This is a genomic window from Acinetobacter indicus (genome assembly GCF_009914475.1).
Lineage (GTDB): Bacteria > Pseudomonadota > Gammaproteobacteria > Pseudomonadales > Moraxellaceae > Acinetobacter > Acinetobacter indicus.
In genome coordinates, this window is sequence record NZ_CP045198.1 from 1,152,333 (window position 1) to 1,210,003 (window position 57,671).

General features: G+C 46.0%; 47 protein-coding genes and 1 pseudogene (2 of these 48 cut by a window edge). 19 read left to right on the forward strand and 29 right to left on the reverse strand.

All coding sequences use genetic code 11. From position 1 onward, the window contains the following. On the reverse strand, positions 1-696 hold the 5' portion of the coding sequence (gene hpaI / locus GA693_RS06005; protein WP_075166833.1) for a 4-hydroxy-2-oxoheptanedioate aldolase. Its footprint begins 99 nt before the window's first position; only the first 696 of its 795 coding nucleotides appear in the window; the start codon lies at positions 694-696; its stop codon lies off the left edge, out of view. A gap of 248 nt (positions 697-944) precedes the next feature. Between hpaI and nfsB the strand changes: the two genes are divergently transcribed. Both nfsB and GA693_RS06015 read left to right on the forward strand, forming a co-directional pair. Further along, positions 945-1,598, forward strand: coding sequence for an oxygen-insensitive NAD(P)H nitroreductase (gene nfsB / locus GA693_RS06010; protein ID WP_005178567.1), 654 nt, complete (start codon positions 945-947; stop codon positions 1,596-1,598). A 97-nt stretch (positions 1,599-1,695) separates the two neighbouring features. Next, positions 1,696-1,929, forward strand: coding sequence for a hypothetical protein (locus GA693_RS06015; RefSeq protein ID WP_005178570.1), 234 nt, complete (start codon positions 1,696-1,698; stop codon positions 1,927-1,929). Here GA693_RS06015 and GA693_RS06020 read toward each other — a convergent pair. The 4 genes from GA693_RS06020 to GA693_RS06035 all read right to left on the reverse strand — a co-directional run bounded on the left by GA693_RS06020 (position 1,892) and on the right by GA693_RS06035 (position 5,629). After that, entirely contained in the window at positions 1,892-2,746 is an 855-nt protein-coding gene (locus GA693_RS06020) for a DMT family transporter (protein WP_104494872.1), read from the reverse strand. The genes GA693_RS06015 and GA693_RS06020 overlap by 38 nt on opposite strands. A gap of 112 nt (positions 2,747-2,858) precedes the next feature. Further along, complete coding sequence (fba, locus tag GA693_RS06025) at positions 2,859-3,896, reverse strand: class II fructose-bisphosphate aldolase (RefSeq protein ID WP_005178575.1); 1,038 nt, start codon at positions 3,894-3,896, stop codon at positions 2,859-2,861. 137 nt (positions 3,897-4,033) lie between these two features. Next, positions 4,034-4,309: a hypothetical protein gene (locus tag GA693_RS06030; RefSeq protein WP_005178577.1), complete on the reverse strand. Its 276-nt coding sequence runs from the start codon at positions 4,307-4,309 to the stop codon at positions 4,034-4,036. Between the two features lie 132 nt (positions 4,310-4,441). Beyond that, entirely contained in the window at positions 4,442-5,629 is a 1,188-nt protein-coding gene (locus tag GA693_RS06035) for a phosphoglycerate kinase (protein ID WP_005178578.1), read from the reverse strand. A gap of 143 nt (positions 5,630-5,772) precedes the next feature. On the opposite strand from GA693_RS06035, the gene GA693_RS06040 reads away from it, so the two are divergent. The 3 genes from GA693_RS06040 (at position 5,773) to GA693_RS06050 (ending at position 8,097) form a co-directional block, all read left to right on the forward strand. Beyond that, the gene (locus GA693_RS06040) at positions 5,773-6,156 is read left to right on the forward strand and encodes a DUF2237 family protein (RefSeq protein WP_034597805.1); all 384 of its coding nucleotides are present in this window, start codon (positions 5,773-5,775) and stop codon (positions 6,154-6,156) included. After that, entirely contained in the window at positions 6,156-6,746 is a 591-nt protein-coding gene (locus GA693_RS06045; RefSeq protein WP_045795448.1) for a Maf family protein, read from the forward strand. Before GA693_RS06040 ends, GA693_RS06045 begins: the two co-directional genes overlap by 1 nt. 169 nt (positions 6,747-6,915) lie before the next feature. After that, a complete protein-coding gene (locus GA693_RS06050; protein ID WP_160241238.1) occupies positions 6,916-8,097 on the forward strand; it encodes a ribosomal protein uL16 3-hydroxylase in 1,182 nt (393 codons plus the stop codon). Positions 8,098-8,101: 4 nt separating this feature from the next. Here GA693_RS06050 and GA693_RS06055 read toward each other — a convergent pair whose 3' ends face one another. Continuing rightward, positions 8,102-9,991, reverse strand: a complete 1,890-nt coding sequence (locus tag GA693_RS06055; protein WP_407646722.1) for a sensor histidine kinase — start codon at positions 9,989-9,991, stop codon at positions 8,102-8,104. Beyond that, on the reverse strand, positions 9,988-10,674 hold the full coding sequence (locus GA693_RS06060; protein WP_016659055.1) for a response regulator: 687 nt from the start codon (positions 10,672-10,674) through the stop codon (positions 9,988-9,990). The genes GA693_RS06055 and GA693_RS06060 overlap by 4 nt, the downstream gene beginning before the upstream one ends. Positions 10,675-10,936: 262 nt before the next feature. On the opposite strand from GA693_RS06060, the gene GA693_RS06065 reads away from it, so the two are divergent. Further along, positions 10,937-12,607 carry an FMN-binding glutamate synthase family protein gene (locus GA693_RS06065; protein WP_005178590.1) on the forward strand — a complete coding sequence of 557 codons (1,671 nt, stop codon included), beginning with the start codon at positions 10,937-10,939 and terminating at the stop codon, positions 12,605-12,607. A gap of 41 nt (positions 12,608-12,648) precedes the next feature. Here the strand turns inward: GA693_RS06065 and GA693_RS06070 are convergent, their stop codons facing one another. The 4 genes from GA693_RS06070 to GA693_RS06085 are packed head-to-tail and all read right to left on the reverse strand — an operon-like array spanning position 12,649 to position 16,394. Further along, positions 12,649-13,692 (reverse strand): alpha/beta hydrolase, encoded by a 1,044-nt coding sequence (locus tag GA693_RS06070; protein WP_005178596.1) that lies wholly within the window; start codon positions 13,690-13,692, stop codon positions 12,649-12,651. Next, on the reverse strand, positions 13,692-14,819 hold the full coding sequence (locus GA693_RS06075; protein WP_016659056.1) for a YdcF family protein: 1,128 nt from the start codon (positions 14,817-14,819) through the stop codon (positions 13,692-13,694). Before GA693_RS06075 ends, GA693_RS06070 begins: the two co-directional genes overlap by 1 nt. A 15-nt stretch (positions 14,820-14,834) precedes the next feature. Further along, a complete protein-coding gene (murB, locus tag GA693_RS06080) occupies positions 14,835-15,872 on the reverse strand; it encodes a UDP-N-acetylmuramate dehydrogenase (protein WP_160241236.1) in 1,038 nt (345 codons plus the stop codon). A gap of 15 nt (positions 15,873-15,887) precedes the next feature. Next, positions 15,888-16,394 (reverse strand): low molecular weight protein-tyrosine-phosphatase, encoded by a 507-nt coding sequence (locus GA693_RS06085; RefSeq protein ID WP_005178601.1) that lies wholly within the window; start codon positions 16,392-16,394, stop codon positions 15,888-15,890. 118 nt (positions 16,395-16,512) lie between these two features. Here GA693_RS06085 and GA693_RS06090 point away from each other — a divergent pair, with 118 nt between their 5' ends. Both GA693_RS06090 and GA693_RS06095 read left to right on the forward strand, forming a co-directional pair. After that, on the forward strand, positions 16,513-17,673 hold the full coding sequence (locus GA693_RS06090; protein WP_160241235.1) for an iron-containing alcohol dehydrogenase: 1,161 nt from the start codon (positions 16,513-16,515) through the stop codon (positions 17,671-17,673). A gap of 72 nt (positions 17,674-17,745) precedes the next feature. Then, on the forward strand, positions 17,746-18,183 hold the full coding sequence (locus tag GA693_RS06095; RefSeq protein ID WP_016659060.1) for an acyl-CoA thioesterase: 438 nt from the start codon (positions 17,746-17,748) through the stop codon (positions 18,181-18,183). A gap of 24 nt (positions 18,184-18,207) precedes the next feature. Here the strand turns inward: GA693_RS06095 and dnaX are convergent, their stop codons facing one another. From dnaX to GA693_RS06120, 5 genes are all read right to left on the reverse strand, one after another. Continuing rightward, on the reverse strand, positions 18,208-20,319 hold the full coding sequence (dnaX, locus tag GA693_RS06100; RefSeq protein WP_160241234.1) for a DNA polymerase III subunit gamma/tau: 2,112 nt from the start codon (positions 20,317-20,319) through the stop codon (positions 18,208-18,210). 146 nt (positions 20,320-20,465) lie between these two features. Continuing rightward, the gene (locus GA693_RS06105; RefSeq protein ID WP_160241233.1) at positions 20,466-20,909 is read right to left on the reverse strand and encodes a copper resistance protein NlpE N-terminal domain-containing protein; all 444 of its coding nucleotides are present in this window, start codon (positions 20,907-20,909) and stop codon (positions 20,466-20,468) included. 71 nt (positions 20,910-20,980) lie between these two features. Further along, positions 20,981-22,246: a serine hydrolase domain-containing protein gene (locus GA693_RS06110; RefSeq protein WP_160241232.1), complete on the reverse strand. Its 1,266-nt coding sequence runs from the start codon at positions 22,244-22,246 to the stop codon at positions 20,981-20,983. Between the two features lie 68 nt (positions 22,247-22,314). Next, the gene (locus GA693_RS06115) at positions 22,315-23,169 is read right to left on the reverse strand and encodes a MaoC family dehydratase (protein ID WP_104489202.1); all 855 of its coding nucleotides are present in this window, start codon (positions 23,167-23,169) and stop codon (positions 22,315-22,317) included. A 165-nt stretch (positions 23,170-23,334) separates the two neighbouring features. Continuing rightward, a complete protein-coding gene (locus tag GA693_RS06120) occupies positions 23,335-24,726 on the reverse strand; it encodes a 3-oxoacyl-ACP reductase (RefSeq protein ID WP_160241231.1) in 1,392 nt (463 codons plus the stop codon). 242 nt (positions 24,727-24,968) lie between these two features. Here GA693_RS06120 and GA693_RS06125 point away from each other — a divergent pair, with 242 nt between their 5' ends. Beyond that, a complete protein-coding gene (locus GA693_RS06125) occupies positions 24,969-26,480 on the forward strand; it encodes an acetyl-CoA C-acetyltransferase (protein WP_045795462.1) in 1,512 nt (503 codons plus the stop codon). 104 nt (positions 26,481-26,584) lie between these two features. On the opposite strand, the gene aceI is transcribed toward GA693_RS06125, so the two are convergent. Further along, positions 26,585-27,019, reverse strand: coding sequence for a chlorhexidine efflux PACE transporter AceI (gene aceI / locus GA693_RS06130; protein ID WP_160241230.1), 435 nt, complete (start codon positions 27,017-27,019; stop codon positions 26,585-26,587). A 98-nt stretch (positions 27,020-27,117) separates the two neighbouring features. Here aceI and aceR point away from each other — a divergent pair, with 98 nt between their 5' ends. The 4 genes from aceR to GA693_RS06150 all read left to right on the forward strand — a co-directional run bounded on the left by aceR (position 27,118) and on the right by GA693_RS06150 (position 31,119). Beyond that, complete coding sequence (aceR, locus tag GA693_RS06135; protein WP_005178622.1) at positions 27,118-28,008, forward strand: HTH-type transcriptional regulator AceR; 891 nt, start codon at positions 27,118-27,120, stop codon at positions 28,006-28,008. A gap of 95 nt (positions 28,009-28,103) precedes the next feature. Then, complete coding sequence (tal, locus tag GA693_RS06140) at positions 28,104-29,087, forward strand: transaldolase (RefSeq protein ID WP_160241229.1); 984 nt, start codon at positions 28,104-28,106, stop codon at positions 29,085-29,087. A gap of 91 nt (positions 29,088-29,178) precedes the next feature. Continuing rightward, entirely contained in the window at positions 29,179-29,832 is a 654-nt protein-coding gene (gene leuE, locus GA693_RS06145) for a leucine efflux protein LeuE (protein ID WP_104489198.1), read from the forward strand. A gap of 108 nt (positions 29,833-29,940) precedes the next feature. Continuing rightward, positions 29,941-31,119: a benzoate/H(+) symporter BenE family transporter gene (locus GA693_RS06150; protein ID WP_127798830.1), complete on the forward strand. Its 1,179-nt coding sequence runs from the start codon at positions 29,941-29,943 to the stop codon at positions 31,117-31,119. Positions 31,120-31,144: 25 nt separating this feature from the next. Here GA693_RS06150 and GA693_RS06155 read toward each other — a convergent pair whose 3' ends face one another. Then, on the reverse strand, positions 31,145-32,164 hold the full coding sequence (locus GA693_RS06155) for an alpha/beta hydrolase (protein WP_160241228.1): 1,020 nt from the start codon (positions 32,162-32,164) through the stop codon (positions 31,145-31,147). Between the two features lie 284 nt (positions 32,165-32,448). Between GA693_RS06155 and GA693_RS06160 the strand changes: the two genes are divergently transcribed. Next, positions 32,449-32,892: a universal stress protein gene (locus GA693_RS06160; protein WP_005178628.1), complete on the forward strand. Its 444-nt coding sequence runs from the start codon at positions 32,449-32,451 to the stop codon at positions 32,890-32,892. A gap of 106 nt (positions 32,893-32,998) precedes the next feature. After that, positions 32,999-33,445: a universal stress protein gene (locus tag GA693_RS06165; protein WP_005178630.1), complete on the forward strand. Its 447-nt coding sequence runs from the start codon at positions 32,999-33,001 to the stop codon at positions 33,443-33,445. A gap of 70 nt (positions 33,446-33,515) precedes the next feature. Here the strand turns inward: GA693_RS06165 and GA693_RS06170 are convergent, their stop codons facing one another. Together GA693_RS06170 and pepN are read right to left on the reverse strand one after the other, a co-directional pair. Continuing rightward, a complete protein-coding gene (locus GA693_RS06170) occupies positions 33,516-33,731 on the reverse strand; it encodes a hypothetical protein (RefSeq protein ID WP_005178631.1) in 216 nt (71 codons plus the stop codon). Between the two features lie 240 nt (positions 33,732-33,971). Then, positions 33,972-36,578, reverse strand: coding sequence for an aminopeptidase N (gene pepN, locus GA693_RS06175; protein ID WP_104489196.1), 2,607 nt, complete (start codon positions 36,576-36,578; stop codon positions 33,972-33,974). Positions 36,579-37,243: 665 nt separating this feature from the next. Here pepN and GA693_RS06180 point away from each other — a divergent pair. The 3 genes from GA693_RS06180 (at position 37,244) to thiM (ending at position 39,739) form a co-directional block, all read left to right on the forward strand. After that, positions 37,244-37,501 carry a hypothetical protein gene (locus tag GA693_RS06180; RefSeq protein ID WP_005178638.1) on the forward strand — a complete coding sequence of 86 codons (258 nt, stop codon included), beginning with the start codon at positions 37,244-37,246 and terminating at the stop codon, positions 37,499-37,501. Positions 37,502-37,697: 196 nt separating this feature from the next. Beyond that, a complete protein-coding gene (locus tag GA693_RS06185) occupies positions 37,698-38,864 on the forward strand; it encodes a hypothetical protein (protein ID WP_005178640.1) in 1,167 nt (388 codons plus the stop codon). An 11-nt stretch (positions 38,865-38,875) separates the two neighbouring features. Then, complete coding sequence (gene thiM, locus GA693_RS06190; RefSeq protein ID WP_016659073.1) at positions 38,876-39,739, forward strand: hydroxyethylthiazole kinase; 864 nt, start codon at positions 38,876-38,878, stop codon at positions 39,737-39,739. Here the strand turns inward: thiM and GA693_RS06195 are convergent. From GA693_RS06195 to GA693_RS06235, 9 genes and pseudogenes are all read right to left on the reverse strand, one after another. Next, positions 39,736-40,473: a hypothetical protein gene (locus GA693_RS06195; RefSeq protein ID WP_005178643.1), complete on the reverse strand. Its 738-nt coding sequence runs from the start codon at positions 40,471-40,473 to the stop codon at positions 39,736-39,738. The genes thiM and GA693_RS06195 overlap by 4 nt on opposite strands. Positions 40,474-40,867: 394 nt before the next feature. After that, the gene (locus GA693_RS06200) at positions 40,868-43,090 is read right to left on the reverse strand and encodes a DUF6351 family protein (RefSeq protein ID WP_160241227.1); all 2,223 of its coding nucleotides are present in this window, start codon (positions 43,088-43,090) and stop codon (positions 40,868-40,870) included. 606 nt (positions 43,091-43,696) lie between these two features. Beyond that, a pseudogene (locus tag GA693_RS06205) lies at positions 43,697-43,900 on the reverse strand (hypothetical protein); the annotation flags it as partial. Next, entirely contained in the window at positions 43,893-46,010 is a 2,118-nt protein-coding gene (locus tag GA693_RS06210) for a hypothetical protein (protein ID WP_160241225.1), read from the reverse strand. The pseudogene GA693_RS06205 and the gene GA693_RS06210, both read right to left, overlap by 8 nt. Positions 46,011-46,074: 64 nt before the next feature. Next, a complete protein-coding gene (locus GA693_RS06215) occupies positions 46,075-48,714 on the reverse strand; it encodes a bifunctional aconitate hydratase 2/2-methylisocitrate dehydratase (RefSeq protein WP_160241798.1) in 2,640 nt (879 codons plus the stop codon). Between the two features lie 295 nt (positions 48,715-49,009). After that, the gene (locus GA693_RS06220; RefSeq protein WP_104470438.1) at positions 49,010-49,279 is read right to left on the reverse strand and encodes a hypothetical protein; all 270 of its coding nucleotides are present in this window, start codon (positions 49,277-49,279) and stop codon (positions 49,010-49,012) included. A 272-nt stretch (positions 49,280-49,551) separates the two neighbouring features. Continuing rightward, complete coding sequence (locus GA693_RS06225) at positions 49,552-49,911, reverse strand: hypothetical protein (protein WP_016659081.1); 360 nt, start codon at positions 49,909-49,911, stop codon at positions 49,552-49,554. Between the two features lie 107 nt (positions 49,912-50,018). Beyond that, entirely contained in the window at positions 50,019-54,530 is a 4,512-nt protein-coding gene (locus GA693_RS06230; RefSeq protein ID WP_160241224.1) for a translocation/assembly module TamB domain-containing protein, read from the reverse strand. A gap of 21 nt (positions 54,531-54,551) precedes the next feature. After that, the gene (locus tag GA693_RS06235; protein WP_160241223.1) at positions 54,552-57,302 is read right to left on the reverse strand and encodes an autotransporter assembly complex protein TamA; all 2,751 of its coding nucleotides are present in this window, start codon (positions 57,300-57,302) and stop codon (positions 54,552-54,554) included. A 177-nt stretch (positions 57,303-57,479) separates the two neighbouring features. On the opposite strand from GA693_RS06235, the gene GA693_RS06240 reads away from it, so the two are divergent. Next, a protein-coding gene (locus GA693_RS06240; protein WP_160241222.1) for an MFS transporter crosses the window boundary here: on the forward strand, positions 57,480-57,671 show its start. The gene runs 1,128 nt beyond the window's last position; 192 of the gene's 1,320 nt are visible here — the first part of the coding sequence; its start codon is at positions 57,480-57,482; the stop codon falls past the right edge of the window.

Genomic DNA, 57,671 nt, shown 5'->3' on the forward strand with positions numbered 1-57,671 from the left:
AGCGACAAATTCGGTACCCAGTTCAATATATTTTTGCGTCACGTCATGTTGAGTCGATAAAATCCCGGCCGCTTTACCCGATGCGCGAATTCGTTGAATTGCATCAACCACTGCGTTTTGCACGTCAGGATGGTTCGGATTGCCTTCATAACCCATAGTGGCAGATAAATCTACTGCGCCAATAAATACCCCATCAATGCCCTCGACTTTTAAGATGTTATCCAGATTTTCCAGCCCTGTAACTGACTCAATCTGAATCAGCAAACAGATATTTTCATGTGCAGTGGCATAATAATCCGGAATACTGTTCCAGCGTGTGGCACGTGCCAAAGCCGCACCTACACCGCGAATCCCTTCCGGTGGATAACGCACTGCTTTAACCATCAGTTCGGCCTGCTCCACGGTTTCCACCATCGGAATCAATAAGGTTTGTGCGCCAATATCCAGCAACTGTTTAATAAGCTGCACACTGCCAATTGGCGGACGGACCACCGCCTGTGACGGATAGGCCGCAATACTTTGCAGCTGGGCCAGTGTGGTTCTTAAATCACTGGGCGCATGTTCCCCATCAATCAGCAACCAGTCATAACCGGCATTGGCCGCAATTTCAGTGCCATAGGCATCGGCCAGACCGACCCATAAACCAATCTGCTGCTGGGTTTTTAATTTATGTTTAAAGTGATTACGATAGTCCATCGACAGGCTCGCTATAGTCCACACCTACTTCCATTAAATGCCGATTTTTAAAAATTGCCAATATTCAAAACCGCTGTTGTGATTTGATTTAACACTTAATCGGGCAATAACTGAAAATACGGTGAGCACATTTTAAGGTTAATTTTGACAATAAAATTGCAGCGAATATGCCATCAAAGCCATCAAAATGGCGTATGATGCTGAAGGTTCAGCCTTTCTCAATTTATCCTTATTGCTGGAGTATCTTTATGGATTTGCTCGACGTCGTACGCAGCCGCTATACCACCAAAGCCTATGATCCTGCAAAAAAAATTCCTCAAGAGCAGTTTGAACGCTTTCTCGAAATTCTCCGTTTTACCCCCTCTTCTATTAATATCCAGCCCTGGCATTTTTTTATTGCCGAGCATGATGCAGCCAAGCAGCGCATTGCCAAAGCCCTGGTCGGGAAATATGCCTACAATGCGCCTAAAGTCTTAGATTCTTCTCACACCATTTTGTTCTGTACCAAAGCCGATATTAGCGATGAACATCTGGACAATTTGTTGCAGCAAGATGATGTCAGCGGCCGTTTTAAAGATGCCAGCGCCAAGCAGGGCCAGAAAGACAGCCGTAGCGGATATGTGGATTATTACCGCAATGAAAAAGGTGATATTCAGCGCTGGGCCGAAAACCAGACCTTTATTGCCTTGGGTCAGATGTTGCTGGCTGCCGGTATTGAAGGTGTAGATGCCACCCCGATTGGCGGCTTTAATGAACAGATTCTGACGGAAGAACTAGAATTACAGGACAAGGGTTTAATTCCATCGGTGCTGCTGACCTTGGGCTATCGCAGTGAGCAGGACTTTAATGCTAAACTTCCCAAGTCACGCCTGAATAAAGATGAAATTTTCACCAAATTGTAAGAACTACATTACATAATACAGGGACGAAAGTCCCTGATTTCGGCTTGATTTTTGCTTTCCCTTTCACAACACAATAATAATAGACCGGAGAAGAAAGATGTCTATCCTTGCCCAGCTCCCAATGAAGTTTGAATGTCGTCAATGCAATAAACTGTATTTGCATCAATATCAGCAGGAAAAACGCCATTATCCTCATTGTCCGAGCTGCCAGAAAGCCGGTCTGCTACTGGGCATTGCCGAACTTCAGGACCTGATCAAACATCCGCTGATTTTTGCTGCCAGCTTCATCAAATTCAAGCCGTCATCGCATAAGCTAAACACATCACACTGATGATACCCAGACCCAGCCCGATGGCGGTGCTGGGTTTTAATTTTTCTTTAAAGAACAGCAAACCGCTGATTACCCCTAAAATCACCACCAGAATATTCATGCCGGCAAATACAACCGCCGGTGAATCTTTTAAAGCCATATGTGCTTTGACATAAAACGCGATATTGGCAAAATTCAGCATCCCCAAAATTAAGCCTGCCACTATATTTTTGCCACTGCCCCAGCTTTTGTGCTGAATCAGAATATACCCCAACGATAAAATAAAAGCGCAGATGAACATTAGGTTCAATACCAGCGCAAACTGCAGGCCTAAACCGGTGGTGTATTTCAGCAACACATCAATCAGCGCATAACCGACCCAGACCAAAGCCAAATACAGCATACCCGCCTGGGCGGACGATGCACCGCCACGATGCGAATATAAAATACACAGTACCGCTGCAATCCCCAACGCAATCCCGACAATTTTCAGGCTATTAAACTGTTCCTGGAAAATAAAATAGGCCGCAGTTAAAGACAGCACCACCGACAGCCGCTGGGCAATTTCGGTTTTTAAAATTCCGGCAGTTTGTAATGCTTTGGCTAAAAACAGGAATACGCTTGGCAATAATACCCCTAAAGCCAGAATCAGCAGCCACGGCGTGTCGGTGAGGGACAGCTGTTGTACATTAGGCTGAAACCACCAAAAACACAGCACACTGGCCGAGGCATAATTCCAGCTGATCATCTGCAAAGGTGAATAGCCGCGGTTCTTTGCGACTTTCAAGAGAATCGACACCACCACACTACAAATGGCCGCTGCTAAAATCAGTTCCATGATCTACTCTTATTTATATGCATTATTTGATCTGCTCTGCTGCACTATAGCGGTTCAGATACAGAAAAGCCCACGCAATGTGGGCTTTTTTTTATAAATACTTCACCAGGAATTATTTATAACGATCTACCATTTTCTCTAAAGAAATTGGACGGATCTTGTCGGCATTGCCCGCAGTACCAAACGCTTCATAACGTGCAACACAAATATCTTTCATTGCATCGACAGTTTTAGCGAAGAATTTACGTGGGTCAAACTCGCTTGGTTTTTCAGCCATGAAGCGACGCATTGCACCGGTAGAGGCCAGACGCAAGTCGGTGTCGATGTTAATTTTACGCACACCGTGCTTGATCGCTTCAACCAGCTGCTCAACAGGTACACCATAAGTTTCCTTGATGTCACCGCCGTACTGGTTGATCACTGCCAGCCATTCTTGTGGCACAGAACTTGAACCGTGCATCACCAGATGCGTATTTGGCAGTGCCGCATGAATTTCTTTAATACGGTCAATCGCCAGAATATCGCCTGTAGGTGGACGGGTGAATTTGTACGCACCGTGTGAAGTACCCACTGCAATTGCCAGTGCGTCTACATTGGTGTCTGCTACGAAAGAACGTGCTTCTTCAACTGAAGTCAGCAATTGAGAGTGATCCAGTACACCTTCTGCACCGACACCATCTTCTTCGCCGGCCATACCTGTTTCAAGGCTGCCTAGACAACCGATTTCACCTTCAACAGAAACGCCACATGCGTGCGCCATTTGTACCACACGACGGGTCACATCTACGTTGTATTCATATGAGGTCGGAGTTTTACCATCTTCACCCAGTGAACCATCCATCATGACTGATGAGAAGCCAAGCTGGATAGAACGTTGACATACGTCAGGACTGGTACCGTGATCCTGGTGCATCACCACCGGAATGTGTGGCCATTCTTCAATTGCAGCTAAAATAAGATGACGTAAGAATGGTGCGCCTGCGTACTTACGGGCACCTGCAGATGCCTGTACAATTACAGGTGAATTCGTCGCATCTGCGGCCAACATGATTGCGCGCATTTGTTCTAAGTTGTTTACGTTAAACGCTGGTACGCCGTATCCGTGTTCACCGGCGTGATCCAATAGCTGGCGCATTGAAATAAGAGCCATAATATCCTCCCAGGTAATGCTGCATATTCTACATGGGGATTTGTTTCAATTCAGCAACAAAACGTCGTATTTAAAAAAAATCCCTGCCAATGCAGGGACTTTTATACAAATTACTACAATTTGTGGAGCTTTTAGGATTATTGCGCTTCAGATGCTGGCGCTGCTGCGCTGTCTGGGGTTGCAGCATCTGCTGGTGCATTGGCCACTTCTTCAGGCACATCGGTATTGTTTTCATCAAGTACTGGCTGATCAATTGCATCAATCGCCGCTTGCTGTTCTGCAGAAATTTGCTCTGACGCTACAGCTGCTGATGCATCTGCAGTGGTCGCTGTTGCATTGTCGTCTTTTTTAGCACATGCAGTGAAAGCTAAAGATGCAGCAAGTAACGCGGCAAGAGTTAATTTTTGGTTCATCAGAATATCCTACAACCCGGTGATTTTTGATCATAATATTTCAGAAACATGACAGTTTTATGACTAAAAAATGAAGTGCATAAAAAAGGCTGACCGAGGTCAACCTTTTGTCATCTTGCAAGCGTGTGCGAATTAAGCACGTTCTAGCAATACGGCAACTGCTGGTAAGGTCTTGCCTTCTACAAACTCAAGGAAAGCACCGCCACCTGTAGAGATATAACCAATTTTGTCTGCAACTTCATATTTGTCGATGGCAGCCAAGGTGTCACCACCACCTGCAATTGAGAAGCCTTCTGATTCAGCAATCGCTAAAGACAGGGCTTTAGTCCCTTCACCGAACTGATCCACTTCGAATACGCCAACTGGGCCATTCCAGAGAATCGTTTTAGAAGTTTTCAAGATCTCAGCAAATGCTTTTGCCGTTTCTGGACCAACATCCAGAATCATGTCGTTGTCAGCCACATCTTCTACTTTTTTCACGGTTGCTTTGGCAGCCGCCAGTGAACCCAAGAAGTCATCAAAGTTGATTTCAGATGCATCTGCAACTACCACATCCGTTGGAAGTGGTACAGATACTTTGGCAGCAATAGCTTTGGCTGTGTCGATCAAATCATTTTCACAGAGTGATTTACCCACGTTGTAACCCGCAGCGGCCAGGAAAGTATTGGCAATACCACCACCCACGATCAACTGGTCGCAAATGTCAGACAGTGACGTCAGTACATCCAGCTTGGTGGATACTTTAGAACCGGCTACAATGGCCACCATTGGTTTTTCTGGGGTTTGCAGTGCACGGCCCAAGGCATCCAGTTCAGCAGCCAGTAAAGGACCTGCTGCGGCAACTTTAGCAAGACGCGCAACACCTTCAGTTGACGCTTCTGCACGGTGCGCAGTACCAAATGCATCCATTACGAATACATCACACAGCGCTGCATATTTTGCTGCCAGCTCAGGATTGTTTTTCTTTTCACCCACGTTAAAGCGGCAGTTTTCAAGTAACACCACTTGACCTGCTTCTACCTCTACACCATCCAGGTAGTCAGTCAATAATTTGACTTCCTGGCCCAGTGCTTCGGTCAGGTAAGCTGCGACAGGCGCAAGTGATTGTTCAGCTTTAGGTTCACCTTCAACAGGACGACCCAGGTGAGAATACACCATTACGGCTGCGCCTTTTTCCAAAGCCGCTTTAATTGTCGGTAAGGCAGCACGTAAACGCGCATCGCTGGTAATCACACCATTTTTCACCGGCACGTTTAAGTCTTCGCGGATCAGAACACGCTTTTGTGCCAGGTCGAGGTCAGTCATACGCTGAAAATTCATGTATAGCTCACTTTTTAGATATTAAAATCGCCAAGATTCTAAATGATTATGCAGAAAAAGGTTAGCTTCTTTTGCAGAAAAGCTAACGATTGCCAAAGTTTTGTTATGATAGGAAAAAAACAGACCTGATAATTTTTATGCCTATGTCTATACATCCAGATCCAACCCTGAACCGTTTAAATGTTTTAGGCGAGCCTTTGGCCAGCTGCTGTTTTGACCCGATTACCGGCTATTTTCGTAATGGCTTTTGCCATACGGCGCCCACGGATCTGGGCCAGCACACTGTTTGTGCACAAATGACCTCGGAATTTCTGAACTTTTCCCAGAAAATTGGCAATGACCTGATCACACCGTTGCCTGAAGTCGAATTTCCGGGCTTAAAACCGGGTGATTTCTGGTGTATTTGTGTGACCCGCTGGGTTGAAGCCTATCAGGCCGGTAAAGCACCACCCGTAAAAATTCAGGCCTGCCATCAGGCGGTACTGTCTTACGTTCCCTTAGATATTTTGATGGAATATGCTGTCTAATGAAGCGTCCGATTATTCTGGCGTCCAGCAGCCAGACCCGTAAAGAACTGATGGACCGTTTAAAGCTCGACTATCAGTGTATGACACCCGACATTGATGAATCACCGCAAGGTGAAAGCCATGCCGATGATCTGGCCAAACGGCTGGCTTTTGAAAAAGCCCAGAGTATTGCCGAGCAATATCCTGAAGCCATTGTGATAGGTTCCGATCAGGTGGCGTGGCGTGAAGGTGCGCCCGATATTTTTATTGGCAAGCCCTTAAGCCCGGAAAAAGCCATTCGCCAGCTGCAGGCCAACTCGGACAAAATTGTCTACTTTAGTACCGCATTAAGCGTACAGCAAAAATCCAGCGGCTTTGAACAGACCCTGGTTGAACACTATAAGGTCAAATTTCGTAAACTGAGCCTGGATGAAATCGAGCGCTATGTGGCACTGGAACAGCCGCTGCATTGTGCCGGCAGTTTTAAATGCGAAAGTCTGGGGATTAGCCTGTTTGAACAGATGATTGGCCAGGACCAGACCACCTTGATGGGTATGCCAATGATTCAGCTGTGCCAGATTCTCCGCCAGCTTAATCTGCAGATTCCCTAAACACGGTAATGCAATACCCAAAATGATCAGGTGCCTGTCCTGATCATTTTTTTCGCCATCTTTTCCCTTCTGCCACTTTTCTAAATTTCCTCAAGATGAAGTTCATCACTTGCACCACCGCACAACTCAAGGGACAATAACAGCTAAATTTATGTTGTAGTTATTTGACATGTCTCAACCTTTAGACGTTTTAGGCGGAATCACCGCTGAACAATTCCTTGCCGAATATTGGCAAAAAAAACCGCTGCTGGTGCGTAATGCTCTGCCTGAAATTGCCAATATTCTTGAGCCAAGTGATGTCATGGAGCTGGCACTGGACGAAAATATCAGCGCCCGCTTAATTAAACAGAAAGATCGTGATCCGAACCAGTGGTCCGTGAAATCTTCACCGCTGTTAAAGGCCGATTTCCAGAAAATGCCAAAGCTGTGGACGCTGCTGGTCCAAGCGGTAGATCACTACTCTTTTGATCTGGCGGAACTGTGGAAAAAATTCCCGTTTATTCCGCAGTGGCGCCGTGATGACATTATGGTGTCGTACGCACCAAAAGGCGGTTCGGTCGGCAAACACTTCGACTTCTATGATGTATTTCTGGTGCAAGGCTATGGTCATCGCCGCTGGCAACTGGGCCAGATGTGTGATGCTGAAACCGAATTTGTTCCAGGTCAACCGCTGAAATTACTACCAGAGATGGACGTCAATTTTGATGAAGTGCTGGCACCAGGTGACCTGCTTTACGTACCACCAGGTTTATCGCACTATGGCGTGGCCGAAGATGACTGCCTGACCTTCTCTTTCGGTTTCCGTATGCCAAACATCAACGACATGATGGATCGCGTCAGTGACAAGTTTTCTGACAACCAGTTGCTAAAAAATCCGTTGCAAGATCTGATCCGCGACCAGATCAGCCCGATTGGACAAATTACCCAGCCGGAACTGGAATATTTAAAAGCCGAATTGCTGGCACAACTGCACAACTCGACCGTGTTGGAAGATGCCATCATGAGCCTGATGTCAGAGCCAAAATATCCGGACAATATTCCAGAAGCAGAAGAAATTGGTACTGGCGATCTGGAAGATGCGCTGGATCAGGGCTATCAACTGATTTTAGAACCGGCTTCACGCCTGCTCTATACCGAAGAAGATGGCGAGTTACTGTTCTGGGCCAACGGTGAAGGTCTGTATATTTCGGATGAGTTTGCGCCTTTACTGAAGCAGATTGCTGATGGTGAATTGGTCGAGCTGAATGAAGACCTGTACCATGAAGACATTCTGGAAGATGTGGCTCAGTTACTCAATGATTCTGTACTGATGCTGCTGCCTGCCGAAGATGCAGAAGATGAAGCCGAATAAAGACTTAATCCTGAGGTGATACCACTAAAATCGCCTTGATTAAGGTATAACCGGGTGTAGAGTTCACCTTTAACTCTGCACCTATCCGCGCCAGACGCAGCTTCATACTGCGTACACCAATACTCATCCCATGATCGAGCACCCCATGGGTATCAAAGCCAATTCCATCATCCTGAATACTTAAACATAAAGTCTGTTCATCGGGAAAATCCAGTGTCACTTGCACATGCTTGGCCTGACTGTGCTTCACCACATTGGTCAGACTTTCTTCCAGCACGCGCATCAGGTTCAGACATTGCAGCGGTGTCGGTTGCACTACCCATTCACTGGCAATGTTCCAGGTGGCCCGCATCTCAACTTCATCCATGAGCTGGCTAAAACGATGACGCACCGGCGCAATCCATAACACCGGCGTTTCCGGCACTTTGGCGCCAATTGAGGAGCCACTGTCAATAATTTGCCGCAAATCATCACGCAGTAATTTCAAAATCGACAGAAACTGGCGGTTACTCATGGGCTGCTCGCTCTGATCAACCATAATCATTGAACGCACCAGCGAAGCACCCAGGCCATCATGCAAATCATGAGAGAGATGAATCCGCTCCTGCAAGCGCACATTTTCCAGTTCCAGATAATGCTTTTCCGACATGCTCTGTTTTAAGTCTTCACGAACCTCAAACACGCGATATTCAAGTTGCTGGTTAAACTGCTCAATTTTCTGCATGCTTTTGGTGGTGCGAATCCCGAGAATTAAGGCAATAAACAGCGTCACCACCGGTGAGGTATACGGCGATAAGGGCTGTAAATCGGTATCAAACGGTGCAGCCAAAAGTGCAATATCTAAAGCGGCAAAAATAATAATCAGGCTTAAACAGATCACCAGCAGGATATTTTCTACACGTGGTACGCGGAAGGTTAAACGCAGCAGGTACAGGAAAACCCCGAAAAATAACAGGCTATAGCCTAAAAATACCAGCCCGAAAACGGTTTGTGCATAATCGAGTGGCGTTACGAAAATGCCCATAATCACCGCCACCGAACAGATAAAAGCGGTTTCTTCCAGTATCGGAAATTTTTTATCAACAAAACGTAGCAAATAGACAATGAACGACAGAATATACAGTACAAAAAAGGCAATATTGGCCTGTGCCGCCATCACGGTATTCGGGAAGGGATAAGTTTCTGTACTAATAATATTGGAGACGAATAACAGCCACAGCAAACAGCTTAAGGCAAACCAGCCATAACTAACTTCTTTACGCCGAAACAGCCAGATTACCAGACACAACACACCCAAGGTCGCCGATAAAATTGCATTAATCACAAATAAGGTACGACGATCCCAGATCTGTTGCTGATATTCCGTATAACTGTTATAGACATTATGGAAGGAAACATCACCAAGACCGGCAGATTGAAAGGCATAGCCCCGCACATAAACTAAAATTTCATTCTGGTCGGGACGCAGGCCGCTAATCGGTAAAATCCAGTAGCGTGGCATATTCCAGCTTTTGGAGAGTGGTTCTTCCAGATGCCGGTTTGACCAGATTAAATCGCGGTTTAAAAACACCGCACCCGCACTGTTTAAATAATTAATAGAAAATACAATCGACTGATCCAGCACGGCCGGTTCCTGACAGGACCAGTTCCAGACAATTTTGTACCACACCCCACCGTTATAATCCGGCCAGCGTTCACTCCAGCGATCAGGCAACGTCACAGGTTGCCATCCTGTATGTGGATGGCTATGAATATCCGGTGTCTGTACGGTGCTGACCGACTGAATATTAACCTGACAATACGGGTCTATGGCATAGCTTTGCTCTGCATACGCACTCGATAGACAAAGATAAAGACAACAGCCGCACCAAAACTGGAGCAATCTGTAGATCATAAAATGCCTAATGAGCGCGCTGTACTGACTGCCTTGGTACGTTTACTCACCGAGAGCTTGCGATAAATATGCTTGATATGACTTTCCACGGTATACCGCGACACAAACAGCTGCTCGGCAATTTCCCGATTACTCAGGCCCTGCGCGACCAGATTTAGAATTTCATGTTCACGGTTGGTCAGCTGTTCAATATCTTCATCGGGCTGTTTAAACGGCTTGGCAATTTCCTGCGGCTTCTGTACTGAAATCTGTGACAGTATTTCCCGGGCAATAAAGGGATCAATCGGTGCGCCGCCTCTTAAAATACTGCGGATGGCCATGATCACTTCAGTATCATCGCGTTCTTTTAATACATAACCGGTGGCGCCCGCCTGAATAGCCGAAAACAGACTGTTTTGTGTACTCCAGGCCGAAATCACCAGAATCAGTACACTGCTGTCTTTGGCCCGAAGCTGTTCAATCAGTTCAATCCCATTGCCATCTGGCAACCCCAAATCGACCAGCGCCAAAGACACCGGTTGTTCTTCAATTTTCTGTAATGCTGCTTTTAAATGGCTAACAAAAATCAGCATGTCATTGCTGTAGCCCATTTCAAGGAGGATATGTCTGAGGCGTGACTGAATCATGGGTTCATCTTCCACAATCAGCACAGGGGCCGGTAATATTGATTCTGTAATGTCCACTGTCTTCCCCGATCTTTTAACTTTCAATATAGCGATATTATTAAACGGTTCTCTATCCCTAGAATTAAGGAATTTCAGAGTGTTAGCACTGTTATTTTTATGATTTCAGCATAGCAGCTATTTTTTAATTTTTATAGATTTTATTGCTCATTTTTAAGCTGTGCTAAAGCCCTTGCCAAATTTCACAAATCATTACTTGTATGCCCTATTCAGAATCTGCACAGTAATACAAGATTGAATTCGCAATGGAAAAATCATAACAATGCCAAGTCCAGCCCAAGCCATTCGCCATAAACTTTTAAATACGTTCTTCTCCCGTCACTCGGTCTGGTTTGCCTGTATTTTAATTGCGCTGGGCATTACATGGCTTAGGCTATTTTATGAGCCACATTATATTTATTATTTTCTGTCCGATGGCGTAATTAATTCACTCTGGCTAATCACCACGCTGCTGAGTCTGGTCGGTCTGTATGATGTCATTCAGACCAAGCATTCCATTCTGAAAAACTACCCGATTATGGGGCATTTCCGGTTTATTTTTGAAGATTTCCGCCCCGAAATTCGCCAGTATTTTATTGAAGCCGATCAGGATGCCCAGCCTTTTTCCCGCATGCAGCGCAGTTTGGTCTATCAACGTGCCAAAAATGAAAATGCCGATAAACCTTTTGGTTCGATTTTGGATGTGTACGAAGCCGACTACCGTTTTATTGTGCATTCCTTGCGCCCCTGCCCACCGGCTGATCCGAAAACCTTTCGGATTCATATTGGCAATGAACAATGCAGCCAGCCTTATAGCGCGTCAATTTTAAATATTTCTGCCATGAGTTTTGGCAGCCTGAGCGCCAATGCCATCCGTGCCTTAAATAAAGGGGCCAAACTTGGTGGCTTTTATCATGACACTGGTGAAGGCAGCCTTAGCCCGTATCATCTGGAATATGGCGGCGATATTGTCTGGCAAATTGCCAGTGGCTACTTTGGTTGCCGCACCGCAGAAGGTTTATTTGATCCGGAAAAATTTGCCCGTCAGGCCGGTAATCCGAATATCAAGATGATTGAACTCAAGCTTTCCCAAGGTGCCAAGCCGGGCCATGGCGGTATTTTACCGAAACATAAAATTTCAGAAGAAATCTCGCAGATTCGTGGCGTGCCGCGTGACCGCGATTGTGTGTCACCTTCACGCCATCCAAGCTTTAGCACCCCAATTGAAATGCTGCAGTTTTTACAGCAGTTACGCGATTTATCGGGCGGTAAACCGGTGGGTTTTAAACTATGTATTGGTCAGCCCTGGCAATTTATGAGTATCGTCAAAGCCATGCTGGTGACCAAAATTGTGCCTGACTTTATTGTGGTGGATGGCTCGGAAGGCGGTACCGGTGCCTCCCCGATTGAGTTTAGTGACTATATTGGTACGCCGCTGCGTGAAGGCTTACTATTTGTGCATAACACTTTGGTTGGCGCCGGCCTGCGCAGTAAAATCAAGCTCGGGGCCAGCGGTAAAATTATCAGTGCCTTTGATATTGCAAGTACCTTTGCCTTAGGCGCAGACTGGGTCAATTCCGCTCGTGGTTTTATGTTTGCCGTTGGCTGTATTCAGGCGCAAAGCTGTCATACCAACCAATGTCCGGTCGGTGTCGCCACACAAGATAAAGACCGTCAAAAAGCGCTACATGTACCCTCCAAAGCAGAACGGGTCTATAACTTCCATAAAAATACCATGCATGCCCTGTCGGAAATGATTGCGGCAGCCGGTTTAAAACACCCGGCCGACATTCGTGCCCATCATCTGGCGCAGCGGATTAACGACCGGGAAATTAAAAACTATGCCCAGCTGCATTTCTGGTTGAAAGAAGGCGAATTACTGAGCTGTGAAAATAAAGATGAAGAAAACTTTTATTTCCGTATGTGGAATTTGGCCAAAGCGGAAGAATTTTAAAAAAGAGGCACCCGCCTCTTTTTTATGAAATGGAGGAAAGCTTAATAATAAGTCTTGGAATTCGAAGCATGCAAAAAGGCTGGAATCAAACCGGTTAAGGCCGCACGAATATCCGGGCGCTCATTAATCAGTTGATGTGACCCTTCTTCCAGCATCAGCAAGGTTTGCAGGCGGAATTTACGCCGGATAAACTCGATGTTATAGCGCCAGTCCACAGTCTGATCCTGCGCGCCCTGGGCCAGCCACACCGGAATCCGGCACGCTGGTCGCTGCTCCATTTCCAGCATCCATTTGGACATGGCCAGAATCCAGTCCATGCCCATCATGCGTGGTTGTAACGGATCTTTTAAGCGCACAAAACGTAAAAATTCCGGGTTATGGTTATTGCGTCTAAAATGGCGCGGCACTTCGCGTTTAATCCGGCGGATAATTCCGAGGCCCACCGAATTATGCCACCAGGCACTTTTGGCCGGACGGATGAGAGGTGATAATAACAACACCCGCTCAACAAACGGATTCTCCCGGCGCTCGGCAAATTCCAGTAAATGATGCATCCAGATCGCACCACCGGTACTTTGCCCTACCCCTAGCCAAGGCTTAGGCAATTGATCGGCATTGCGCACATATTGGTAAATGGCATGTAATACCTGCTGGTAATGATCAAAATTCTGGATACTGGCGGGCGAGCCATTACTTAAACCATGGCCGGGCAAATCATAAGTCAAGACACTAAAGCCCTGCTCCAGAATTTCTTTGACAATCGGCTGATAAATGCCGCTGTGCTCCAGATAGCCATGCAGTAAAAACACCGTACCTTTGCTTTTTTCCAGCTTGCCCGCTTCAAGTTTAGGCTGAAACACCTGCACATGCAGTTTAAACAGCGGCATTTGCACATAACCCTGCCAATGCTCGCACTCTAAGCTGTCAAAACCGTAAAGCTGGCGATAGGCCTGAATATCCACCGTGGGCGCATAAGGCCGGTTCAGGTTTAAAGGCTCTAGCACCTGCGGCGTGGTATCGCGGCTAGGAACCGGTAAATCCAGCTGTTTCAGCACACTCGGATTTAAAAACGGGATATTCGGCATTATGGCACCTCCCGGCAGTCGCTCGAACCAAACAGCATATCGCGGATGGTGGCCAGCATTTCATAATTGGCACGGCGGCTATGATCATAGTTCTGCTCACTAGGCTGCCATTGGGTCAACTCGGTTGGAATTGGCGCGACCACCGGCACGGTTTCAATGCCGTTTAAGGCAAACAAACGGCGTGTGCGCGGCATGTGATATTGATCGGTGATTAAAATCACCGTTGGTGCGCCGCCTTTTTTCTGTAGCAGCAAGGAACTAAAACGCGAGTTTTCACAGGTGTTCATACTGCGATCTTCCAGCAAGTTGGCTTCAACCCCGCGTTCTGCCAGCCATTTCTGCATATAAGGTGCTTCAACACCGCTCAGCACAATGGGTAATTTATACTGTTTTTCAATTTCTAAGGTTTTTTCTAAACGTAGTCGTGTGTAGTTATTCACAATAATATCTTTTTGATTTTCATGTAAGGTCAGACCGCCGCCCAGAACCACAATTGCATACGGCTGGGAAGTTATTTGCGGCTTCTGGCTATTTTGTTGTTGAATCAGTGCGATATCCTGAAAAATTTCTTCATCAACCGGTACGGTTTCAACCGCTGCCACTTCATGGGTTCTTAAAAATTTCAGATACTGTTCCATTAGGGCCTGATTTTCAGAGCTGTCTAACTCCAATAAATCCTGTAACTGCTGTGAAGGCTGTGCAAGTTGCGCCTCAGATGCGGAAACATCGGCCAGCAATGGAATTTGCGGTGTGCTGTCCTGCTCTTGTTCCTGCTGACTGCGCTGCTCATCCTGAATTAAAGCCTGCAAGGCTTTATAGCGTGCCTGAATGATGGTGAGATTCTGTGAATTTTTGGCCTGAATCTCTTCTTCCATCACTTTTAAATAAGCTTGCCGGGCAATCCACAAATTCGAGCCAGGTTCCAGATTTTCCTGATCGGTCAGTGCCCCCATCTGCTGGCTTTGTGCAGCCACTTCATTGACCTCCACCGGCACAATGGTATTCAGCACTTTTATCACAAACTTGGAATAAAACGGCGAATAGATAAAAACCACCAGACAGCCCATCAGCACAAATAGCACAGCCGCCATTTGTACGATACGCACCATCCAGTGAGTTCTATTCATAAATGCCTAACCTGATTAAAAGGTATTGTGGGGAATAATCAGCCCGGCGTCATTAAACAGCACCGGTTCTGGTTCTAAGTGTATCCCAAATTTTTGGTACACGTCCTGCTGTACTGCCTGATATGTTGCCTGAACATCGGCCAGGGTCGCATTGGCATAATTGACAAGCACCAGTGCCTGCTTGTGAAACATACCAACCATGCCCAGCTGCTTCCCTTTCCAGCCAGCCTGATCAATAAGCCAGCCAGCTGCAATTTTGACCTGGCCTTCGGGCTGCGGATAATGCGGCATGTTCGGGAACTGAATCGCCAGCTTTTCATAGACCGCGGCAGTCACCACCGGATTTTTAAAGAAACTGCCAACATTTGGAAATTGCTGCGGATCTGGCAGTTTACTTTGACGGATCTGGATCACCTGGCGTTGCAGGTTTTCCGCGGTTTGCTCATCACCCACCGCGGTTTTTAAATCGCCATAATTCAGTTTCAAGTCCGGCTGTTTCCGCAGCTTGAACGTGACATGGGTGATGATATAGCGGTTCGGATTTTCTTTGAAAATACTGTGACGGTAGGCAAAATGGCAGTCACTGGCCAGAATCGAATTAAACTGACCGTTATAGCGGTCATAAACCTGTACCGATTCAATAAATTCACCGACCTCAACCCCATAGGCACCAATATTCTGTACCGGCGATGCACCGACCAGACCGGGAATTAAGGCCAGATTTTGCAGGCCAAATAACTGCTGCGTGGTGGTCCAGAGCACAAAATCATGCCAGACCTGACCCGCACCGACGCGAATGGTGCTGAAATTGTCATCTTCATTCAGGAATTCAATGCCCTGAATATCCATATGTAACACCAGCGCCTGAATCTGCTCTGGCAGCAGCATATTACTGCCGCCCGATAAAATCAGCACATTCAGCTGCTGCAACTTGGCATAATTTAAGGCCGCAATTAAATCATCGGTGGAATGTACCTTAATATAATGAGACGCATTTGCAGCCAGATTTAAGGTATTAAAAGGCTTAAGCTGGACCTGATGTTGAATGTTCATATTCTTAAACCTGATTTAAGCCAATTCTGTTTTTAAAATATTGATCCAGGCCTGTGCACTGGATTCACACTGATCCAGCACGCGTTCAAAGCCATCGGCTTCGCCATAATAAGGATCAGGCACTTCATGACGTGGATATTGTGGATCATGTTCGCTCATTAGCGCCACTTTGGCACGTAGCAGTTCTGCGCCATATTCTTCGGCTGCATGACGTTTTAGATGCTGAATATTTTGCAGGTTTTCCTGATCCATCGCCAGAATCAGATCAAAATCTAGAAAATCGCGCGTGGTTAACTGACGGGCACGCAAGGCAGATAAATCATAGCCACGCTGCAAAGCATGTTGCTGGCTGCGCGCATCGGGTGCTTTGCCCGGATGATAATTACTGGTGCCGGCAGAATCGACCCAGATATTCAGTTGCTGTGCATCACAATAATGTCTGAACACCACTTCCGCGGTAGGTGAACGGCAGATATTGCCCAAACAGACACATAACACCTTGTATGGCGTTCTGGATGACATAACAACCTCAAAACTGCTTTCTTTTAAAGTGTCTTATGTTAAGTTATTTGCAGGATGAATCCTATATTGTCACTATAGATAAATGTTGATTTAAGTATAAAAATTAAGGATAAAGCGTATGAGCCCATTTCAATTCCAGACTGTGCCCAACATTATTGCCGGACTGGGCAGCATCCAACAGCTCAAAGCCCTCCTGACTGAACAGAACAATCAACGTGTGCTGCTGGTGACCGATCCGGGGATGGTGCAATTACAATTGCATGCGCCTGTTTTGGAAATTCTCGTAGCTGCAGGATGTAATTACTGCATTTATTCTAGCGTACAGGCCGATCCACCGGAACATATTGTGCTGGAAGCCGCCGAATTCGCCCGGCAAAACCAGATAGATACAGTCATTGGTTTTGGGGGCGGCAGCTCGCTGGATGTGGCTAAAATTATTGCCCTGCTGGCCCATCCTGAACAGAAACAGCAATTGCATGAGATGTATGGCATCAATCAGGCGCAAAAACCGCGTTTGCCTCTTATTCTAATTCCAACCACGGCCGGCACTGGCTCGGAAGTCACGCCCATTTCCATTGTCACCACCGGCGAAACCACCAAAACCGGCATTGTATCTGCTGCCCTATATGCCGATGTCACCATTTTAGATGCCAACTTTACCCAAAACCTGCCGGCACACATTACCGCCGCCACCGGTATTGATGCGATGGTACATGCCATTGAAGCCTATACCTCCAAACACAAAAAGAACTTTTATGCCGATATGCTGGCGATTCAGGCACTTAAACTGCTGAACCAGAATCTGCATCTGGTGCTAAAAGATGGTAACAACATGGAAGCCCGTCAGAATATGCTGGTCGGCTCGATGCTGGCCGGACAGGCCTTTGCCAATGCACCGGTGGCAGCAGTCCATGCACTGGCCTATCCGCTGGGTGGACATTTTCATTTGTCGCATGGGCACAGCAATGCGCTGGTCTTAACCGAAGTGCTGAAATTTAATGCACCAGCCGCCAAGCAGCAGTATGCCGAATTGATGACCTTGCTCGACCCATCCAGCAAAGGCTGTGTAGATGGCTTGTGTGATCTGTTTATTGACCACATGCAAAACTATCTGGACCGCAGTGGTCTGACCTTAAAACTGAATGCCCTGAATGTACCTGAAAACATGCTGGAACAGCTGGCCGAGGATGCCATGTTACAAACCCGCCTGCTGCAAAATAATCCACGCGACATGGAAAAACAGGATGCGCTGGCCATCTATCAGGCGATTTATCAATAAGGCTGAAGCTATTTAAAGTTGTGGTAAATCAAAAATATAAATTTTCGATCTATTCAGGGATGACGTCTTTTTATGAAACCGGTAGCCAAAACCCGCGATCAATATACCTTCTTTTTACCGATTCAAACCCGCTGGTCAGACAACGACATGTATGGTCATGTCAATAATGTCATGTATTACAGCTACTTCGATACCGCTGCCAATGCGCTGCTGATTGAGAAAGCCGGACTGAATATTCATCAGGCCGAGATTATGGGGCTGGTGGTAGACTCTGGCTGCAGCTTTTTAGCCGAGCTGAGTTATCCAGAAGTGATTGAGGTCGGTGTGGCGATTGCAGCGCTGGGCAACAGTTCACTAAAATATGATCTGGCGATTTTCAAGCAGCATCAGCAGCAGGCTTCAGCTCAAGGACATATGGTGCATGTTTTTGTCGATGCGCAGCAACGTAAAAGCACCCCGATTCCAAGCGAAATGCGGGATGCCCTGTTACCTTATCTGCGTTCTCAGTAAACGGTTGAAATGGTCTGATGGTGGTTATTTCAACTGGATATTCTGCAGTTCGCCATCAAAACTTTCGAGCAGCGATTTAACCACCGGCTCCTGATGCAGCAGCTCACTGGCGCGTTGATAGGCACGTACTTTACGTTCCTGCTGCAAGCTATACGGCGTCACCTCTGTGACCTGTCCATATTGTACTTTCAGGAAGCTGTTCGGCCACTGCTGTTTCAGCGCTGCTTCTAAATGCTGTAACTGCGAATTTAATAATTGCTGATACTGCTCCGGAATATGAAAAACCGACTCAGCTTCAATCTGACCGGTCATCAGGCCATGTTGGGCCAGTTCCTGAACCGCAGGTGATAAATCACTGTTACGGAACCAGTATTCCCATTTTTCTACACTCCAGTCGCCCTCTAGGGACTGTACCGGCAGCTGCAGAATATCTTGCGGCATCAGGCGTTGATCAGCACGTGAAATGGCGGTATTGTCTACAGCAGCAACGACAGGTTGGTTGGCGGATGGCGTCGGCGCTGGCTGCGCAAATAAACTGTCTTGCGGACTGGAGTCCAACGTATGTGTCAGCTCAGGCTGTGCGACAGACGAAACCGGTGCTGTAGGTTCAGCAGGCTGTTGAATCGGCTGCGCAACGGCCGTTTCTGGTAAAGGGGCAATTTCATCAAACAGGAAATCATCACTGCTGGCCTCATCCTGCGTTTCCGGCTGATCAGCACGATCATCTTCATCTAAATCAAACAGCACTTCATCTGCCGCCGGATCAAAAATCATCTGCGCAGATGCCGCTTCTGCCGGTGTAGTCACCGGATGGTCTGGTTCGGATGGAGATGCAACTTCAGCAACCTCTAACGCTTCATCCTGCAGAAAATCATCTGATGATGGTTCAGCAACGGGTGGGTTTATAGCAGCAGTTTCAGCTTCTAATTCATCCTCAGCTGAAACAACGGGATGCACCGGTTCAGGCTGCGCGGTAGCTGACTCAGCGGCCGGTGCTACAGCAACTGCGTTGCTTTGTGCGCTGACCTGCGTCAAGGGCACTTCATTTGGCTGTAAGGGACGGAAAGCCAGCAGACGCAGCACGCACATCTCAAAGCCCTGCTCCTGGGTAACCGCCAGCTGTAAATCTGCGCGACCTTTGCTGGCAATCTGGTAATACAGCTGTAAATCCTGAGCCGAAATGCGCTGCGACAGCTGGGTAATTTTCTGGTTAATTTCGGCGCTATATTTCAGGCTTAAATCCGGCAGATATTGCAATAAGGCCAGCTCATGCAAAGTCGAAATCAGCTGATCCAGCACCAGTGATACATCCAGTGCCTGCTGACGGAACTGCATTAACAGTGCGCTCACGCGCGCAGTCTGGTTCTGATGAATCGCCAGAATCAGGTCATAAATAATGGTGCGGTCAATCAGCCCCAGCATGTCTTTGACATCCTGATGATGAATTTCACCCTGACCATAGGCAATGGCCTGATCGGTTAAGGACAAGGCATCCCGTAATGAACCTTGTGCCGATTCAGCAATTTGCCAGATTGCATCCTGCTCGGCCTGAATCTGCTCTTTGCTGAGAATTGAAGATAGGTGCTCGGTAATTTCATCTACTGCCAAAGGACGCAAGGTAAATTGCAGGCAGCGTGAAATGACCGTAATCGGAAGCTTCTGCGGATCGGTGGTGGCAAACAGGAATTTAACATGCTCTGGCGGTTCTTCCAGCGTTTTTAGCAAGGCATTGAAAGAGTGCGTCGAGAGCATATGCACTTCGTCAATCAGGTAGACTTTAAAGCGGCCTTGTGTCGGTGCATACGGTACGTTATCGAGCAGTTCGCGGGTATCTTCCACTTTGGTACGTGATGCCGCATCAATCTCGATTAAATCAATAAAACGGCCTTCATTGACCGCTTTACAGGTCGGACAAACTTCACACGGTGTGGAGGTCACTCCTGTTTCACAGTTCAGGCATTTGGCCAAAATACGCGCAATGGTGGTTTTCCCGACCCCACGAGTCCCGGTAAACAGATAGGCATGGTGTAAACGGCCACGCTCTAAGGCACTGGTCAGTGCACGAGAAACATGATTTTGCCCCACCAGCTCATTAAAATTACGTGGACGATATTTACGCGCAAGTACCTGATACATGTATGCTCCTTTTTACAGGTCTAAGCATACTGTTTTTTTAGTAAATAGTGAAATAAATGACGGGCGCTTCCAAAGAAAAATCCCTTGTTCGCGCCAGCAAAAAAGGGATTAAAAATCAGTATATTTAGCAAATGATTAGCCAGTATTTAAACAGACTTGGCCAGAATAAAATCACTTTGCATTTGATAGCGTTTGCCTGTTTGATCTACACGAATCTCGAGCAATTGTTTCTCAAGATCGACATATAACAAATTTCGGGTGTTGACTTGCAGCAGTTCAAGCTGCTGACGCGACGCATCTGCAAAGCGAATCCGCCCTTGAATCACTTCCGGCGCATTGTGCCCGCTCATACTTTCACGCACCAAGGTATAGGTTTCATCCTGATGAAGTTCTAAAGATACTGCCATTCCCGGACAATCATCACAGCGCGATAAACAGTCCATACAAGGCGTGGTGCCTTTGAACTCACCAACCCACGCAGGAATTGCGGTCTTAGATTCCACCACGGTTTGGGATTGAGTTGAGTTTTGATCCTGACATCCGAGTAAAACTGAACTGGCCACCAGCGGAATCAAAATGACTTTTTTCATCTTTGCACAACATCAAATTGACTAGTGCCAGAACATAGCACAAGGCTGGACCAAAAATCATCTCAAACTGTTTAAAACCAGCCCTTACGGCCTTTTAACACACCATCGGCACAGCGTAAGGTTTCCTGGGTTAATCCCCACAAGCGATAATCGCCGGTGATGGAACCGGTCGGAAAATTATGGGTATAAGCAAAACTTAAATTCCGCTCTGGATCACACCAGGCACCCGAACCATTAAAACCAATATGACCAAAGCCCGAAGATGCCGACTTGCCCAGGCTCAGAATGCGGTGATAGCCCAAACGCCAATGCATCGGCAGCGGCATCACCCGGTCACGGGCGGTATATTGCACCTGACTTAAGGCCTGAAACACCTGTGGTGAAATCAGTCGTTGCCCCTGCCATTGGCCACCCTGCGCTAGCATGGCATAGATTTTGGCCAGACTTTGCGCGGTAAATACCCCGGAGGCTGCCGGCACAATCGCCTGTAAACCGGCATCACTAAAGAATGAAAATTTCTTCATGCCTTTGGGAATCATGGCATCCTGAAAATCTTGCGGATGTTGCCCACTGAAGGCCAGCAGCTTTTCTAAAGGCGATGCGGTACGTGCAGGTTTAGCAGCAGCCTGTTTTTTGGGAAGCTGGGCAGATTGGGCGGGCTGAGATGTGGCAAACGGTCGCGCCACCCGCGCTAATTCCTCTACCGGCACGCCAAAATAAGCTCCGTTTAATTCCAATGGCTCGCTTAAATGACGCTGCATCAATACAGCCAAGCTTTCATTACAGGCTTTTTCCAAGACACCACCGACCTGCCAGCCAAAGGTCAGGGGCTGATAGGCTGCATCACTGTTCGGCAGAAAACGCGGTTTGGCCGCGGCAATGACCTCCAGCATATGCGACCAGTCGGCCATTTCCGAGGCATCGGCAATCAGGTTACGGATATCGTATAAACCACTGCGATGGCACAGCATCTCTCTTAAAGTCAGCTGCTGTTTGCCCTGCGCTGCAAATTCTGGCCAATATTCAGCCACCGGCACATCATAATCCAGCCGCCCCTGACTCACCAGAATATGTGCCAGCGTGGCCAGCACGCCTTTTCCGGTAGAATAGCAGACCGACAGACTATCCGGCTGCCAGGCCTCATTGGCAGATTTTTGACCGGTATAAATATCAACGACTTTATGACCCTGAAAAGAAACCACCAGCGCAGCGCCGCCTTGCGTTGAGCGGGCATCCTGAAAACGGCTAAATAGATGGGCCAAATCTTTAAATGGTTCTTCCACTGAACCACGATAATTCTGAATATCTGCACGCAGATAATCTTTTACGCTGTTCATGCATCCTTTCCAGCAATATGGTGAACAATGAAAAAGCCCAAATCCGGTTTGGACTTAGGCGCTATGACTTAAAGTGGGCGAATGCTACCGCTGACATGCGGCTTCTGATTCTTTTTGCTGCGAATCAGGAAGTCAGTATTTTGCGCCTGCTGCGCCGTCAAGAATTCCACCTGAGATGGCAGATACATTGGCAACTTAAACCAGACATCAGCTTCATACGCATCTGGCAACTGGATATTGGCCAGCGCTTTGGCTTTACTCCACATGCCGTGTGCAATGGCCTGTTTAAAACCAAAGGCTTTGGCGGTTAACGCATGAATATGGATCAGGTTAAAATCTCCCGATGTCAGCGCATAACGACGACCGGTATTTTCCGACACATCCCATTGTCCTGCCGGTACATAATCCGGTACGGCACTTTCTGCTGCTTTGGCCGCGGGCTTGTTGCCACTTTTCTGACGCGACAAATAGGTGGTTAAACCTTCCATCACCACTTCATTACCAACTTTAGCAGTGGTGATAAAATCAAACTGTACGCCTTTGTCATGTGGCTGCAATTCACCAAACTTGCAGGATAAAGTCAGCTGCTCATTCACGCCAACTTTACGGTATTGCTTGAGCTGATTGCGGATATGCACCAGACCTAAAATCGGAAATGGGAAAGCTTCCGCAGTCATCATGTGCATTTGCAGGCTTTGCGATAACACCGCCAGATAAATGGCCGGAATATAGCCGTTATTTTTAAAACCACAGACTTCGTTATAGGCTTTCAGATGCTTCTGGTCGACCTTGAATGAATCCACTACATATTCAACTTGCGGCAGAACTTTTTCACCCTTCGGCTTTTTAAAAATTAAGCCCTGAATCACTTTTGGATAGGCTAAATACGGCTTGGGAAGTTGACTAAAATGGCGAGTATTCATACTGAACCTTTGGAATATTTATCTTTTAAATCACCCTTTCTTTAATAAGAATTGGGTTTTCTATTTTAATTCCCTCAAATCCCTCCCGACCTCCCTTCAAAAAGGGAGGAGAAGTCCCCCTTTATTAAAGAGGGATTTTAGGGGGGATTCCGAGTGAGGGATATATTAAGCCCCTAACAGACTCTGACCACAAACACGCACCACGTTACCATTTAAACCGGTAGATGCAGTTGAGGCAAAGAAGGCAATGGTTTCTGCGACATCAACCGGTAAACCGCCCTGACTCATCGAGTTCATACGGCGGCCCGCTTCACGAATGGCAAACGGAATGGCCGCAGTCATTTGGGTTTCAATAAAGCCCGGAGCCACAGCGTTAATAGTCACACCATTTTTCAGCACCGGTGCCGTATATTTCACCACTCCAATCACGCCTGCTTTTGATGCTGCATAGTTGGTTTGGCCCAGGTTACCGGCAATCCCTGAAATAGACGATACGCAGATGATACGGCCATTGGCATTCAGACCGTCATTTTCCAGCAGATAGTCGTTCACGCGTTCAATCGCAGCCAGGTTAATGTTAATCACCAGATCCCACAGTTCAGGCTTCATATTGGCCAGTGTCTTGTCACGGGTAATACCGGCATTGTGCACGATAATATCCAGACCGCCCTGTGCAGCAGCTGCCGCTTTAATCTCCTCGCCCGCATCAGCGGCGGTAATATCAATTGCCAAGGTTGAACCCCCAATTTCAGAGGCAACACGGTCCAAGTCAGCTTGTTGCTGTGGTACGTCCAGACAAATCACATGCGCGCCATCACGTGCCAATACATGCGCAATCGCTTCACCAATACCACGGCTGGCACCAGTCACAACCGCGGTTTTACCTGCTAGTGGTTTAGCCCAATCCACATCGACCGTGTCTGCTTTAGAAACACGAATCACCTGACCCGATACATAAGCCGAACGCGGTGACAAGGCAAAACGTAAGCTCGATTCCAGGTTCGCTTCAGCGCCGTCATCAACATAAATCAGATTGGCGGCAATGCCTTTTTTAAACTCCTTCCCGACCGATTTAACAAAGCCTTCCAGCGCACGCTGTGCAATTGCATGTTTTACCGTTTTGGCGGTTTCTGGCGTGGTGCCGATCACCACTACACGGCCAGAGGCCTGAATCTGGCGCGCCACCGGATTAAAGAAGTTATAGAGCGCATTTAACTGTTCAGAGTTCTGAATGCCTGAGGCATCAAAGACCACCGCTTTAAATTTAGATTCTTTATCGCCCGCGTTAAAAGCACACAGGTTTAAACCGGCTTGTGCAGCAGCCTGCTGTAATTCTGCATTATTGCCGGCATAGCTGTTGGCATGGATATTGGCCAGGACCTGGGCAATTGCACCCGATAATGTGCTTTCCGGCGCTGCGCCCAACAAAACTGCACCCTTGACCACAGGCGTGGCGCTGTCAAAACGCTCAAGGAAAGTTGGGGATGGCAGGCCTAAATTTTTAATGACAAATTTACCAATTGGAGATTTTGCAAAAGCTTGGTATTGGTCAGTCATGATTATTATCTCTCAGACAAAATGAATTTGTGATTGATCTAAAGTTATCCTTTAGCTTCAATATGATGTCAGATACTTTGTATTTCAATAGATCGATCAGTTTGTTATGAATAATACTTGAGATCATATACAGATGACTTGACCTGAAAGCATTCTGCAATGTCATTGTAGTCAATTCAGGCTATTCTAGATTATGCTAATGTAACCCCTAAGAAGATCATCAACATGCTTGGAAAAGCCTTATGAGCAAAACAACTCAAGAAAATCCGGCGGTCGAAAATTCTGCTACAGAAACTGTGTCAAATACATCAAAAAGTACAACGCGTACAACCAAAAGTTCTGGCACGGCAAATTCGTCAGCAAACCCTGCGGCTAAACCTGCACGCACCCGTGCGGCATCTACCCGTAAAAAAAGTACAACCCCTCCTCCTTCTGAAACTACAACTGAAACATCTGGTCAACAGGATAATACCATGAGCCAAAACACTGTCCGTCGCGTTGCGATTATCGGTGGTAACCGCATTCCATTTGCACGTTCAAATGGCGCTTACTTCACTGCCTCAAACATCGATATGTTCACCGCCGCTTTAAATGGTCTGGTAGAACGTTATCGTTTAGAAGGCCAACGCCTCGGTGAAGTCGTTGCCGGTGCCGTACTCAAACACAGCCGTGATTTTAACATGACTCGTGAGTGTGTACTGAACACTGAATTGGCTCCTGAAACACCTGCTTACGATATTCAGCAAGCGTGTGGAACCGGTTTGCAGGCAGCTTTTTTAGTGGCCAATAAAATTGCTCTGGGCCAAATTGAAGTCGGTATTGCTGGTGGTGTCGATACCACTTCCGATGCCCCGATTGCTTTTGGTGACGGTTTACGTAAAGCCCTGCTGGAGCTGAATATTGCCAAAACCGGTAAAGACCGCTTAAAAGCGCTGACCAAAATCAATATCAAAGACCTGATGGATGCACCGAAAAATGGTGAACCACGTACCGGTCTGTCAATGGGTGACCATCAGGCGATTACTGCGCTGGAATGGGGCATCTCGCGTGAAGCGCAGGATGAACTTGCTGCATCTTCACACCAGAAAATGGCAGCCGCCTATGAAGCAGGTTTCTTTGATGACCTGATCACACCATTCTTAGGTTTAGAGCGTGACAACAACTTGCGCCCGGATTCTTCAGTAGAGAAACTGGCTAAACTGAAACCAGCCTTTGGTAAAGGTGATGCGCGTACCATGACCGCAGGCAACTCAACCCCACTGACCGATGGTGCATCTTGTGTTCTGCTTGCTTCTGAAGAATGGGCCAAAGCCAATGGTCATGACGTACTGGCTTACTTAACCTTCCAGGAAACGGCTGCAGTTGATTTTGTCGAGAAGAAAGAAGGCCTGCTTATGGCGCCAGCCTATGCCGTACCACGGATGCTGGAACGTGCCGGTCTGACTCTACAAGACTTTGACTACTATGAAATTCACGAAGCTTTTGCTTCACAAGTGCTGTCGACCTTAAAAGCCTGGGAAGATCCAAAATTCTGTAAAGATCGCTTAGGTCTAGAAGCACCATTGGGTTCAATTGATCGTAACAAGCTGAACGTAAAAGGTTCTTCTCTGGCTGCTGGTCACCCATTTGCTGCAACCGGCGGACGTATTCTGGCGACTGCTGCCAAACTGCTGAATGAAAAAGGTTCAGGTCGTGTGCTGATTTCAATCTGTGCTGCAGGCGGTCAAGGTGTAACAGCGATTGTCGAGAAGTAATTTCCCCTGCCTTCACTGAAAAAGCCACTGCCTGGTGCAGTGGCTTTTTTTATGGACGTTTTATTACCTTTTTATTGTCTGCTCTTAAATTCATCAGACGTATTTTAAACAGACTCACGATAGGCCGGTGCATAGCCCAAACATACCTCAATCGCGTCATAACCCCACTGGAAGATAAAGGTATAGACCAGAATACATAAGGTCAGGCTTAAATCCAGCAAAAAGGCCTCGGGCAGACTCATCTGCATGGCATAGGCCACCATTGGAATGGTGGCTAACATTAAGCCTCCTTCGAAACCAATGGCATGTAAAATCCGTACTTTCACCGTACGCTTGAGCTGTCTGCGTGCTTCAAATTTTTCAAAAAAATGATTAAACAGCATATTCCACAAGACCGAGGTTACTGCCATAGCCACACCCAGGCTACCGGTCACTTCCAGCGGCATCTTGAAAATCAGGCTTAAAGCTAGGGCAATAATCACCAGTAAAATCAGTTCATAACTCAAGGCATGAATTAATCTTCTTTTCGACAGCAGCATGTTAAACCTTATCCATTTCATCAATTGTCGCCATCTTATTTTTAAATTATCGACAAATCGAGTTAGAATCTTTCAATATTATTGACAGGTTACTGCCCATGAATGTGAATCAGGAACAGCTGATCATTTTTAAAACCGTGATTGAATGCGGTTCTTTTTCCGCAGCGGCGCGGCAACTGGGAAAAGTGCCATCTGCAGTAAGTATGTCAATTGCCAATCTGGAAATTGACCTGAACTTGAATCTATTTCAACGCATCGGGCGTGAACCGGTGCCGACCGCACAGGCATTAACCCTGTATGAAAAGACCGAGCAACTGCTGGTTGAAATGAACCAGTGGAAACAGCATGCCGCAGCGTTAAGTGAAGGGCTGGAATCAGAACTGAATATTGTGGTGGTTTCCGAGCTGATTCATAGCGACTGGACCCAATACATTGCCCTGCTGCAGCAGGAATTTCCAACGCTACAGATCAATATATTTTCAGCGCCACAGGAAGATGCCATGCACATGCTGGTCGAACAGTCGGCGCAACTGGCAGTGATGTTTGAACGTGAACAGCTCGACAGTGGCGAGCAGTTTGTAGAACTGAAACGCGAAGCCTTGGTGCCGGTGGCGGCCCGAGATTTTGCCTTGGCTCAACAGGCACCGGTCAGCTTTGAAGCTATTTTGCACAGCCGGCAAATTGTGGTGGCCAGCCGTGACCGTCGTATTCAGCCGGAACTGTTATTTTCCAAACAGTACTGGCGCACTGATAATCATCATACTGCCTGCTCGTTAATTTTACAGGGTCTGGGCTGGGGTGTGTTGCCGCTGCAAATGCTGAATGAAAACCCGAACTTAAAGCAGCAACTACAGGTTTTGGACTTTCTGGATTTCTCGCCCAAGTTTGAATATTTTGTCGATCTGGTCTGGAGCCGTGAAAGCAAACTGGGGCTGGCTGCTCGTTTTTTGATTAATCACTTGCGCAATCAACGAAAAAGCACAAATTAGACACTGATCTGTAACGCTTTTCACTTGGGTTAAATCCAGTTTGTGTTATAAATAATTGCATAAGCAATAACCGAACAACTAGAGAAGCGGATTCAATGACACAGAACGCCTTAAACCAATTAAAACGCTTAACAACTATTGTGGCCGACAGCAGTGACTTAACTGCCATTGAAAAGTTTCGTCCTTTAGATGCAACAACCAACCCGTCTTTAATTACCGCGGCGGCTGAACAGGCCGACAGTAAACCGCTTTTAACCGAAGCCTTTGATCAGGCCAAAGCAGAAGGTTATCAGCAAGACGAACTGATTGAACGCACCATTGATATTTTAACCGTCAAGTTCGGGGTAGAAATTCTTAAACTGATTGATGGCCGTGTATCGACTGAGGTAGATGCCTCGCTGTCTTATGATACAGATGCCACTATTGCCAAAGCCAAAGAACTGCTGGCGCTATATAAAGAATATGGTATTGATCAGAAACGCATCCTGATTAAAATTGCTTCAACTTGGGAAGGCATTCAGGCCGCAAAACAGCTGGAAGCAGAAGGCATTCATACCAATTTAACCTTGCTATTCGGTCTGCATCAGGCACATGCCTGCGCTGATGCCAACGTCACGCTGATTTCCCCTTTTGTCGGGCGTATTCTGGACTGGTACAAAAAAGCCGAAAATGTCATGTACTACCCAATTGAAAAAGATCCGGGTGTGCTGTCCGTGAAAAAGATTTACCAGTTCTACAAACAGCATGCGGTGAAGACTGAAATCATGGGTGCCAGCTTCCGCAGTATTGATCAGGTCTTGGCGCTGGCCGGTTGTGACCTGTTAACCGTTTCACCCAACCTGCTGGCCGAACTGGAACAGGATGAGCGTGAAGTCACAGCACAACTCTCAAGTAACACGATTGAAGCTCAAGGCGAGCTGGAGCCGATCACAAAAGAGAAATTTAAACAGCAGCTGGAACATGACTTAATGGCCTTCCAGTTACTGCAAAGCGGTATTGATGGCTTTATTAAAGCGCGTGAACAGTTAAGCCAGTTATTGCGCCAAGGCTTTGGTATTGATGCCGAAATTAAAGCTTAATTTTTCTGTTTAGCCGCGCCGCTGTGCGCGTATTCCAGGCCGATGTTGCTATATAATGCTGCATCGGCCTTTTTAGTTCTCTGGATTTCCTGTGTTTGGTATCACTGACGTAATGACGTTCATTATTGGAACCATTTTAATTGTGATCCTGCCCGGCCCCAACTCTTTATATGTGATGTCAATTGCCTCACGCTTTGGCATTAAAGCCGGCTATCTGGGCGCTTTAGGCGTTTATACCGGTGACCTGATTTTAATCCTGTGTACCGCCTTTGGCGCAGCCTCCGTGCTACACAGTTTTCCATGGCTGTTTATAGCGCTGAAAATGATTGGCGCGCTGTATTTAAGTTATTTGGGCATACGTCTGATGATTGCCGCCTATCGCACCTGGCAGCCCGAGAAAAGCCGCTCGACTCAAACCAAGAATAGCAGCAGTACGCCAGAACAGGTTCATCCTTTTCGCACCGCATTAACCATTAGTATTTTAAATCCGAAAGCGATTCTGTTTTATCTGTCTTTTTTTGTGCAATTTGTTGATCCGGCCTATCCTTATCCGGCGCTGACCTTTACCCTGCTGGCCATTATTCTGCAAATCATCAGCATGAGTTATCTGTCAATTCTGATTTTTTCCGGAATGAAACTGGCAACCTATTTCAACCGGAATTACCGCCTTACCGCGACCGGTGTGGCCGCAGTTGGCCTGCTGTTTTGTGGTTTTGGCTTAAAACTGGCCAGCTCGACCCTATAAAAATCAAGCAAAATTTTTAACTTCTGATAAAGATTTGAGCGTTTAGATGGCCATTGAAAGGCGTATGATTTATCGGCTTTCTCTCCCATTTTTATTGTGCAACAGATTATGCAAAAGCTTATACATGATTTTTCTATTCCGGCTGTTTTTGCTGGATTTATCACTTTTTTAATTGGTATTAGTGTTTCTGCCGTACTGGTGATTCAGGCGGCGCAAACTTTAGGGGCCACAGCCGAACAGATTACCTCCTGGTTCTGGGCTTTGGGTCTGGGCATTGGCCTGTCGGGCTTGCTGCTCTCATGGAAATTCAAATATCCGGTGTCGACGTCCTGGTCAACCGCCGGGCTGGCCCTGATTATTGCCACGGGCAGTGGTTATAGTCTGAATCAGGCTATTGGGGCTTTTCTGGTGTGTGGCGTGCTGACTGCACTGTTGGGCTTTTTCGGTATTTTTGAACGTCTGTTTCGTTATATTCCACAAAGCCTGACCAGCGCCATGCTGGCCGGCGTGCTGCTGAAATTTGGTATTGCCTTGTTCGCCAGTATTCAACATGAATGGGCATTTATTCTGTCTTTACTGGCAGCCTATGTACTGTCAAAACGCTTCTGGCCACGCTATAGCATTGTACTGACCGTAATCGCGGCGATGCTGCTGTGCCCACTGGTACTGGATTTCCATTTTCCTGTGGTGAGCTGGTCATTGGCACAACCAGTGTGGATCAGTCCGGAATTTAGCCTGCCCGCGATTTTGGGTCTGGCTTTACCGTTGCTGGTGATTAATCTGGCCTCTCAATATTTGCCCGGCATCGCCATTATTAAAAGCTACGGCTATCAGCCGCATGTTAATCAGTTGCTCGGCTGGACCGGTACCGCGCAGGCCGTGTTATCGCCTTTTGGCTGTTATAGCGTGAATATTGCAGCGATTAGTGCCGCCGTTAGTCTGGATCATCAGGTGCATCCGGACCCATCAAAACGCTATATTGCCGGCATGAGCTGTGGCCTGTTTTATATCCTGATGGGCTTGTTTGCCGCCACCTTAACCAGCCTGCTGATGTCTTTTCCGGCAGTGCTGATTACTGCATTGGCCGGTATCGCCCTGTTTGGCACCATTGGCCATAACGCCTTTATTGCCTTTAAAGAGGTCGATGACCGGGAAGCCGCATTAATGACCTTTTTACTAAGCGCTTCAGGCATCCAGTTCTGGGGCATTGGCTCGGCCTTCTGGGGACTGGTTTGCGGTGTGGTGGTGTTACTGGTGATGAAATTTCCCTGGAAAGCCAAATCCTAAAGACTAACATGATGACCAGCAGATTTTAGGGCGCGGATCTATCTGTCTGATCCGCTTTACTATAATCGGCCAGAAATGACAGGGTCTGCTCAAAAGTCTGCTGGCTTTCGGGCAGATGCATTAAGAACTGATATTCATGAATCAGCCAGCGTTTAGAGTCGGGATAAAATATTGCTTTTACTGGCACCTGCTGCTGCTTTAACACCTCTAACAGCGGTAAAGATTGAGTATCAGTCAGAAAATCCTTATTGCCGCCACTTAAAAATACCGGTGGAAACGCGGGAGTAATATGCTGAATCGGTGAAATCTGCTGCAGAAATTCCGCATCCTGTTTGCGGTCGCCGGTATAGGCCTGCACCATGTTATAAATGCCCCACTCGACAATTTTGATTTCATCCGGCGCGGTTTTAATAAAATACGGTAAATCATAAATCCCGCAGTGCAAAATCACCCCTTTCAGCTGTGTTAAGGCCAGAACCGGCACAAATTCCGAATGCGCGGTAAATTCCGGATTACTCAACAAGGCTGCATAATGGCTGGCCAGATTGGCACCGGCAGAATCTCCAGCCAGAAATAGTTGCTCGGCATCAACACCAAACAGCGCGCCATGTTCCTGAATATAGGCCAGTGCCTGATTAATCTGGTGTAACTGGGTGGGATAAGTCGCCGCTGGCGCCAGTTGATATTGCAGTGAAAACACCGGATAACCGGCATCTGCCAGCCGTTTAAAATAACCGCGCGCATGGGCTTTGGAACCGGAAATCCAGCCACCGCCATGAATCCAGACCACGGCCGGGCGTAATCCGGTATCATCAGGTGTCTGTGCTGGCAAATAGACATCCATGCTTAAATCCGGATCTTGCTGATACTGGATATTTTCCAGCACCCGCACCTGCTGCGGTGCATCCCGATCCATCAGTTTCTGTTGCAATTGGGTGGTCAGATTAAATGCGCCAGCAATAATACGGCTATTACCGGCTGTGCTTTGGCAGCCACTCAGCACCAGCAGCAAGCTCATGCACAGACTTAACATCAGATACTTCATTTCACCCATCTTCCTGTTTATACAGCTGTTTTATTTTTCTTCACTATAAAGCAGCCGCCGCGCAGATGGAACCCGGTTTTTCACGACAATGCGATCTGACAATGTAGAGTATTCCAGTCAGAATTATTTGTTAAATCAAAGACCTACTTAAGTGGTATTGTGATTGAAAATCTGTATCTTTTTTGCAGACAGAACACCGGAATAAATTGAATGCCCCCCGGTGATGTGCTATCTATAGAGTATAGCTAAACATTAAGTTCATTATATCAATAAGGAGTTTCTCCATGGCGTATCAGCATATTCTCGTTCCGGTCGATGGTTCTCAAATTTCCTATTCTGCGGTGCAACATGCAGCTGAAATTGCCCGTGCCTTTAACAGTCAGCTGAGTCTGGTGAGTCTGGTGGCGGAAGACCCGTTCACTGATGCCGATTTCTATTATTCCTCTGCCATCATGAAAGAATATTTTGTGCAGGCACACGGTAATGCACAAAAAGCCCTGAAAGAAGGCCAGCAAATTGCCGAAGCTGCAGGCGTTACTGTAAGTACTAAAATTGTGGAAGGTGAAGTATCGGCCAAGCATGTGGTTGAAGCTGCACAAGAAATGGGCGTTGACCTGATTGTGATGGGTTCACACGGTCGTAAAGGCTTCCAGAAATTCCTGCTCGGTAGTTTTGCTCAGGATGTACTGCGCAGTTCTGAATTGCCGGTGCTGGTCATTAAGGCCTAATTGCCCTACTACAGCTCAGAATCCTGAATGCTTTTGATGTACTTTCATTCACTGTCAGTTTCAATAAAGCCCGCGATATTCATATGTAAAAATAAGGAAAACTGTCATGACCAGCTATAAACATATTCTTGTTCCAGTGGATGAATCCCCGATTTCTTATGCTGCTGTAGAACAGGCTTTAAGTCTGGCCAAAGATTTAGGCTGCCAGGTCACGGTAATGAGCGTGATTGCGGTTGACCCATTTGTCGGCGTCGATTTTTATAAAGTTGCTCCGGCCATTACCGACTATTTCATGCAGGCCGAAAAAAATGCCAAACTGCGCTTGCAGGAAATTCTTGATTCTTTCCAGCGTGAAGGCGTGCAGGTCGATCAGAAACTGGCGCACGGCGTTTCACCCTCAGATGGCATTATGCAGATTGCCGATGAAGTCGGTGCCGATCTGATTATTATGGGCTCACATGGCCGGACCGGTTTCAAGAAAATGATGCTGGGTAGCGTAGCGCAAAACGTGCTGACCCAATCGCCTATTCCGGTGCTAATTGTGAAAGTCTAAAGTAAATCTAAAGCTGCCATAAAAAAACTCCTCAACGTGAGGAGTTTTTTTTAAATCTGCTGAACAGCGGTCAGGGTTTGGAAATTTCCTGATGCAATGCCTGTAAAAACAGTTCTGCTTCAATTTTATTCGGAAAGATGCGCTGATACAGCCCCTTGTCCTGCATCGAGTGTGGTGTATATTCAATAGACACCATAAAACGCTCTTCATTCAATATTCTGTTCACTCTTAACGCAATAATATGTCGTGAATTCAAGTAAAAACCATCTTCAATTTTAACCAGCATCACTCAACCTCTTGTTCACGCCAGAACCCGGCTTTTTCACCTGAACCTTTCCAGACTAAAAATAAAAAAGCCCACCACAATGATGAGCTTTTTTATTTAAATTATCTAAACACGTTTCAGCCTTAATTTAGCATACTCCCCGCGAATATGCGGTAAAGTTCACATAAAGTTACAGCTAAATACCGAGAAAACAAAATAAATCTTCATTATTCTATTTTTTCGAGCGAAAGCTGCACCGGTTTAGACATTCAGCATACTGTTTAAAGTTTCAACCACGTTTTTCGATTTCACCAAGGGCTTCAAGGTTTCCAGGGCCACCTGTACCTGACTGCGCTGTGGTTCATCCAGCGTATACCAGCGTGACAGCACCTGCAGCAAACGTGAACCTAAAATCGGGTTCTTTTCATCGAGGTATTTGGCCAGATGGATATAATGCTGCACCCCAAAACTCCAGGTATTTACCGGATTCATATTCAGACCACCACTGACCGAACGAATGCGGTTTGGCGTACCCAGATCATAGTCCGGATGCTGGGTTAAGGTATGAATGGTTTCAGCCGTTGCATTTGGATGGGAGGCCTGTACAGTAAACCACTGGTCTAAAGACAGCGCTTCATCTTTAAAGCGGTCATAGAAATCCTGCAGGCAGGATTCGGCTTGCGGTGCATCATTCCAGACCAGTACACGTAGCGCGCCTAAACGTTCTGACATATTGCCAGTATTCTGATACTGCTGATGCGCCAGATCAAAGGCTTCGGTATCGCCCTGACGTGCCATCAGACTGAGCATAATATTCTTCAGCGCACGCACGCCCATGGCCTGTGAAAACTCTTTTTGCAGGTCCGGGTCCAGACTTAAGTAAGTTTCCTTACAGAAAGCACCCAATTCACGCGCCAGCGTATTTAACAAGGCTTCACGTTTTTCCTGAATGTCCACCGGACTATAGTGCTGATCAATCCGGCTGCCCAAATAACCTTCACTTGGTACATCAAAAATTCGTGAGGCCAGTAACGGGTCCTGATTGACCAGTGCCGGCACCGTGTTTTTCATGGCCTGAAGATAACTTTCTACCGCATGACCATTTAGCAAAATGCGCTCCAGCAAGGTCTGGGTCGCCTGCCACTGGTTAAAGCCGTTGGTTTCATACTGCATCAGGAAGGCCAACTCGGCATCACTGGCATCAAATTCCAGATTTACCGGCGCCGAGAAATTACGTAACAGCGACACCACCGGTTTGGCATTAATGCCGCTAAATTCGATGGTTGCCTCATCCTGATCAAACAGATACACGCCATCTTTTACGCCATTTTCAAACAGGGCCTCAGATTGCAACGTATATTGCTCGCCGGTTTCAGCATTAAACAGCGCCAAAGCCACCGGAATTGGCACGGCTTTCAGGTCTGGATATTTCGGATGCGCTTTCAGGCTCTGTTTAAAGCTTAAACGATAGGTTTGAGTCGAAGCATCATACTCGCCATGTGCCTGCAGTTTTGGAGTACCCGGCTGGTTATACCAAGTTAAAAATGCCGATAAATCAACGCCTGAACCCGCAGTCAGTGCCGCAACCCAGTCTTCGACCGTCACCGCCTGACCATCATGACGGCGGAAATACTCATCGGTACCCGCGCGGAATTTTTCCTTGCCGAGCAAGGTCGACATCATGCGGTTAATTTCCGCCCCTTTTTCATACACCGTGGCGGTATAAAAGTTATTAATTTCAACAAAATGATCTGGACGTGGCGGATGCGACAATGGGCCAGAATCTTCCGGGAACTGATGCGCTTTTAATACAGCGACATCATCAATCCGTTGTACTGCGGCCGATTGTAAATCTTCTGAAAACGACTGGTCACGGAAAACGGTCAAGCCTTCTTTTAGACACAGCTGGAACCAGTCACGACAGGTAATCCGGTTACCGGTCCAGTTATGGAAATATTCGTGTGCGATGACCGACTGAACCCGCATAATTGCCGCATCGGTGGTGTATTCTTCATCGGCCAGCACGCAAGAGGTGTTAAAGATGTTCAGGCCCTTGTTTTCCATCGCGCCCATATTGAACTGGCTAACCGCCACAATCATATAGTTGTCGAGGTCATACGGCAGACCATAATGTTCTTCATCCCAGCGCATGGAATGTTTTAACGCTTCCATGGCGATGTGACATTTAGGAATATCTTTTTCTACCGCATAAATTTCCAGTGCCACATTACGGCCTTCAGAAGTCACATAGCTGTCTTTCAGCACCGCTAAATCGCCGACCACACAGGCAAACAGATAACTTGGCTTTTTGGTCGGGTCCTGCCAGATCGCATAATGACGCTGGGCATCGACCTCGCCTTTTTCAATCAGGTTACCATTGGCCAGCAGCACCGGATATTTTTTATCGGCTTCCACCCGGGTAGTAAATACCGACAGCACATCCGGACGGTCCGGATAGAAGGTAATTTTACGGAAACCTTCCGGCTCATTCTGGGTCACAAACAGATCACCAGCCTGATACAGACCTTCCAGCATGGTGTTGCTTTCCGGATGAATCACCACCTGGGTTTCAATACGTGCACGATCTGGCGCATTCTGAATTACCAGCTGTTCAGCATCAAGCTGATAGTCATTTTCGGTCAGTTGCTGACTGTTCAGATGAATAGATTTCAGCTCAAGGTCACGGCCCAGCAGCACCAGATCACCTTCGGTCTGGCGCTGCATCTCCAAAATAGCATTGACGATGGTGTGGTCTGCATACACCTGAATATCCAGATTAATTGAATCCACCAGAAATGCAGGTTTTTGATAATCTTTTAAATAAATAGTTTGGTCTGCTTCAACCACTGGATTTGCTGCGATATTCATATCATGTCCTAATTGTTTATACGCCGGGGCATTATGCGGATGATGTCTTGATCATACGCCAACTTTTTCAGTCTGTCTGCTGAATGCGCTTCTGTTCTAATATGGGCATCCGGCCACAACTTTTCAATTCATCATTCAACTAAATCTGTTTAAAAATACAGAGATGCTGAATTATGCAGCGAATCCAACAGCTTAATCTGCCCGCTAAAATCTTCTCGCGCTGGTGTTGCGCCATGCTGGTGCTGTTCTGCCCATCTGACCTGAAATTCTGCGCTATTGAGATACAAGTTCCTACATAAAGCTGCCACTTGACTACATTCTGTAATCAAAGACCTGTGATCTGTGCAGCTAAAAATATACTGCGAGATAAAAACCGGATAATTTCCCAAGTCTAAACAGAGGCTTATTTAGACTTCGTCAAGATAAATCCGGTGACAATTCGCCAGCATTTGCGAAGGGAGATTTATTCAAATTTAGCTTTTCAATTTCGCTTCTAGAGTCAAACAGTTATCGGCTAAATGACGCTTTCAGTTGGATGGATCGCCATTTCAGCGTAGGTCATTACATTATTTTCAAATCGGCTACATTTTGTGCACGCTTCTTGCTTGTATTTAAAGGCGCCGAGCGCATGATAACAATGATGAAAAAACGAGAAGAGGTGTGAGATGTATTTAAAAGAGCATATCGTCCGTGTAGAAAATATTAAAACCCTGCAAACCCTCGATCAGGCCAACATCGACCATAAAGTGATTGCCCTCTTTATGAGCTGTGAAGGCATTCCCATGCAGACCAATGAAGTTACCTCTATTTTGAATACCTATGATGCCCTGGGTAGCAAGAAAATCCCAAGCAAAAAAGTACAGGCGCTAATTCAGGCCAAGCAACTTGGTGAGGAGGATGATTCGCTACCGTGTCCGGTATAATCTTCTCTCCTCTAACTTCCATTTAAAATACGGCGTCCTGCCGTATTTTTTATGAAAAAGAGCTGTTCAAGTCAGGGCGTTTAAATTCAGCATAGTGTCCAAGTTTTCTGCTTTATGTTTTTTTTGAGCAAACCAATGCGGTCCAGCCATGTATAATCCAGACATCCTATTTCTAAAATGATGACTGCACCTGAATATGCTCCAGATTCTGCAAAAACAGTTAGATGAAAGCACCTCGTGTCCGCTGTGCCGCGCTGCCATGTATTGGGTGGAAGCCGAACAGTACGATCAGGAGCTGAGCTATCACGAGTGCAGTTACTGCGAACATAAAGTGTATCCGGGCAATTTGCACAGTTGTCATTGCCCGGCCTGTGAAAAAAAACGCAAACAGCTGATTAAAGAAGCGCTGGTACAGGAAAACCGCAAGCTCAAAAATAAAGGCAAAGATAAAGACATGATTGAGCACAAGCTGAATCAGTTAAGCTTTATCCAGAAACTGTTTTTATTGTCGATGCTGGACGATCAGGTACATGAAAATACCCAGCATGATGAATATATTTACTGGGAACGGATTAAATTCCAGCCTTTTTCACCCAACTATTTATATCAGAAACAGCTGATCAAACAGCTGCTTGACCAGCAGATTCTGGTGGCCAAGGAATTTGCCGATGAAGCCGGCCAGTATTATGTGAATGTGCGGCTGGATGGTTATTCAGAGCCGAGCCTGTTCAGTATTACCCATCAGCTTCGACAATGGTTTTACCAGAATTTGAGTCAGGGCGTGCCCTTTCACAGTTCAGATGAAGTCAAAGATGCCATCTATGAACTGATGTATGAAAAAGTGGTGCAGTTCATGCAGTTTTATTGCCGCATCTGGCAGGTGCAAATTTCTGGCAATAACAGTTTTAAAAGCCTGTGTTTTCGCCTGCTGGACAGCCTGGCAGCGGGTCAGATTTTTTATCTGGTACAAACCGCGCTGGATTATCTGCATGGCCAGAAATTATTACAGCCGCGCAATGAAAAATTCATTAATACCAATCTGCTGAAAAAAACCGTAGAACAGTACCGTGAACGTGGCCTGCAAGAAAAATGGATGACCACCACGCTGCCACATCCACCACAACTACCGATGAGCAAAATGGTGGAAATTCTATTTTTCCGTTTTCTCAATTATGATGAAATGATCTTTGTACAACCGATCTGGAAAATCTGGGAAAAGATTGAACCGCGCTTAAAATTTTATGCCTTAAAACGCTGTATGCACTGCGGCTCGGATGAACTGGATGTCGATTATGATGCCCAGCATTATGTGTCCTTGTTCTGCCGTCGCTGTAAACAGCAAGACCACTACTTTACCCAATAAAGGGGTAACTGATGAATTATCCAGAACAGCTTTCCACTCTTGACAGCAGCCTGCCCGATGAAACCGCGGCAATGATTGAAAAAATTATTGAAGCCTGGAGCCTGCTTAAAACCCGGCAACCACTGGTGCAATGTATCACCAACAGTGTCGCCACCAATTACACCGCCAATATTCTGCTGGCTGCCGGTGCATCACCGGCCATGATTGATAATCCTTTTGAAGCAGAAAGCTTTAGCAGTATTTGCAGCGCCTTAAGTATTAATTTGGGCACACCGACCAGCGAACAGATGCAGGCCATGCAGATTTCGGCAGAAACGGCCCAGCGTCTTGCCAAACCGTGGGTGCTGGACCCGGTCGGTTATGGGCCCGTCTTAAAATGGCGCTCAGATATGGTTGATGCGCTATTGGCCTTTCAACCGAGTGTGATTCGCGGCAATGCGTCGGAAATTGGCGGCTTGGCCGGCGCACAGGTAGAATCCAAAGGTGTTGATTCGACCCTGGACAGCACCGCGGTATATGCACAGGCCAAAAGCCTCTTGGCGCATGCCGAATGTATTGCCATTTCCGGTGAATCCGATTTTATTCTGTCCAGACAGCTGGAACAGGTGGTGCAGGTGAATGGTGGCTCGGAATTACAGCCCAAAGTCACCGCAACCGGCTGTGCCCTAGGCGCTTTAATTGCAGCGTATGCCGCGGTCAGTCCGGTGACCATTGCCACCATTGCCGCGCATGTCCATTTTGCCATTGCCGGAAAACTGGCCCACGCGCAAAGTTCACAGGTTGGCAGTTTTAATGTGGCGTTTATAGATGCAATTTTCAGTCTGGATGCGGACACCATCCGTGAACATGCCGATTTAAAATTTCTGGCGCCTTAAGACACCTTCCAGTCCAAAGCAAAGTTGAGTGCCGTTTCGGTCAGGGTTTTACTGTCTAAACGGCAAATACACATCAGGCCGATGCCATCAAAATAGTCCGGTGCGTGTTGCAGAAAAAAATCACAATGCGGATTGGCATGCACTCTTAACTGTTGCAGCTCCTCTTCACTGCGCAGCGGCACACAGGTCTGATGCACATAAATATCTTCATCACGCTTCTGGATGTCGTGTTGCCGGCTGGCCATCACCTGCAACACGCTTAAATAATCCTCCGGCATCCGGATATCACTGCGTGGATAAAAGCCCCGAACACGTGATACAAAATGTGCATAAAGCTTCGGCTGGTTGATGGTGGCAATAAACCACATGGGCGTTAAAGGATATTTAAAGCGCTGGTTCAGCATGGCTTTGAGCGCACTGTTGATGATTTTATGGTTGTATTGATGGCGATAGCTTTTTAAAAAACTGGCGCGTGAGTTGACCACCAGAATTGGCTGATGTAACAGGGTTAAGGCCAACAGTGGAATAATGGTCTGCCCGACCAGTTTGCCACGATGATGATATTGAATAATAGTGACCGAAATTGCCTGCGGGTCATACAGATATTTCTTTAGCTCCTTTTCACAGGTTAACGTAAACACCTGCTGATCAAACTCGGCAATTTTTTCAAAAAAATAATCTTGTTGTTGTGTGGATAAGGCTTTGAAGTCAAACACCGTCTCAGTGATATCCATAATCCTTCACCCTATGATTGTTTTAATTTTTCAGACTCATTTTAGTGTCACAACTCGGAATCAGTTATCACTATTTTCCTGGATTTGTCCATTTTGTGATAAATCATTGTAATTATATGAAATAATTCATATTAATCAAGATAATTGTGAGTAAATTTAATCTAATGATTTTACAACGCTTATCTGGGCTTTCTCGCTAAAAAACCTGATAATTCAGCGAATTAATGAGATCTGGTTAACATTTTAATTCGACCAAAGGTTATTTGCCTACCATCTACACACCGGCGAAATAACCGCCGTTATATTACATGAATTTTCAACTAAAAATCAGAATGAATCATAAAAAACCAGTGAAAAATCACTGGTTTTTGTGAAACAAAAAATGTGTGAAGAATTAAAACAACTGGAAAGCTTTAGATGCCCAGCCGCGTGCAGCCGATGAACTGACCGCAGGCAAAGGTTGTCCTCCATAAACTACGCTGCCCTGCCGATCCTGATAACTCATCCAGCCAATGGTGTCAGCAAAGCCAACTGGGGCTTGGCTATAGTCACACACGCCTTGCGGGAAAACCCGATGCAATCGCTGGAGCTGTTCATTGCTAAAGCGGACCGTATTGCCATAATCCGACACATTTAAAGGTTTCAGCTGACACTTGTTGGCATAGGTGGTCAGGCTGTCCCCGGCCACCATACGCGGTGTGCCATATACCGGTAATCTGAGCGTGCTGCACAGATTCTCGCGGTTAATGATGCCGGCAGTAATACAAGCATCTTTTACATCTGCCGGTTTGTTTTGGGTCAGTTTGGTGGCAATAGGCAAATCACTTAAGTCTTTTTCGACATTGCTTAACCAGCGGTCCATATCATTAAAGCTGATTTCCAGACATTTGGCATCGGCAATCATGACCAGATCACCGCCATAAATCACATGGTTATTATAATTGCCATGCGCTTTTTCCAGTCGCGCCCGAATGGCAAAGGCACGATAGGAATCATGGAACAGCGCCGGGTCCGGACCTCGACAGTCAATAATCGCCACTTTATTCAGGTTGTTCCCAACATTAATTAAGCCACTGCGATAGGCATTGTTCAGCGCCATATAATTGGCTTCTAGACGTTCAGGCACCGCCTGAATATCAATATCCACACCGCCTATTTTTTCGTTTAACTGTACAAACTGTTCTGGGGTGATGATATTTTTCATCAAGCTGTCTAGGCCATATTGTACCCCGACATTATCCATCGGCAGGCCGGCAAAACCGCGACCAATCCGTTTTTCAGTTTCGGTCCACAGCTCCGTTGGACGTGGGGCCAGCAAATTAATTGCAGCATCCTGAATCGAGCAACGAATGCCTTGAGGATTATTGGTGGCATGATATAACTGCGCCGATGAAATTCCCTTGCAGATGGTATTTGGCCGCGCCACATCAAACTGGGCCAGCTCACTGACATAGCCATTAATTTCAGAAATATGTCCCTGAACATGCGCAATCTGATGCGGCAAGAAGCTTAAACGGCCTTCTGGAGTCTGGAAATAATTAATCATCAGGTGATAATCGGCGAACTGTGAAGCGGTACTCCAGGCATCAGGGAATGAGCAAGTGGGTAAAATCCCCTGATAAATTCCCGGATAGGCATTGGCCACCCATTGTGCTGCCAGCGCACCACCTGAACAGCCCTGCCCGATGGTATAGCGCAAGGTGCCATACTGCTCAATAAAACGCTCTTTGGCCATAATCAGCGATTCTGCCTGAATCGCCAGATTACAGTTATGACCGCTATGAGACAGTGCAGTCGACATCACCCCAAAGCCGCGGCCTAAAGCCAAAATGGTGACATCAGGCAAAATGGAACTTGAAGTGGCAATGACCGTTGGCGCAGAGGCAGACTGGTAATCATTACCACAGCTTTGGCCATGCGTGACCACCAGTTTATGGTTAAATTGCGCTTGTGGCTTTAAGGCGGTCCACGGCTGGTTCGGATCATACAACACCGCAAAACGGTATTCATCGCGGTTCTGATAGCCCACTTCCTCACGCACAATAAATGGCACCGTTAGTCCTTCATCGGTAGTGGTGGTGGCAATATTCTGACTGGCCGGCGGTTGTGCCGGGTCATAACTTTTAATGAGTCCCAAGCGATCTTTATAGTAATAGTTATATTGCACAGCCTTTTGACAGAACTGATCGGTCGACGCATTAGTACAGGTCCAGGGCTTTAACTGCGGGCCAGACAGTAATGGTCCACTCGAAGGATGATTGATCAGGCTTAAATTCTGATAATAACGCCCTGCTTCAACCTTGAGTTGATTATCGCCCAGTTTAAGTCCTTCAACTAAGGCTTGGCGCTGCTCATTGGCAAATGCATCACTAATATTTTGTCCATTCAGGGACACTTTCAACGCCGTAGTTTGAATATCATCGGGCAGATCCAGTTTCAGCAATACATCCGAGTCTGTAATTAAATCTGGCCGGGTGGATAACACCTCCACCATTTCCCGTTCTACTTTTGAAGATGTTCCTGAACCGGAAGAATCTCCACCTCCGCCACCACAGCCATACAATATGACACTACACACCGCAATATTGAGGCTATTGAATACCAGTTTTCCTTTCATACGCTCATCCATAAATTATTATTTTTCTGAAGTTTTTATATGTATAACTTCATTCATGAGCATAAAGATAATTTGACAACAACTATTGTCATTATTGTTATTTATTGTTTTATGGGCTGTTTTAAAAAATCACCAAAATCAGGGATAAAAACCAAATTCTGCTTCTGAATATCTGATTTAATTTCAAGCTATTTTGCATGACTAAAAAGATGAATAGTTATATAACTTTTACTTTAATTAACTTGGTAAATGATTAAATTCTTTTATTCCCGTGTAATATTTTCCGTTTTATTGGAAAACTTTTGTAACCATTTAACGATGAAATGAGAAATTTAAAACATCCAAATTTCAGATAAAAAATGCTTAATTTTGAGCAATAAAACTTTCTCCTCCCCCACTTTTGACTATGACCTTCCATTTATAACCAGCAGATCAGAAAAACTTTCGTAGGTTGAAGTGAAATAGTGTGCTTTAATACGCTGAGTATGAGATGAGCCTTATATGAGTATCACGTGAGTGATACGACTAGCCCCGTTAATTTTTAAAATTACGGGGCTTTTTTATGGGCTTTCGTTTACGGTAGATGACGGTTTCCCCGTATTTCTGAAATACCCACTCTTTTGCTTGTTGATCGGTCACATTTTCGCAAATGTAGTAGTCATGATCCCAAGCTTCCTGATGAAAAATGACCTGTTTACGGTAGACAATCTGTTTGCCATTTTCGGCACAGATAAAGCTGTCGCCTTGGTCTTTAACTTGAGTTCCGTTAAGGAAGCCACCGATACAGACGAAGCGGGATTGTTTAGGCATCCAATTTACCTATCATACGATTCATAAAACTATCATAATTACCGATTTGATGTTTCCAAAATCTATCATTCTCAATATCATCAATAAATTTAAGAGGATCGATACTATTCGCAACTTCCTCCACGTCAAAGCGACCACCTATAATCGAATCCATAAAATCAACCTTTCCATTTAAAGATATAATTATTTCATCTATGGATATTTTTAGATGATGATCAAAATACTGATGATCAAATTCTAAGGTTGTATCTATAATCCAGGAGTGAATTTTTACATCATCTAAATTTTCAAAATATTGATTTAAAAACTCATTTCTGACATGAGCTACTTTTTTCGAAAGTTGATAAGCAGCCTTATTTAAAGTGAAGTTTCGATATTCATAAATTTCTTGAATACTACTTTTAATATATGTTGATTTAACCTCTGCCACGATCACATGGTTTTCGTATACGGCAATAAGATCAATTTCACCAACCTCTCTATCTAGGGGATGATACTGGCAAAATACTTCAAATCCAGCCTTTTTAAATTTTTCAGCCAAATTTAACTCAATATTATCTGTTTCATTTTTAAGTTCTAATCGATTTTTATGCAATTTACGAACATAATTAATCATCATTGTGTTCACATTTTGGAATGCTGTTAACCATGGAAATTGAAAAATAAAATTATCTATTTTATAAAAAGGCTTTTGTTGAAATGTAGAAACATCATCTTCATGATATAAATTACAACTCCAAAAATTTAAGATTTGATCCATTTTCTTTTTTCTGACAGCATTTGAGCTTCCTTTTACCCATGAAGACATTCTTTTAATCTTATCTTCATGTTTAGCAAATGTGAAAGGCATTCTATTTTCACCTATCACAAAACCATGCATAGTAAGCTGTGTTAATGCATGTAAATTACTTTCTGCATTAGGTAAAAAACTCATAAATTTTTCAATATGATCTTTTAAATAATGTGCTTGTGATAAAGTCATGGTAATCATTGTTTCATAAACATCGAGTTTCTGATGATTGATACTGAAATCTGAAATTCCATAAACTTGAGTTAACTGTTCTTGAACACCATATGCTTTTGATAACGCGATTGCATTAGCTTCTAAATTTTCATCTGTATTTATAATGCTATACTTAGCGTCAGAATTTAGTAATTTTTCAGTACCAATACCAAGCCAATAGCTTATTAATAATGAATTTTTCTCTGACCAACGATCCTTTCTCTCTTGTGTATTGGTATAAATCAATTCTGAGTTGTTTAGCTTATAATTTACCTGCTTATCAAAACAAAACGACTCTAGTACATTTCTTTTATAATTAATAATCTCAATTTTGATAGCTACAAGCTTTTTATACAATTCATACTGCTCTTGAAGAAGCACAGTCATACCCTCACCAATCAAGAAAGGCATTAACTTATTTCTCAATGCCAATGCTATCGATTGTTCTGTTAACTTTTTAGTATTCTTTCTAGAGGTTTTAACAATATGATCAAAAGCTTTCCAAATCATTTCAGCTGAATTATTTTCATCTTTATCAAATTGATAAGGCAAATAATTAATATAATCTTGATGAGGAATCAAATACTGATAAGCATATAAACTTCCAAAAGCCATAGCTGTGACTTGACCAATGTTTAGTTTATTTTTTATATCTTCATAAGTTTCTAAGCGATGCTTATATTGTGATTGTAAGTGTCGTACAGTCTGAAAAAAGATATACAATGTTTCATTTTTAACTTCTTGTTCAATTTCCTTTAGTACACACCATGAATGATGATTGGAATGAATGATGAGCCCAGAATAACGTACTGCTAAAATAAAACTTTGAACATCAAGATTTAAATAATTGAGACAGATATTTTTATCAACTAAATTAAAACGAATATATTGGCTTAAAGCGAGAATATAGTTTTCGCTCCTTACATTTTCTACTGTAAGCGAACTTATAAAATTTGCTTGCCAAAACATATCAAATTTGTTTTTAAAAATTCCATTTTTAGGTTGTGAGCTTTTATATAAGAGATCTTCCACAATTTTTTGCTTTGCAATCTCATGTCCACATTCTAATAATAGAGACTCAAATTTATTTTCGTAATAATTTTGCATAAAAAAATAAGGGCTGATTACTCAGCCCTTATTTCTAACTCAATTTAATTTATTTTTCAATAAATTAGGTTAATTGAGCAGCAGCAATTTTCTTTGTATCTACATTTTCAGCAGCATCTGTGTATTCAGACATTTGATCAAAGTTCAAGTACTTGTAAATGTCAGCAGACATGCTGTCGATTTGAGAAGCGTATTGTTGATACTCTTCTGGAGTTGGTAATTTACCAAGAACCGCAGCAACAGATGCAAGCTCAGCAGAAGCCAAGTATACATTCGCGCCTTGACCTAAACGGTTCGGGAAGTTACGTGTAGATGTAGACACTACAGTCGTGTTCGGAGCAACACGTGCTTGGTTACCCATACATAATGAACAACCTGGCATTTCAGTACGCGCGCCAGCTTTACCATAAATGTTGAAGAAACCTTCTTCCATTAACTGGTGTTCGTCCATACGCGTTGGAGGAGCCAACCATAGACGAGTAGATAAAGAACCACCAGGAACTTTGTCTAGAAGTTTACCAGCTGCACGGAAGTGACCGATGTTCGTCATACAAGAACCGATGAATACTTCATCAATCTTGTCGCCTTGAACGTCAGAAAGCAGTTTCGCATCATCTGGATCGTTCGGGCAGCAAAGAATCGGTTCTTTGATTTCTGAAAGGTCGATTTCATACACTTTAGTGTATTCAGCGTCAGCATCAGCTTTAAGAAGTGATGGATTAGCCAACCATTTTTCCATGTTTTCTACGCGGCGCGCCATCGTACGAGCATCGCCATAGCCTTGTGAAATCATCCACTTCAGCATGGTGATGTTAGAACGTAGGTATTCAGCAACTTTCTCTTCAGAAAGCGTGATCGCACAGCCTGCAGCAGAACGTTCAGCAGAAGCATCAGACAATTCGAATGCTTGCTCAACAGTTAAGTCAGTTTCCATTTCTGTTAAGTCGATCTCTAAGATACGACCAGAGAAGATATTTTTCTTACCTTTCTTCTCTACAGTCAGGTCACCTTCTTTAATTGCGTAGTAAGGAATCGCGTGTACCAGGTCACGTAGAGTGATACCAGGTTGCATTTTACCTTTGAACTTCACAAGTACAGATTCAGGCATATCCAGTGGCATAACACCAGTCGCAGCAGCGAACGCTACCAGACCAGAACCCGCCGGGAATGAAATACCAATTGGGAAACGAGTATGCGAGTCACCACCAGTACCTACTGTATCTGGAAGAAGCATACGGTTTAACCAAGAGTGGATAATACCGTCGCCTGGACGTAAAGATACACCACCACGGTTCATGATGAAGTCAGGTAGTGTGTGTTGCATTTGCACGTCAACTGGTTTTGGATACGCAGCTGTGTGACAGAAAGATTGCATTACCAGGTCAGCAGAGAAGCCCAAGCAAGCCAGGTCTTTTAACTCGTCACGAGTCATAGGACCAGTTGTATCTTGAGAACCAACAGTGGTCATCTTCGGTTCGCAGTAAGTACCAGGGCGAACGCCTTGACCTTCTGGAAGACCACATGCACGACCAACCATCTTCTGCGCTAAAGTGAAGCCTTTGCCAGAGTCGGCAGGTTGTACTGGAGTACGGAATAAAGAAGATGGCTCAAGACCTAAAGCTTCACGTGCTTTACCAGTTAAACCACGACCAATGATCAGGTTAATACGGCCACCGGCACGTACTTCGTCTAGAAGTACTGGAGTTTTCAGTTCAGATTCAGCAATTTGTTCGCCGTTTTTGAACGCAGTTACTTTTGCAGCAGCGTGATCGATTTTCAGTGTGATTTCATCACCCATGTTCATGTTAGAAACATCGATCTCAACTGGTAATGCACCCGCATCTTCCATGGTGTTGAAGAAAATCGGAGCAATCTTACCGCCTAAGCAGTAACCGCCATCTTTTTTGTTTGGAATGTGTGGAAGTTCGTCACCGAAGAACCAAAGCACAGAGTTCGTTGCAGATTTACGAGAAGAACCGGTACCAACAACGTCACCCACGTAAGCAACCTGGTTGCCTTTCGCGATCAGTTCTTTAATTTGGTTTAATGGACCAACTTCACCAGGAACTTCTGGGTTGATACCATCACGAACGTTTTTCAGCATTGCATTTGCGTGCAATGGAATGTCTGGACGGCTCCACGCGTCTTGTGCAGGTGACAAGTCGTCAGTATTCGTTTCGCCTGTTACTTTGAAAACAGTCAGTTTGATTTCTTCTGGAACGTCTGGACGGCTAGTGAACCATTCAGCTTCAGCCCATGATTGAAGTACTGCTTTCGCATTGTCATTGCCCGCTTTTGCTTTTTCAGCAACGTCGTGGAATGCATCAAATACAAGCAGGGTTTTCTTCAGAGCGTCAGCCGCTAAACCACCAAGTTCAGCATTTTCCAGAAGCTCAACTAAAGGCGCTACGTTATAACCACCAAGCATAGTACCTAGTAAGTAAACCGCACGTTCTTTAGAAACTAATGGAGAAGTCGCTTCGCCTTTTGCAACAGCAGACAGGAAAGCAGCTTTTACATAAGCAGCTTGGTCTACACCCGCTGGAACACGGTTTTCAAGCAAATCAACCAAGAAAGCTTCTTCACCAGCTGGCGGGTTTTTTAATAATTCAACTAATGCAGCGGTTTGAGCATCATCAAGTGGCTTCGGTGGGACTCCGAGTGCGGCACGTTCTTCAACGTGTTGGCGGTAAGCTTCTAGCACGGTGTTATTCCTCTTTTTTAAAAAATTACCTGTGAATTCCAGCTTGTTCAAAGCTTCACAAGTAATATGGACTGCAAAATTTTACTAAAATTCCAGTTAAAAGTTAATGCAAGGAAGGTGTTTCTTTGTGATGCTCATTATTTTATAACTAAATGATGTTCATATTGTTTATACAATAATCAAGCGGAGCACGTTTAGACCCGTCATTGCTGCTTTTAATCCACTTTAACCGAATTCTAAATAGAAAAAAGGCAACACTATGCTGCCTTTTCCGGGTTCCAATTACTATTCAACCTTAGTGTACCGTTGTACTGTTTAAATATTGCTGCAGATGTTCGCGACTGCCCTCAAATTTGACCTGAATTTGATCTTCATGCAGGGTACTATGCCCGGCACTGGCAAAGGAGATATTGACCTGATAACGCTTGCTGTCAGCATCAATAAGTTGTTGAAAATAGACTTTATCTCCAATACTGAGCACATAGTTGCTATTGCCAATAATGGTCACGCCCTGTTCATCTTCCAAGAGCAAATCTGCATGATGCAGATAACCAACCACGTCCATGATGTGCTCCTTTCTTCTGGCTATTGTTAAATCCATTATTCATTAAAAAGATAAGCTTTTCTATATTGGTGCTAAAGAAAAGTGTCACAATATATATTTATATTGCTTAGGCTATTTAGAAGTAAGTAGAGGAAGGAAAATTAGGTTAAATATCCGCTTAAAAAAATAGATCATCGCAGCGAATTTTGATTATTGTTATCTATATGCAGAAATAGTGAGCACAAAAAAATGCCAGATTACAAATATGTCATCTGGCATTTTGGGTTCATGACTTAAAAACGTCGATAATCCGGCATTTCGTCATACGGCGTAGCCAGACATTTTTCTGTATATTGCGTTTTAATTTTCTCACGCGCGGCATCTACATCGCCCTTCACTTCCTGTTCAGGCATGGCATAGACCGTTTCAATAATCTCAAAAATAAATTTACGTGTGGTTTCATCTTCCACTTTGTCCGCATGAGCCAGTGCCTGATCTTTTTCAATGGCATTTTGACGATCCAGCATGATGGTTCGTGCTGCATTGCCAACACTGGTACAGTAACCTTTCCATTGCTCTTCCGGGGTTAAGGGCTTTTTCTCTGCACAGCCAGCCAATGCAATTACGGCAGCCAAAGCGAATAGTTTGTTCATGCATACTCTCCTATTTCCGCTATGATAATCAAAGTTATCGTGAATGAGAAATCGGCCAGAAAAAATGCGCCCGTGTTGAGCGCATTTTCAAGTTCAGAATAGACGGCTTAGAAACGCCAGTTATAGAAAATATCCACGGCACGTTCCAGCGACTGACTGGCTTCCAGATACAAACGTTTGTTCATCTGATAACGCAAGGTCAGCTTGTTCACCGGGGTAAACACGCCCACGCCATAACGGATAAACAGATCCGGAGTGATATAACCGGTCAGGCTGACCTGGGTATCATCCCCCGTACCCTGTGCATCTAAAGCCAACCCACTTAAACCAAAGGTACGCCCAATCTGGTTGGTCAGGGCACGCGTGCCGCCTAAACCAAGACTGATACCTGCCGCCGCAATGGTATTGTTGACATCGGAACGGAAACTGTCGGTCTGGCTTAAACCGCTGGCACCTTCGTTAATCCGGCCGGTAATCAGGGCATTTAGTGCTTCCTGCTCGGACAAGCCGGCATCGTTATAGACCTGAATATTCGGACCAGAAGCCGTTCCGGTCACCCGCACCCCGACTACGCTGCCCTGTACGCTCTTGTTGGCATCAATATCTAGACTCGGGTTGGCTAATGGTCCATTAAAACGGGCGATGGCACGGTTTAAATCCAGACTTTGGCCATAGGCTTCAATCTTGACGCGCTGGCTAACCCCAATTGCACCATTGGCGCGCATGGCGGTTTCCAGACCACGCTGACTCAGATACAGACGGCCCACCAGTGGAATACGGCTGTCAAAGCCCTGGAAGATGACCTGATCGCCCAGATTCAGTTCCAGATCGGCACGAATATCCCAAGGACGCGCAGAGCGTAATACCGCCAGCTGGTCTTGCCCTTCATGCACCACACGCACATCCGAAGACAGATTCACCACCGGATCGGAAGCTTCTGGCATAGAGATGAGGGCACGCGGCACATCGACCTTGCCATTTAAGCTTAAGCGTTTCTGGGTCGGGAAAACCTCCATGGATAAATCCGGCGTCACAATGGCGGTAATTAGCGGCGCCTGACGCACCAACAGATTATCCCCTTTTAAGTTCAGCTGAATTTTCGGTACGCCTTTCCAGTCAACATGACCGGTTAAATGTCCCACGCCCTGACCGCTGTTAAATGCGCCATTAATTGTGGCTGAATCCTGTCGAATCGAGGAATACAGCTGCACATTGGTCAGGTTCACCGGCAGGGAAATCATGCTGATGGCACCATCTTTCAAACGCATTTCACCGGTCAGTAATGGCTGGGTTAACGTACCGCCGACCTTACCGGCAAAGGACAATACCCCGGCCATAGAACGCACATCGGCAATAAACGGCTTAAAGACTTTTAACTGCACTTCATTAAAGGCAATTTCACCGCGCATCGGCTTACGCTCGGTATATGGATCAATAATAACATTGGCATAACCGGCACCAATTTCCGGGGTTTTCACATCCAGTCGAATTTGCAGACCTTCGGCAATACTTTTAGCCACCACAGCCACCTGATCATAGCTTAAGGTCGAACCCAGTTCTTGCGGGTCATCACCTGCCAGACCAATGACCCCATTACGGGTTACCAGACGTGCATCAATTTTTGGCCGCTGGCCTTGTGCCCAGGAGGCTTTGGCATGTCCATTGACTTTACCGGTAATCGCCAGACCTTCCGGCATAAAGGCGGCAAAATCGTTCAGGTCGACATTGCGCGTTACAAAGGACAGATTGCCTCGGTTTTTATTGACCCGAATTGGCTGGTCAAAACACAACTGGCTTTGCTGGCTCATCCAGCAATGCGCACCCACAAACAGATCACTGGTTTTGGTCTGGAAGATGACCGAGGCATTCTGACGCTGCACCAGACGGGTTCTTAAGGAGTCAAAATCACCTTTCTGGATTTGACCCAGCCAGTTATTTTCAGCATTAAAGCCGCCGGCCAGCTGCACATAGAAGCTACTTAAACGGTTTTCCGCTTTCACTTTCAGCAGATGCGCCTGGCGGGTACCAGCCAGTGAAATCTCGCCTTTTTGAATTTCACGGTTGCCGCTACGTAAATTTTCCAGACTGGCCGTAAGCAAGGTTGGGGTATTTTCCGAGGTCGGCAATTCACCGCGTAAACGCATTTTGCGCACGCTAAACAGGTTATTTAAACCAAAATCATCGACCACCAGATTGGCGGTGGCCTGCAAACGTGGTTGCGACTGCACATTTAAATAGCCATAAGCACGGCCACGCAAACCGGCATACAGTTCATACAGTGCTGGTGCATTCAGTTTGATTCTCAGGTTTTGTGCATTACCAGTAGCCTGAATCTGGTTCTTGGCATAGGCCAGATATAAATTATTGGCCTCAAACTGCTGCGGCAGGAAACCTTGCTGATTGGCATCCATCAACAGGGCCAGATTACCGGTACCACGTACCGGTTTATTGTTGATCATGCCAGCCAGATTGAGCTTTTCAATATTGATGCGTTTAAGCTGATCTGACCAAACCCCTTGGGTACGTACATTGCCCGACAGCTCGCCGCGCACACTCGAGACAAAATAATGCGGTTTAAAGCGGATTAAAGAGGCGTTCAGGTTCCAGCCAATGCCATTTTTCAGGTTCAGCATACCATTGGCCAGAATCTGCCCGGCCACACCGTCATGACGCAGGTCTGAAATCTTGATCAGCTCCGGTGTACCGGACAGTTTCAGCTTTAAACTGCCCTGACTGGATTGCAGCAGACTGCTGTTGAGTGCGCCATCATAATTGACCGCAAAGCTCTTGAAGCCGCCACCCGCACGCTCATCATGAAACAGTAAGGCCACGGTACTGTTCCCGGTCAGATGCACCGTTTCATCCTGCTCGGCCAGACGACCGCGTAAATCAATATTGTTTAAATGAATAATCTGCTGGTTTGGACGGGCAAAACCATTGGCCTGCAAACGGCCATTCAGCAGATTGACCGGAGCAGCATCAGCAATAATTTGCGGATTAAAATTGTCCGCGTTTAAGGTAGCATTCCATTTGAGCTGGCGCTTGTCGGTTGGCAGTTCAATCAGCGCACGTCCCGTTAAGGTGCTGGCGCCGGCGTTATAGCTAAAGCTTGGTACATCCAGATTATTGTTCTTCAGATTCAGCTCAGCCTTGTACATGCCCGCTGGTAAAGCACCCTGCTCATGCTGCGCCACCTGGGTTGCGACAAAAATCTTTTGCTGGCCTTCGACCAGGGCCATCTGCACATCACCCGATTCACTGGATAACCAGCCAATATAAGGCATCGCGCGGTCAATATTTTTCCAGCGCACATCCAGTACCATGGGGTTTGGCTGGCGGTTTTTCGGCGCATTCTGATCCAGTTTCAGGTTCCAGGTTTCATAGCGGTCGAAATCGACCTGCGCCGTCAGATGAGTTCCATTTTCTAAATGGCCTTTAGAGGCAATTTGAGCATCCAGACTTGGCGGCAGAAAATCCTGCACCACTTGCGGAATGAGTGGGTCTTTCGGATTAATCTTGTCCAGGCGACCGGTAATATCCCAGCTGACGCGCTCGTTCCAGCCGACCACACCAGCCACATTCACGGCGCCCTGCATCAGCTGGCCATTTAAGTTGCTGATGTTCAGCTGATTGACCAGATCGGTATGCATGAGCGCGGTATATTGTCCTTTTGGAATATCTTTACCCGTCAGATCGGTAGCGACATCTAAATCCAGACGCTTGATATCACCCTTAAACTTGGCTGTGCCGTCTTCTGTATACAGCTCCCAGTCTTGTAACAGCGGCCAATGGTATTGATTGAACTGCAGCTCGCCAAACATCGGCACATTTTTACGCATTGGATGCAGCACCACCCAACCGGTGAGCAAATCGGGCGTATAGGTCGCCACCCCGGCCTGAATGGTATCTAAAGACCCTTTGGCCACCACTTTAATATCATGAATATTCAGGCTGTTATTTAACGAAGGTAAATTCACATCACCAATGGCATTCAGCGGATATTTGCCATAAAAATCCATATCTCCGCTGGCATTTTTGACCGACAGATAATCCATACGCATACTGGAATCTTCAAATTCCAGTTTGGTGCCCGACCACAGCGCATCGTTCAGGATCACATCATAAAAATTGACTTTGCTGCCACCTGAAGTCTGAATCAGCAAACGGTCCAGATCGGCATGATCAAGCCGGAGTACAAAAGGCAGTCGGATTTCATTAAACTTGAATGGTCCATCACTTGGCGGTCCTTTGGTGGTAATTTGCAGATTACGCACATCGGCATGGGTAAAATGGATTTCCTTATTCAGCACGGCGCGCCAGCCCAGCATGACATCAGCGCGGTCAATTTTGACATCGACTGATTTTAGCGTAACCAGAATATTGCGCAGGATAATACCGCGTAATAAGTTTCCGCCTTCATATTCATACTGAATGATCTGCTGACGTTCCAGCACCCGGTCGAGCAGGAATTTACTGCCACGGTCGGTCGAGAACATGATTGCCAAAGCCGATACCAGCAACACCACCATAAACAGCAGTGACAACAAGGCACTTCTGACTATTCTGCGCTTTTTGGGTACAGGCGCGGGTGTATTTGGTTGCTGTTCAACTTCAGCCATAGTTCTCTCTAAATCTTAATTTTATAATTGCGAGCCAATAAAGAAATGCAGACGAATTGGATGATTCTCATCCGAAATGCCCGAAGCAACATCGACCCGAATTGGGCCAATCGGTGATGCCCAGCGTACCCCTAAACCGACACTGTATTCGGTCGGATTGCTAAAATCGGCATCATAGGCATTACCAAAATCGCTAAAAATTGCGGCGCGCCAGCCTTCCCTGAATTGATAGTTATATTCCAGCGAGCCCACCCCAAGTGCTTGTCCACCAATTTTAAAGCCATCAATTTGCGGAGACAGGCTCTTAAAGTCAAAACCGCGAATGGTCTGATCCCCACCGGCAAAGTAACGTAGATTATAAGGCACTTTGCTAAAATCTTCGGTCACGATATAACCCAGATCGGCACGACCAACAAACTGATGATCGTTATTTTCACCCAGAGAATAAATAAAACGCCAGCCGGCATTTAAAATTGCCATATCGGCATCGGACAACAGGCTTTCACTGCCGAGTTCAACTTTATAAATCTGCTTGAAACCACGGGTTGGATTGACACGCGGACTGCTGTCAGTACGCGACAGTTCATAACCAAACAGTAAAGACTGCTGTTCGGTGGAACCATTGCCAATAAAGGCGTCAGGAATCTTGTCAATATCGACCACACCGTTCTGGGTTAAACGGTCCAGACGGTAACGCAGACCATAAGCATGTTGCCAGCTGCCACGCGGGTTTTTAATAATCCGGTCGGCGCCGGCCACTGCCGATTCAATTAACAGGTCATTGCCGGCAGAAACATCGCTACGCTCTTCACGCTCATAACCGGCCACCAAAGTAATATAGTCATTCAGTGGATGATTATAGGGAATGCTATAGCGACCATCTAAAGACTGGCGGATTTCAGATAGTTCCAGGTTGGCATCGAAGGAGTGACCACGACGGTTAACAATGGCCCGGCGATACTGGCCACGTACACGCATTCCGGTATCTGTGCCATAACCGGCACCGACTTCTGCACTGTTCAGCTTATCGGCGTTCAAAGTCACAATCACCGGAATTTTCTTTTCCAGACGTGCCTGTTCTTTTAGCCGTTCTTCTTCTGACTGCTGGGTTTCCTGTTCGACCCGCAGCTGACGGATGTTTTCATTCTGCTCGGCTTCCTGAGTGCCGGCAAACTGGTCTTCATCCACCACTGACTGGGTCACTTCTTCAGTCGAGCTTAAATCTTTCTGGTCCTGAACCGGCTGGAAGTCTTCAGCGGAAAGTTTGCGCTGATCAACCAGGGCCTGAATATCCGGTGGCAACTCTGTTGGCCGCTCCAGCGGATCGGGACGCATGGTATCGACCAACGTATAGTTAAAATAACGTGAGTTGGTCAGGTTATTGGCCAGACCGTTGACCCGCCAGAAAGTATAATCGGCGCCATCTTCCCACGGCACCATGCTTTCCAGAATATCCATATCCAGAGGAAATTCTTTGCTCGGATCGCTCATCCGGAACTGGGCCGGCCCCAACGTATAACGCTCGCCGGGTTCATAGCGCAGATTAATATCGGCAGTATTTTGCGGCTGCGCCACTTTCACGTCATGCAGGCGCCAATAGCCATCAAAGAAACCGTTATTGGAGGCAGCATCATTAATCCGGGTTTTGGTCTCTTCATACAGACCGTGGTGAAACACATCGCCCACATCCTGATCGGGCAGGACGCGAATTACCTGGAACTGTGCCAGATTCTCACCTGGGCCGCTAAATTCAATATTCTGCTCCTGCACACGCACCGGTGTATTTGGTGTGACCAGAACCCGCACCCGGCTGTCATTCAGCTTTTCAAACTTGAATTCGGCATGATAAAAGCCGACGGCCTGTGCCGCCTGATTAGATAAAGAACGCAGCTGTGGTAAAGCCGAGGGAAAATCGGCAAAAGATTCCTGGGTAAAACTGGACAGTTTGCCGCGCACATTGGCACGCAGATTTTCCAGTGCCGTGGCATAGGCCTCTGCGGAAACTTCACCACTATTTTCGGCGCCGGTAATCACCACATCGGCACTAATCCGGGGCACCCGTGCAGTATTTAACTCACGCGGTGGACGTACCTTATACAGCAAGCGCCGGAAAAACCCCGGTTTATCGGCATCGGCCACTTCTGTATTCAGGCCCAATTCAGTCAGGGTTCGGCCGGAGGTATTCGCTTCCACCACAATCTGGCTGTCGGCGCGAATACTGTCCATGAGCTGGTCGACATTGACCGGAGACTGGTTAATTTCAGCCAGTTCCTGCTGGGTGGCATCATTAATCAGTACTTCGGTATTCTGCTCGGCGCGATACTGGCGTGCTTCCTGTTTGGCCTGTTCAGCGATCTGGAAAATTTCTGCGGCCATATTGGCATCGACCGGCATTACCGGTAAATCATCCAGATTTTCCAGTTCAATTGGCTGAAAAGCGGCTATCGGTTCACTGCTATTTTGCTGCTGTTGCAACATCTCCAGACTGTCCGGCTCAGTGCTGGGCACCTGAAAATTCTCAATTTTTTCTAATTCTTCAGGGGTATCTTTGCCTTGGCTGAGCGCCAGATCGCGAATTTCCTGTTTCATGTCGGCCGATGCGACCGGATCGCTCGCCGGTTCCGCCACTGCGGGAGGATTTTGACTAAAGCCCTGCTGTGCGACTAAACTTAAAAAGATGCTCAGACAAAGTTGTCTGGAATGCCTCCACTGAATTATGGCATGCATACTGTTAGACAGCGCAGACTTTTTAAAAGTTCGGTTCACAAGCATAGAAAACTCTAAATTTAATCTTTTTAATGGAAAAATCCGCAATGAAATGTTCGCTAACAGACTCTAATTTATTGGATTTTTTCAACAGTGAAAACACTGCAAAATATCATACATGATTTTCGGGCAATTATATCAATTGGTCACATTTCTTAATAAAACTAATGAAGTCCACTTCTTATGGAAAAAAATGAAAATTTGCTAGCCACACGACGCTTCTTGCCCATGTTCTGTACCCAGTTTCTGGGCGCGCTGAATGACAACGTGTTTAAGCAGGCTTTGCTGCTGGTGATTACCTATGGCTGGATCAGTCAGCAATCTGGCAGTATCAGCACCCTGAATAATCTGGCGGCACTGCTGTTCATTTTGCCC

Excerpts from the sequence above, each read along its gene's own strand:
- nfsB (WP_005178567.1), top strand. The coding sequence starts at position 945 with ATGGATTTGCTCGACGTCGTACGCAGCCGCTATACCACCAAAGCCTAT.
- GA693_RS06015 (WP_005178570.1), top strand. The coding sequence starts at position 1,696 with ATGTCTATCCTTGCCCAGCTCCCAATGAAGTTTGAATGTCGTCAATGC.
- GA693_RS06020 (WP_104494872.1), bottom strand. The coding sequence starts at position 2,746 with ATGGAACTGATTTTAGCAGCGGCCATTTGTAGTGTGGTGGTGTCGATT.
- fba (WP_005178575.1), bottom strand. The coding sequence starts at position 3,896 with ATGGCTCTTATTTCAATGCGCCAGCTATTGGATCACGCCGGTGAACAC.
- GA693_RS06030 (WP_005178577.1), bottom strand. The coding sequence starts at position 4,309 with ATGAACCAAAAATTAACTCTTGCCGCGTTACTTGCTGCATCTTTAGCT.
- GA693_RS06035 (WP_005178578.1), bottom strand. The coding sequence starts at position 5,629 with ATGAATTTTCAGCGTATGACTGACCTCGACCTGGCACAAAAGCGTGTT.
- GA693_RS06040 (WP_034597805.1), top strand. The coding sequence starts at position 5,773 with ATGTCTATACATCCAGATCCAACCCTGAACCGTTTAAATGTTTTAGGC.
- GA693_RS06045 (WP_045795448.1), top strand. The coding sequence starts at position 6,156 with ATGAAGCGTCCGATTATTCTGGCGTCCAGCAGCCAGACCCGTAAAGAA.
- GA693_RS06050 (WP_160241238.1), top strand. The coding sequence starts at position 6,916 with ATGTCTCAACCTTTAGACGTTTTAGGCGGAATCACCGCTGAACAATTC.
- GA693_RS06055 (WP_407646722.1), bottom strand. The coding sequence starts at position 9,991 with ATGATCTACAGATTGCTCCAGTTTTGGTGCGGCTGTTGTCTTTATCTT.
- GA693_RS06065 (WP_005178590.1), top strand. The coding sequence starts at position 10,937 with ATGCCAAGTCCAGCCCAAGCCATTCGCCATAAACTTTTAAATACGTTC.
- GA693_RS06070 (WP_005178596.1), bottom strand. The coding sequence starts at position 13,692 with ATGCCGAATATCCCGTTTTTAAATCCGAGTGTGCTGAAACAGCTGGAT.
- GA693_RS06075 (WP_016659056.1), bottom strand. The coding sequence starts at position 14,819 with ATGAATAGAACTCACTGGATGGTGCGTATCGTACAAATGGCGGCTGTG.
- murB (WP_160241236.1), bottom strand. The coding sequence starts at position 15,872 with ATGAACATTCAACATCAGGTCCAGCTTAAGCCTTTTAATACCTTAAAT.
- GA693_RS06085 (WP_005178601.1), bottom strand. The coding sequence starts at position 16,394 with ATGTCATCCAGAACGCCATACAAGGTGTTATGTGTCTGTTTGGGCAAT.
- GA693_RS06090 (WP_160241235.1), top strand. The coding sequence starts at position 16,513 with ATGAGCCCATTTCAATTCCAGACTGTGCCCAACATTATTGCCGGACTG.
- GA693_RS06095 (WP_016659060.1), top strand. The coding sequence starts at position 17,746 with ATGAAACCGGTAGCCAAAACCCGCGATCAATATACCTTCTTTTTACCG.
- dnaX (WP_160241234.1), bottom strand. The coding sequence starts at position 20,319 with ATGTATCAGGTACTTGCGCGTAAATATCGTCCACGTAATTTTAATGAG.
- GA693_RS06105 (WP_160241233.1), bottom strand. The coding sequence starts at position 20,909 with ATGAAAAAAGTCATTTTGATTCCGCTGGTGGCCAGTTCAGTTTTACTC.
- GA693_RS06110 (WP_160241232.1), bottom strand. The coding sequence starts at position 22,246 with ATGAACAGCGTAAAAGATTATCTGCGTGCAGATATTCAGAATTATCGT.
- GA693_RS06115 (WP_104489202.1), bottom strand. The coding sequence starts at position 23,169 with ATGAATACTCGCCATTTTAGTCAACTTCCCAAGCCGTATTTAGCCTAT.
- GA693_RS06120 (WP_160241231.1), bottom strand. The coding sequence starts at position 24,726 with ATGACTGACCAATACCAAGCTTTTGCAAAATCTCCAATTGGTAAATTT.
- GA693_RS06125 (WP_045795462.1), top strand. The coding sequence starts at position 24,969 with ATGAGCAAAACAACTCAAGAAAATCCGGCGGTCGAAAATTCTGCTACA.
- aceI (WP_160241230.1), bottom strand. The coding sequence starts at position 27,019 with ATGCTGCTGTCGAAAAGAAGATTAATTCATGCCTTGAGTTATGAACTG.
- aceR (WP_005178622.1), top strand. The coding sequence starts at position 27,118 with ATGAATGTGAATCAGGAACAGCTGATCATTTTTAAAACCGTGATTGAA.
- tal (WP_160241229.1), top strand. The coding sequence starts at position 28,104 with ATGACACAGAACGCCTTAAACCAATTAAAACGCTTAACAACTATTGTG.
- GA693_RS06150 (WP_127798830.1), top strand. The coding sequence starts at position 29,941 with ATGCAAAAGCTTATACATGATTTTTCTATTCCGGCTGTTTTTGCTGGA.
- GA693_RS06155 (WP_160241228.1), bottom strand. The coding sequence starts at position 32,164 with ATGAAGTATCTGATGTTAAGTCTGTGCATGAGCTTGCTGCTGGTGCTG.
- GA693_RS06160 (WP_005178628.1), top strand. The coding sequence starts at position 32,449 with ATGGCGTATCAGCATATTCTCGTTCCGGTCGATGGTTCTCAAATTTCC.
- GA693_RS06165 (WP_005178630.1), top strand. The coding sequence starts at position 32,999 with ATGACCAGCTATAAACATATTCTTGTTCCAGTGGATGAATCCCCGATT.
- GA693_RS06170 (WP_005178631.1), bottom strand. The coding sequence starts at position 33,731 with ATGCTGGTTAAAATTGAAGATGGTTTTTACTTGAATTCACGACATATT.
- pepN (WP_104489196.1), bottom strand. The coding sequence starts at position 36,578 with ATGAATATCGCAGCAAATCCAGTGGTTGAAGCAGACCAAACTATTTAT.
- GA693_RS06180 (WP_005178638.1), top strand. The coding sequence starts at position 37,244 with ATGTATTTAAAAGAGCATATCGTCCGTGTAGAAAATATTAAAACCCTG.
- GA693_RS06185 (WP_005178640.1), top strand. The coding sequence starts at position 37,698 with ATGCTCCAGATTCTGCAAAAACAGTTAGATGAAAGCACCTCGTGTCCG.
- thiM (WP_016659073.1), top strand. The coding sequence starts at position 38,876 with ATGAATTATCCAGAACAGCTTTCCACTCTTGACAGCAGCCTGCCCGAT.
- GA693_RS06195 (WP_005178643.1), bottom strand. The coding sequence starts at position 40,473 with ATGGATATCACTGAGACGGTGTTTGACTTCAAAGCCTTATCCACACAA.
- GA693_RS06200 (WP_160241227.1), bottom strand. The coding sequence starts at position 43,090 with ATGAAAGGAAAACTGGTATTCAATAGCCTCAATATTGCGGTGTGTAGT.
- GA693_RS06210 (WP_160241225.1), bottom strand. The coding sequence starts at position 46,010 with ATGCAAAATTATTACGAAAATAAATTTGAGTCTCTATTATTAGAATGT.
- GA693_RS06220 (WP_104470438.1), bottom strand. The coding sequence starts at position 49,279 with ATGGACGTGGTTGGTTATCTGCATCATGCAGATTTGCTCTTGGAAGAT.
- GA693_RS06225 (WP_016659081.1), bottom strand. The coding sequence starts at position 49,911 with ATGAACAAACTATTCGCTTTGGCTGCCGTAATTGCATTGGCTGGCTGT.
- GA693_RS06230 (WP_160241224.1), bottom strand. The coding sequence starts at position 54,530 with ATGGCTGAAGTTGAACAGCAACCAAATACACCCGCGCCTGTACCCAAA.
- GA693_RS06235 (WP_160241223.1), bottom strand. The coding sequence starts at position 57,302 with ATGCTTGTGAACCGAACTTTTAAAAAGTCTGCGCTGTCTAACAGTATG.